Origin of the sequence: Gilliamella sp. W8136 (genome assembly GCF_016101285.1) — a bacterium.
Lineage (GTDB): Bacteria > Pseudomonadota > Gammaproteobacteria > Enterobacterales > Orbaceae > Gilliamella > Gilliamella apicola_N.
The window spans coordinates 1-57,671 of record NZ_JACFQU010000011.1 but is presented as its reverse complement, the minus strand read 5'-3'; the positions used below and the strand labels follow the sequence as shown (position 1 = coordinate 57,671).

Annotated in this window: 58 protein-coding genes, 1 pseudogene and 1 riboswitch (1 of these 60 running past the window's edge); of the genes and pseudogenes, 41 read left to right on the top strand and 18 right to left on the bottom strand. The window is 34.5% G+C overall.

Features of this window, described 5'->3' with window-relative positions; translation table 11 throughout:
- From H3T96_RS08765 to H3T96_RS08730, 8 genes are all read right to left on the bottom strand, one after another.
- Positions 1 to 66, bottom strand: partial view of a transglycosylase SLT domain-containing protein gene (locus tag H3T96_RS08765; RefSeq protein WP_144092231.1) — the beginning only. 558 nt of this gene lie to the left of the window's left edge; only the first 66 of its 624 coding nucleotides appear in the window; the start codon lies at positions 64 to 66; its stop codon lies beyond the left edge, outside the window.
- Between the two features lie 2 nt (positions 67 to 68).
- On the bottom strand, positions 69 to 485 hold the full coding sequence (locus H3T96_RS08760) for a putative holin (RefSeq protein WP_144092229.1): 417 nt from the start codon (positions 483 to 485) through the stop codon (positions 69 to 71).
- A 78-nt stretch (positions 486 to 563) separates the two neighbouring features.
- Complete coding sequence (locus tag H3T96_RS08755; RefSeq protein ID WP_144092227.1) at positions 564 to 959, bottom strand: hypothetical protein; 396 nt, start codon at positions 957 to 959, stop codon at positions 564 to 566.
- The gene (locus tag H3T96_RS08750; RefSeq protein ID WP_144092225.1) at positions 946 to 1,191 is read right to left on the bottom strand and encodes a hypothetical protein; all 246 of its coding nucleotides are present in this window, start codon (positions 1,189 to 1,191) and stop codon (positions 946 to 948) included. Before H3T96_RS08750 ends, H3T96_RS08755 begins: the two co-directional genes overlap by 14 nt.
- An 8-nt stretch (positions 1,192 to 1,199) precedes the next feature.
- A complete protein-coding gene (locus H3T96_RS08745; RefSeq protein ID WP_144092223.1) occupies positions 1,200 to 2,066 on the bottom strand; it encodes a hypothetical protein in 867 nt (288 codons plus the stop codon).
- Positions 2,067 to 2,206: 140 nt separating this feature from the next.
- Positions 2,207 to 2,605: a hypothetical protein gene (locus tag H3T96_RS08740; protein WP_144092221.1), complete on the bottom strand. Its 399-nt coding sequence runs from the start codon at positions 2,603 to 2,605 to the stop codon at positions 2,207 to 2,209.
- On the bottom strand, positions 2,589 to 3,056 hold the full coding sequence (locus tag H3T96_RS08735; RefSeq protein ID WP_144092219.1) for a hypothetical protein: 468 nt from the start codon (positions 3,054 to 3,056) through the stop codon (positions 2,589 to 2,591). Before H3T96_RS08735 ends, H3T96_RS08740 begins: the two co-directional genes overlap by 17 nt.
- A gap of 1 nt (position 3,057) precedes the next feature.
- Positions 3,058 to 3,474, bottom strand: a complete 417-nt coding sequence (locus H3T96_RS08730) for a helix-turn-helix domain-containing protein (RefSeq protein WP_144092217.1) — start codon at positions 3,472 to 3,474, stop codon at positions 3,058 to 3,060.
- Positions 3,475 to 3,567: 93 nt separating this feature from the next.
- On the opposite strand from H3T96_RS08730, the gene H3T96_RS08725 reads away from it, so the two are divergent.
- The 26 genes from H3T96_RS08725 (at position 3,568) to pmrB (ending at position 27,982) form a co-directional block, all read left to right on the top strand.
- Positions 3,568 to 3,759 (top strand): DNA-binding protein, encoded by a 192-nt coding sequence (locus H3T96_RS08725; RefSeq protein ID WP_025315766.1) that lies wholly within the window; start codon positions 3,568 to 3,570, stop codon positions 3,757 to 3,759.
- Positions 3,760 to 3,804: 45 nt separating this feature from the next.
- A complete protein-coding gene (locus tag H3T96_RS08720; RefSeq protein ID WP_144092215.1) occupies positions 3,805 to 4,110 on the top strand; it encodes an IclR family transcriptional regulator in 306 nt (101 codons plus the stop codon).
- 10 nt (positions 4,111 to 4,120) lie between these two features.
- Complete coding sequence (locus H3T96_RS08715; protein WP_144092213.1) at positions 4,121 to 5,122, top strand: hypothetical protein; 1,002 nt, start codon at positions 4,121 to 4,123, stop codon at positions 5,120 to 5,122.
- Between the two features lie 24 nt (positions 5,123 to 5,146).
- A complete protein-coding gene (locus tag H3T96_RS08710; protein ID WP_144092211.1) occupies positions 5,147 to 6,928 on the top strand; it encodes a DDE-type integrase/transposase/recombinase in 1,782 nt (593 codons plus the stop codon).
- Positions 6,928 to 8,157, top strand: a complete 1,230-nt coding sequence (locus tag H3T96_RS08705) for an ExeA family protein (protein ID WP_198248633.1) — start codon at positions 6,928 to 6,930, stop codon at positions 8,155 to 8,157. The genes H3T96_RS08710 and H3T96_RS08705 overlap by 1 nt, the downstream gene beginning before the upstream one ends.
- Positions 8,157 to 8,435, top strand: a complete 279-nt coding sequence (locus H3T96_RS08700; protein WP_144092207.1) for a hypothetical protein — start codon at positions 8,157 to 8,159, stop codon at positions 8,433 to 8,435. Before H3T96_RS08705 ends, H3T96_RS08700 begins: the two co-directional genes overlap by 1 nt.
- 15 nt (positions 8,436 to 8,450) lie before the next feature.
- Complete coding sequence (locus H3T96_RS08695) at positions 8,451 to 9,056, top strand: DUF3164 family protein (protein ID WP_144092205.1); 606 nt, start codon at positions 8,451 to 8,453, stop codon at positions 9,054 to 9,056.
- Between the two features lie 2 nt (positions 9,057 to 9,058).
- Positions 9,059 to 9,340, top strand: a complete 282-nt coding sequence (locus H3T96_RS08690; RefSeq protein WP_144092203.1) for a hypothetical protein — start codon at positions 9,059 to 9,061, stop codon at positions 9,338 to 9,340.
- A 14-nt stretch (positions 9,341 to 9,354) separates the two neighbouring features.
- Complete coding sequence (locus H3T96_RS08685; RefSeq protein ID WP_186279255.1) at positions 9,355 to 9,498, top strand: hypothetical protein; 144 nt, start codon at positions 9,355 to 9,357, stop codon at positions 9,496 to 9,498.
- A complete protein-coding gene (locus H3T96_RS08680; RefSeq protein WP_144092201.1) occupies positions 9,491 to 9,829 on the top strand; it encodes a DUF5406 family protein in 339 nt (112 codons plus the stop codon). The genes H3T96_RS08685 and H3T96_RS08680 overlap by 8 nt, the downstream gene beginning before the upstream one ends.
- 179 nt (positions 9,830 to 10,008) lie before the next feature.
- Positions 10,009 to 10,410 carry a gp16 family protein gene (locus H3T96_RS08675; protein WP_144092199.1) on the top strand — a complete coding sequence of 134 codons (402 nt, stop codon included), beginning with the start codon at positions 10,009 to 10,011 and terminating at the stop codon, positions 10,408 to 10,410.
- A gap of 10 nt (positions 10,411 to 10,420) precedes the next feature.
- Positions 10,421 to 10,927: a hypothetical protein gene (locus tag H3T96_RS08670; RefSeq protein WP_144092197.1), complete on the top strand. Its 507-nt coding sequence runs from the start codon at positions 10,421 to 10,423 to the stop codon at positions 10,925 to 10,927.
- Positions 10,928 to 10,930: 3 nt separating this feature from the next.
- A complete protein-coding gene (locus H3T96_RS08665) occupies positions 10,931 to 11,293 on the top strand; it encodes a Mor transcription activator family protein (protein ID WP_198248632.1) in 363 nt (120 codons plus the stop codon).
- Between the two features lie 218 nt (positions 11,294 to 11,511).
- Positions 11,512 to 11,556, top strand: a riboswitch (PreQ1 riboswitch).
- Between the two features lie 2 nt (positions 11,557 to 11,558).
- The gene (gene queF, locus H3T96_RS08660; RefSeq protein ID WP_039126153.1) at positions 11,559 to 12,032 is read left to right on the top strand and encodes a preQ(1) synthase; all 474 of its coding nucleotides are present in this window, start codon (positions 11,559 to 11,561) and stop codon (positions 12,030 to 12,032) included.
- A gap of 27 nt (positions 12,033 to 12,059) precedes the next feature.
- Positions 12,060 to 12,713, top strand: a complete 654-nt coding sequence (gene queC / locus H3T96_RS08655) for a 7-cyano-7-deazaguanine synthase QueC (protein ID WP_144092195.1) — start codon at positions 12,060 to 12,062, stop codon at positions 12,711 to 12,713.
- 47 nt (positions 12,714 to 12,760) lie between these two features.
- Positions 12,761 to 13,435 carry a 7-cyano-7-deazaguanine/7-aminomethyl-7-deazaguanine transporter gene (locus H3T96_RS08650; RefSeq protein WP_086308603.1) on the top strand — a complete coding sequence of 225 codons (675 nt, stop codon included), beginning with the start codon at positions 12,761 to 12,763 and terminating at the stop codon, positions 13,433 to 13,435.
- A 251-nt stretch (positions 13,436 to 13,686) separates the two neighbouring features.
- Positions 13,687 to 18,738 (top strand): alpha-2-macroglobulin, encoded by a 5,052-nt coding sequence (locus H3T96_RS08645; protein WP_144092193.1) that lies wholly within the window; start codon positions 13,687 to 13,689, stop codon positions 18,736 to 18,738.
- Between the two features lie 119 nt (positions 18,739 to 18,857).
- On the top strand, positions 18,858 to 21,155 hold the full coding sequence (pbpC, locus tag H3T96_RS08640; protein ID WP_144092191.1) for a penicillin-binding protein 1C: 2,298 nt from the start codon (positions 18,858 to 18,860) through the stop codon (positions 21,153 to 21,155).
- Positions 21,156 to 21,170: 15 nt separating this feature from the next.
- The gene (gene ndk / locus H3T96_RS08635; RefSeq protein ID WP_144092190.1) at positions 21,171 to 21,593 is read left to right on the top strand and encodes a nucleoside-diphosphate kinase; all 423 of its coding nucleotides are present in this window, start codon (positions 21,171 to 21,173) and stop codon (positions 21,591 to 21,593) included.
- Positions 21,594 to 21,626: 33 nt separating this feature from the next.
- Complete coding sequence (locus H3T96_RS08630) at positions 21,627 to 22,691, top strand: DUF2157 domain-containing protein (protein ID WP_144092188.1); 1,065 nt, start codon at positions 21,627 to 21,629, stop codon at positions 22,689 to 22,691.
- Positions 22,692 to 23,173: 482 nt separating this feature from the next.
- Positions 23,174 to 24,001 (top strand): ABC transporter substrate-binding protein, encoded by an 828-nt coding sequence (locus tag H3T96_RS08625; RefSeq protein WP_144092186.1) that lies wholly within the window; start codon positions 23,174 to 23,176, stop codon positions 23,999 to 24,001.
- A gap of 3 nt (positions 24,002 to 24,004) precedes the next feature.
- A complete protein-coding gene (locus H3T96_RS08620) occupies positions 24,005 to 24,730 on the top strand; it encodes an amino acid ABC transporter permease (RefSeq protein WP_144092184.1) in 726 nt (241 codons plus the stop codon).
- 9 nt (positions 24,731 to 24,739) lie between these two features.
- Complete coding sequence (locus H3T96_RS08615; protein ID WP_144092182.1) at positions 24,740 to 25,414, top strand: amino acid ABC transporter permease; 675 nt, start codon at positions 24,740 to 24,742, stop codon at positions 25,412 to 25,414.
- A gap of 129 nt (positions 25,415 to 25,543) precedes the next feature.
- Positions 25,544 to 26,083, top strand: a complete 540-nt coding sequence (locus H3T96_RS08610; RefSeq protein WP_144092180.1) for a phosphatase PAP2 family protein — start codon at positions 25,544 to 25,546, stop codon at positions 26,081 to 26,083.
- A 104-nt stretch (positions 26,084 to 26,187) separates the two neighbouring features.
- The gene (pmrA, locus tag H3T96_RS08605) at positions 26,188 to 26,850 is read left to right on the top strand and encodes a two-component system response regulator PmrA (protein WP_144092178.1); all 663 of its coding nucleotides are present in this window, start codon (positions 26,188 to 26,190) and stop codon (positions 26,848 to 26,850) included.
- 28 nt (positions 26,851 to 26,878) lie between these two features.
- Entirely contained in the window at positions 26,879 to 27,982 is a 1,104-nt protein-coding gene (gene pmrB / locus H3T96_RS08600; protein WP_144092176.1) for a two-component system sensor histidine kinase PmrB, read from the top strand.
- Here pmrB and H3T96_RS08595 read toward each other — a convergent pair.
- Positions 27,951 to 28,571, bottom strand: a complete 621-nt coding sequence (locus tag H3T96_RS08595) for a YrbL family protein (protein ID WP_144092174.1) — start codon at positions 28,569 to 28,571, stop codon at positions 27,951 to 27,953. The genes pmrB and H3T96_RS08595 overlap by 32 nt on opposite strands.
- Positions 28,572 to 28,845: 274 nt before the next feature.
- Here H3T96_RS08595 and rplM point away from each other — a divergent pair, with 274 nt between their 5' ends.
- From rplM to glnE, 8 genes are all read left to right on the top strand, one after another.
- A complete protein-coding gene (rplM, locus tag H3T96_RS08590) occupies positions 28,846 to 29,274 on the top strand; it encodes a 50S ribosomal protein L13 (protein WP_034901369.1) in 429 nt (142 codons plus the stop codon).
- 11 nt (positions 29,275 to 29,285) lie between these two features.
- On the top strand, positions 29,286 to 29,678 hold the full coding sequence (gene rpsI / locus H3T96_RS08585; RefSeq protein WP_034915459.1) for a 30S ribosomal protein S9: 393 nt from the start codon (positions 29,286 to 29,288) through the stop codon (positions 29,676 to 29,678).
- Between the two features lie 332 nt (positions 29,679 to 30,010).
- Positions 30,011 to 30,643, top strand: a complete 633-nt coding sequence (locus H3T96_RS08580) for a glutathione S-transferase N-terminal domain-containing protein (protein ID WP_039126128.1) — start codon at positions 30,011 to 30,013, stop codon at positions 30,641 to 30,643.
- A 47-nt stretch (positions 30,644 to 30,690) separates the two neighbouring features.
- The gene (locus H3T96_RS08575) at positions 30,691 to 31,101 is read left to right on the top strand and encodes a ClpXP protease specificity-enhancing factor (RefSeq protein WP_065737400.1); all 411 of its coding nucleotides are present in this window, start codon (positions 30,691 to 30,693) and stop codon (positions 31,099 to 31,101) included.
- Between the two features lie 212 nt (positions 31,102 to 31,313).
- Positions 31,314 to 33,182, top strand: a complete 1,869-nt coding sequence (locus H3T96_RS08570; RefSeq protein ID WP_144092172.1) for an ABC transporter ATP-binding protein — start codon at positions 31,314 to 31,316, stop codon at positions 33,180 to 33,182.
- Positions 33,175 to 34,908 carry an ABC transporter ATP-binding protein gene (locus tag H3T96_RS08565; RefSeq protein ID WP_039126124.1) on the top strand — a complete coding sequence of 578 codons (1,734 nt, stop codon included), beginning with the start codon at positions 33,175 to 33,177 and terminating at the stop codon, positions 34,906 to 34,908. Before H3T96_RS08570 ends, H3T96_RS08565 begins: the two co-directional genes overlap by 8 nt.
- Positions 34,909 to 34,972: 64 nt before the next feature.
- Positions 34,973 to 35,914, top strand: coding sequence for an inorganic triphosphatase (locus H3T96_RS08560; protein ID WP_144092170.1), 942 nt, complete (start codon positions 34,973 to 34,975; stop codon positions 35,912 to 35,914).
- A gap of 44 nt (positions 35,915 to 35,958) precedes the next feature.
- A complete protein-coding gene (gene glnE, locus H3T96_RS08555; protein ID WP_370545728.1) occupies positions 35,959 to 38,802 on the top strand; it encodes a bifunctional [glutamate--ammonia ligase]-adenylyl-L-tyrosine phosphorylase/[glutamate--ammonia-ligase] adenylyltransferase in 2,844 nt (947 codons plus the stop codon).
- Between the two features lie 73 nt (positions 38,803 to 38,875).
- On the opposite strand, the gene ttcA is transcribed toward glnE, so the two are convergent.
- Entirely contained in the window at positions 38,876 to 39,772 is an 897-nt protein-coding gene (ttcA, locus tag H3T96_RS08550) for a tRNA 2-thiocytidine(32) synthetase TtcA (RefSeq protein ID WP_144092166.1), read from the bottom strand.
- A gap of 14 nt (positions 39,773 to 39,786) precedes the next feature.
- Entirely contained in the window at positions 39,787 to 40,359 is a 573-nt protein-coding gene (gene yeiP / locus H3T96_RS08545; RefSeq protein WP_039126116.1) for an elongation factor P-like protein YeiP, read from the bottom strand.
- 128 nt (positions 40,360 to 40,487) lie between these two features.
- Between yeiP and H3T96_RS08540 the strand changes: the two genes are divergently transcribed.
- Positions 40,488 to 40,754, top strand: a complete 267-nt coding sequence (locus tag H3T96_RS08540; protein WP_086351428.1) for a YkgJ family cysteine cluster protein — start codon at positions 40,488 to 40,490, stop codon at positions 40,752 to 40,754.
- 186 nt (positions 40,755 to 40,940) lie between these two features.
- Entirely contained in the window at positions 40,941 to 42,407 is a 1,467-nt protein-coding gene (locus tag H3T96_RS08535; RefSeq protein WP_260846886.1) for an amino acid permease, read from the top strand.
- Between the two features lie 107 nt (positions 42,408 to 42,514).
- Here the strand turns inward: H3T96_RS08535 and infA are convergent, their stop codons facing one another.
- From infA to bamD, 6 genes and pseudogenes are all read right to left on the bottom strand, one after another.
- Positions 42,515 to 42,733, bottom strand: a complete 219-nt coding sequence (gene infA / locus H3T96_RS08530) for a translation initiation factor IF-1 (protein ID WP_025315083.1) — start codon at positions 42,731 to 42,733, stop codon at positions 42,515 to 42,517.
- Positions 42,734 to 42,958: 225 nt separating this feature from the next.
- Positions 42,959 to 43,615 (bottom strand): nicotinate-nucleotide adenylyltransferase, encoded by a 657-nt coding sequence (gene nadD / locus H3T96_RS08525; protein ID WP_144092162.1) that lies wholly within the window; start codon positions 43,613 to 43,615, stop codon positions 42,959 to 42,961.
- Positions 43,609 to 44,613: a DNA polymerase III subunit delta gene (gene holA / locus H3T96_RS08520; protein ID WP_144092160.1), complete on the bottom strand. Its 1,005-nt coding sequence runs from the start codon at positions 44,611 to 44,613 to the stop codon at positions 43,609 to 43,611. Before holA ends, nadD begins: the two co-directional genes overlap by 7 nt.
- 8 nt (positions 44,614 to 44,621) lie before the next feature.
- Positions 44,622 to 45,116 carry an LPS assembly lipoprotein LptE gene (gene lptE, locus H3T96_RS08515; RefSeq protein ID WP_144092158.1) on the bottom strand — a complete coding sequence of 165 codons (495 nt, stop codon included), beginning with the start codon at positions 45,114 to 45,116 and terminating at the stop codon, positions 44,622 to 44,624.
- Positions 45,117 to 45,150: 34 nt separating this feature from the next.
- The gene (leuS, locus tag H3T96_RS08510; protein ID WP_144092156.1) at positions 45,151 to 47,733 is read right to left on the bottom strand and encodes a leucine--tRNA ligase; all 2,583 of its coding nucleotides are present in this window, start codon (positions 47,731 to 47,733) and stop codon (positions 45,151 to 45,153) included.
- Positions 47,734 to 48,033: 300 nt separating this feature from the next.
- Positions 48,034 to 48,756, bottom strand: a pseudogene (gene bamD, locus H3T96_RS08505) (outer membrane protein assembly factor BamD); the annotation flags it as partial.
- A 92-nt stretch (positions 48,757 to 48,848) separates the two neighbouring features.
- Here bamD and rluD point away from each other — a divergent pair.
- Entirely contained in the window at positions 48,849 to 49,823 is a 975-nt protein-coding gene (gene rluD / locus H3T96_RS08500; RefSeq protein ID WP_039126098.1) for a 23S rRNA pseudouridine(1911/1915/1917) synthase RluD, read from the top strand.
- A gap of 8 nt (positions 49,824 to 49,831) precedes the next feature.
- On the top strand, positions 49,832 to 50,599 hold the full coding sequence (gene pgeF, locus H3T96_RS08495; RefSeq protein ID WP_144092330.1) for a peptidoglycan editing factor PgeF: 768 nt from the start codon (positions 49,832 to 49,834) through the stop codon (positions 50,597 to 50,599).
- Between the two features lie 433 nt (positions 50,600 to 51,032).
- Here pgeF and proP read toward each other — a convergent pair whose 3' ends face one another.
- Complete coding sequence (gene proP / locus H3T96_RS08490) at positions 51,033 to 52,538, bottom strand: glycine betaine/L-proline transporter ProP (protein ID WP_144092152.1); 1,506 nt, start codon at positions 52,536 to 52,538, stop codon at positions 51,033 to 51,035.
- 507 nt (positions 52,539 to 53,045) lie between these two features.
- Here proP and H3T96_RS08485 point away from each other — a divergent pair.
- The 3 genes from H3T96_RS08485 to H3T96_RS08475 all read left to right on the top strand — a co-directional run.
- Positions 53,046 to 55,871 carry a type VI secretion system Vgr family protein gene (locus tag H3T96_RS08485; RefSeq protein ID WP_186279254.1) on the top strand — a complete coding sequence of 942 codons (2,826 nt, stop codon included), beginning with the start codon at positions 53,046 to 53,048 and terminating at the stop codon, positions 55,869 to 55,871.
- Positions 55,872 to 55,886: 15 nt separating this feature from the next.
- Positions 55,887 to 56,861, top strand: coding sequence for a hypothetical protein (locus tag H3T96_RS08480; RefSeq protein WP_144092148.1), 975 nt, complete (start codon positions 55,887 to 55,889; stop codon positions 56,859 to 56,861).
- A gap of 143 nt (positions 56,862 to 57,004) precedes the next feature.
- Positions 57,005 to 57,671: hypothetical protein (locus H3T96_RS08475; RefSeq protein ID WP_198248630.1), on the top strand; the 667-nt coding region annotated here is incomplete at its 3' end.

Below are 57,671 nucleotides of genomic sequence, written 5' to 3'. Positions count from 1 at the left end.
TGCTATCGCAGGCGCTAAATGACAACTAAACAGCATAAATACAATAAGTAAGGTTAAGTAACGCATGGCTATAATCCAAGTGTTACACCAAAAATCACAGCGGAAACAATCAACGCCCGACGAATCAGAACAACCGCAAACAGGGTTCGATACTCATCAAGAACAGGGTATTCCGCACACATTTTTGAATCTATTGCCTCTGGTTGTTCATTTTTTTCTAAAGACTCAATATATTGCTTGGTATAAAAATCAGGACCAAACTCTTTCCAATCGTTATATAAATAACCTCCAGGAGATGCATAAGGAAAAAGCGCACGGTCTAGGTGGTAACCAATCACGGCAGAAAGCAAGACTAAAGCCAGTTTATAAGCAACAACAGGCAACTGTTGAGGTGAGAGCAACGTAATAATTGCAAATAAAGTAATGGCGACTAAATACCACTTAAGTAAACGAATTTGGGATAATTTTTTTATTGGATGTTTCATAAAAAAACCTCATAATTATTAAACATATGAGGTTATTATGATCTTACTTACTTGGAATGTAATTTGAACGGGGGCAGATTATTCCTTATTTTGATTTAAGGTTGACTCAAGATCTTTCATACTAGCGTTTACATTTATTCGGTATATATCTAACTCTTTATTATAAACATCATTTTTTAATTCAATTAATTCTTGTCGTTTTGCTTTTGTTAATGAAGGATTTTTTAACCTTTCATCTATTTTATTTATAAGTTTTTTTTGAGCACTTTCAGCAATAACTTGCTCTAAGCTCTTAAATGAAAAACGAGGTAAAAAAGTACAAATATAATATGAAATACCAAAAGCTATTCCCGGAATTGCCAAACTATATTCTTGTATCAAAGAATGCAATAAACATAGTTTATTCAAGAGAGGGGTTATTAGTGAAATTAAAATTGCTTGAATAGCAAGATAAGCATTTTTATTTAGCACCATTACTCTCCTGTGCTAACTTTTGGAGTCGCCTTATTTCTAATATATTATCAAGTAATTTTTCATCTTTGATATAAATTTTTTTGTTGTGTTTTACCCCATTTTCATCAGTTACAGTTAATTGAATATACTCTAAAGGTTTAAATTTAGCATATATTCTTACAATAACCCCTTTTACAAATAATAGGATTATAATAAAAAGAGTGGTATATATTATAATGTCAAGAACAGACATGATTTCACCTAAATTATTCTACGTTCTTTTGCAGCACGGTGCCGAATAACTTTATCAATAGAATAAGTTGTTTTTGTTATAGCATCTTCTTCTTTTACTGTTTCTATTCGTAATGATACAACAAATAAATCATCTTTGGAAAATCTCATTTGATTTGTGTTAACTCGTTCTAAAAAATTTTCGTCATTCATTGCAACTGTAATATGTTCTCCATCTGGTAAAATAATGCTCCATCCTCTTACTGAAGAAAAATTAACTTTCGCAAAATGTATATTCACTTCTCTTGTTTCTGTTTCTATATCTTTTTGGACAAGAACATTTTTTCTTTTAAAGCTTTTTGCTGAATCTTTTTCTACTTCTGTGAGTATTTCTTGATTATCTGATTTTAATTTAAATAAAGATGATTTTTCAGTTTGTAATGGTTTATAAACTAACTGGTCAATTTCTTTTCTTATAGCTTGGCTTGTTAGTAATTTTTTTACATCTTCTGTACATTCAAGTTCCTTATTACCAACTATTAATTTAGATATACCAGAGCTTTTATCTGTGTTAATTTCTGCTATCTTTTTACCTTTGATTATTTCAAGCGCAGCCCAAATAGAACCAATTGCAGTTGCTGCACCTGTTGTTAAACCTAAAGCTTCTAAGGTATTCATTGATATACCAATGGCTTCACAAATAACTTCAAAAGATCCTTCTTTGTGAGCCTTTACTGTAAGTTTAGGGGATACACCTTCACCATTTAATAATTTATCTGAATGCTCTATTAGTGTGGCTAATGAAGAAAGTGCATTACCTAATATTCTAGCGTCAATCTGATTATGAGAGTATGCATCACCACCGTATACAATTGAAAATTCTGTTTGGTTTGTCATTATTTAATTCCTTATGTAAAAATACTTCTTATCCGCTACAATTCTTTTTTTAACTTCATTTAATTGCTATAAACGCCATTTGCACTTTTAGCGTTTCTGCTAATTCCAAAATCAACTTAACTTTAAGGATATATTATAAATTAATCATTAATAATCTTCATTTTCTCAATAACCTCAAATCTATCAGTGTTTGTTAAATGGCTAACTTCCTCAACTCCACCTTGGGATAAATGTAATCCACTTATTTCAGATGGATTTTTGTAGATTGCAAATTCATATTCTTGATAACCAGTAAACGCACCATATCCATTTTTAGCATTAATAAATACAACATAAATAGTTACATCATGACCATCTATTTTTCCGCGCATATAGCCTTTAAATATATATTGCGCACTATCAGGATCTTTCAGTTTACCCATCATATAATTTTTTATTCTTTTCTCATATTCTGGGTGAGAATCACAGCCAACTAGCCAAAAAACACTAAATACAATTGAAATACAAAATAACCAGGATATTTTATTTATTATTTTCATTTTCGTTCCTCAATTTTCTTTTTTGAATTTCAAGTTCTAATTCGTAAATTACTGTATTGTTTTCAACCAAAATCGGATTTAAATATTTAGTTTGAGAATATAACAACATTGATAAAATTGAGAGCGAAATGATAGAAATGAAAACAATAACAAACAAGGTGTTGCTTGAAAAGAAAGAGTTTGATATACCGTTTGTTAGAATAGACTTTACATTTAATAGCGCAACCAAAAATAAAAACAAGGAAAGTAAAACAATAGAAACCGACGGAACATTCAAATATTTTCGTCTTATTATTATTCTATTTTCTGCCTTAAAACTCCATACCGCATCTAACAGTTCGTTAAATGATAATTGATTCACATCTAGCTGATTATTTTTCAGTTCTATACAGATATTATAAATATTATTAGCCACTTGGCCATCAAAAACATTATTAATACGCTGTTCCACATCATCCCCTTTTTCTTTTAAAACCAATATTATAGTTATTGATATTTTCCGCTGAAACCTGTCCTCCGCTAACGCTGCCAATAGTTTGTTTAGAATTTTGCTGCGCTGTGCCAGCTGTTAAAGCACCGAGAGCAGCAGCTTTAATTGTTATTGGAGCATTGCGATATAAATCTAATAATTCTTTTTCTTCTTTAGTTAGGATTAATCCTAATTGTTTTTCACCAGTTAAAATATATTGGATATCAGCACCAAGTTTCGAAAACGCAATCAAGACATCCATTCCGGGGCTAATTACTCCCGATTCATATCTACTCCATGTTTCACGCTGAATACCAAATAACTCAGCAATTACAGCCTGAGTTAATTTTAACCGCTTTCGCTCTTCTTTAATTCTATCTTTTGGTGATGTAATAGTCACAAAATACCTCTTGACTTTGTGATTTAAAAGTCACAAAATATATCATATAAATTATAAATTAGTTATTAATAACTTATATCAAAGGAGATAAAAATGCCAAACGTTCTCACTCCCGAACAAGTTAAACAACAATTTCAACAAAGAGGTAAAACCATCAAATCTTGGGCGATTGAAAATGGTTACCACCCAGTTGTTGTTTATAACGTTCTAAATGGTTTAAGCCGCGCTCATCGTGGTAAAACACACGATATAGCAGTAAAACTCGGCTTAAAACAAGCCTGCTAACACTGATTGTAACAGTTTTTCATATACAGCAAAAGGCAGAAAAACATGCATAAATCACAAATTTCTACTTCTGGTACACGAATCTTAAAAGTGCTAAAAGCATTGAAAGGCTATACTTTGACTGGCGTATCAAATGGTGATATTGCAAAAATGATAAATGAATCACCAGTAAATGTTACACGGTCGTTACAAACACTAATCGAAGAAGGGTTAGTTATTAAGCTTGATAACGGACTGTTTGCTCATAGTGTACAAATGTTACAGATTGCTCAAGCTCATGCAGTTCACATTTCTAAAATGCAAGATCAAATAAATGAAATAAACCAACGTATTACAGCTGGTGCAAGATAAGGATACCAAAATGGCAAGAATAGCAAATCCAACTAAAGAAGCAATAGAACTACCAGCAATTGATGAGCAAAGGATTAATGATGCAATGAACAACTTTACTTCTATTCAAAGTGAATATAATGAAGAACGTGACTTAGTTAATCAATTGTTAGGCCAATCCCAGATGGCTGATGCGTTTGCTAAATTTTCGAATACCGTCTTCATTTCTAAATTATCTTATGTAAAAGAAAATAAGCTATATCAGTATATTACAAATAATAAAAGTGAAGATTCGTCTTCAAAAAATACATGGGAAGGTTTTTGCAAGTTGCTAGGTTGGACTCCACAACATGCAAATGAAGCGATAGCAAATTTACATTCACTTGGAGAAGAAGCTCTAGAATCCATGTCTCGCATGGGTATCGGTTATCGTGAATTACGCCAATATCGTAAATTACCGGAAGACCAAAAAACGGCACTGATTGAAGTAGCGAAAGCTGGTGATAAAGAATCGTTAGTTGAACTAGCAGAAGAATTTATTTCCAAAAACAATAAAGAAAAAGATTTGCTCAAAAAAGAAAACAGCAATTTACAAGCTGACTACAAGGCGCTTAGCAAACGTAATGCTGATGTTGCTAAAGAAAAAGAAGAGCTAGCGATAAAATTAGCTCAATTTGAAATGAAAACCGTGCCACTTGATGAGCGTTTAGAGCCGTTTAAAAAACAAATAGCAGAAACCCAATCACGCATAGATAAGCTATTTGAAGAACAAAGGCAGTATGTAGACATAATGTATAAATTAATGCTCGATATAATGGAAAATGACCCTGATTACGATCCTGAAAAACCATATTCATTACCCGAATCAATGCAAATAGCATTATTAACGTTAAATGGTTCGGCCGTATTAACTTTAGATCAAGCTCGTTATGTGCATCGTGAACTTTGGAACAAATTTGACAGCGATATTATGGAAGCCCAACAACGACAAGAATCTTTAGTAAATGAGAATGTCCAAGATTTATATAAATGATATTTCATATCAAAGGAATTAAAAATGGTATCACCTAATATTCGCAACTATTTAAATGAATTAGCAATTAAGCTAGATAAGACAGAGTTTGGTTCAAGAAGCACTATTATGAATGAAGCTAAAGAATTTTTAGGTGTTTCTAAGCAAACCATTTATCGACAATTAAAAGAATTTTGTGGTTGGTCAAGTGATCGAAAATGTAGATCTGATAAAGGTGATACAAGTGTTTCTGATGTTTCTTTAAATGTTGTCGGGGCAATATGTAAAGAATCAGTGCGTGATAATGGTAAACAAACTATGTTTACTACCACCGCAACAAGTATCGCAAAACAAAATGGTTATGAAATTAGTGTAAGTACTAATCATTTTGCAAGATTATTACGCGTTCGCAAAATGAATGTAAAAGCACAACAAGTGGCAAATCCCGTCCAGTCATTACGAGCATTACATCCCAATCATGTACACGAAGTAGATCCATCTCTATGCCTAATTTATTACATGAAAGATAAACAGCATATTATGCGTGATCGTGATTTTTATAAAAACAAGTTAGAAAACTACGCAAAAGTTAAATATAAAGTCTGGCGCTATACGCTGTATGATCGAGCATCAGGTGTCATTATTCCGTGGTATGTCGAAGCTGCAGGCGAAAATCAGCATTCATTATTCCAGTTTTTAATGTTCGCCTGGGGTAAGCAAGATGGACGTTTATTTCATGGTGTGCCACAGCTGCTTTACTGGGATAAAGGTTCGGCTAATACATCATCAGCAATTAAGAATTTGCTAGACCATTTAGAAGTTAAGTATCTAGAACACGAAGCCGGTAATGCAAGAGCTAAAGGTGGTGTTGAAAATGCCAATAATATCATCGAAACACAATTTGAAAGCCGTTTAAAGTTTCAACCTGTCAGTAGTATTGAAGAGTTAAATCATGCAGCAATGAACTGGGCGGAAGCATATAACGCCAATCGTTTACCGGGGCAAGATACCCGATTACGTCGCATTGGACTTGTTGAACCCGTGTCACGTCAATCACTTTGGCAACATATTACGGCAGAACAATTACGCACATTACCATCAATAGAAGTTTGTCAGGCATTAATGGCAAGTCGCGAGCAAGAGCGACAAGTTAAAGCTGATTTAACCATTAGTTTTAAACATCCACAAGCTGATAGTTCGTTGATTTATAGTTTAAAAGGTTTAGATGGTATCGCTGTGAAAGATAAAGTCAGTGTGCGTTCATTGGTATACGGTGATTGTGCTATTCAAATTGAGGTGCCACGCTATGATGGCGAAGCACTGATTTATCGGGTTGAGCCAGACCGCAATTTTGATAAATTTGGACAACGTTTAGATGCTCCAGTCATTGGCGAGGAATATAAATCTAAAGGTAACACCGAAATTGAACAAGCAGCGAAAGCAATGGATCAAGTTGCATACCCTGACATGACCGAAGATGAAATCAAAAAGGCAAAACAAAAACAAGTTGCACCGTTCGGTGGCAAACTCAATACACTCAGTTATCTAGAAGATATTAATCATCCAGCTTATTTCGAACAAAAAGGAAGTGAAATTGATACACCGGAACATTTAAAGCCAGCTACCACAACATTAACGCTAACAGCAGCTTTAATGCGGATTACTTGTGAAATCGGTCGCAAATTAACAACTGATGAAAACAAATGGTTATCAGCACGTTACAAAGATGGTGTGCCAGAAGACTCATTGGATTCATTAATTCATACATTCAAAACACCTATTGCTGTAGGTGATGGTACAACAGGAATATTCAGGAGTGTTAAATAATGTTGAAATTAAAAAATGTAATGAAGAAATTCAATATCAAGCAAGCACAGTTAGCTAAGTGCATTGAATACAGGGGTAATTGCATAAGTCAGGCCGTTATTAATTTAATTGTGAATCGCAACATCTGGCCACGCTCTATTGAACGTGCAGAGCTAGAGCAGAAAATTGAAAGAGCATTAATAAAATTAGGTTTAAGCAATGATTATTTGCTAAATATTTTTGAAGAAGAAACTGACACAGCCGAAATCTTGGCGGACGACGCTGTGTCAGTTGACTCAAATGAGAAATTAACAAAGGAGTCAGCATATATGTTACTACGAAAACAAACAATAAATCGAGATGCACGTGCTCATTTTCGCATTCCTAGAGATCCATTTACGGATGAAATGACCGAAGATGCCGACGTTTATCTATCCGATGATATTCGTTATGTTCGTGCCGCAATGCGTCAAACCGCTCAGCACGGCGGTATGTTAGCTGTTATTGGTGAAAGTGGTAGTGGTAAATCAACATTGCGTCACGATCTGATTGATTTCATCAATATCAATCATGAACCCATAACGGTTATTGAACCATACGTACTAGGTTTAGAGGACAATGAAGTTAAAGGTAAGTCGCTCAAAAGTATGGATATTAGTAGTGCGATTATTAGCTCTATTAACCCGCAAGCAAAACCACGTCGAAGTGCTGAGGCACGTGCTCGTCAAATGCATGAGTTACTCAAGAACAGCGCATTATCAGGTCGTAAACATCTGCTGATAATTGAAGAGGCGCACGGATTGCCAATTCCAACATTGAAACATCTAAAAAGATTTTATGAACTCCAAGAGGGTTTTAAAAAATTACTGTCAATTATCCTAATTGGACAAACAGAGTTGCAAACAAAATTATCAGAATATAACCCAGAAGTTCGTGAAGTTGTGCAACGTTGTGAAGTGGTAAATCTTAAACCGTTGGATTTCAAAGTCGAAGAGTATATCAAGCATAAATTTGCACGTGTTGATATGGACTATTCAGCATTATTTGACGCATCCGCATTTAATGAAATCATCAACCGATTACGTGTTGCAACAACACGTCGAGGTGAAAAGCAAGTGCGGTCATTATGTTACCCGCTAGCAGTAAATAACCTTGTTTCTAACGCACTAAATCTAGCTGCACGCATTGGTGCACCAAAAGTTACAGGTGAAATAATTATTGAGTGTATCAAAGATCGTGGAGATATGTAATGAAAAAGGTAAATAATCAAGTAATCAATAATGCTATAAATGCTGTCAATAAAGCAATCAACACATTAGCCAATGAAGAATTAACGGTTATTGGTTTTTATCATGATTCGCTATCAAAACCAACAATTGAAATCGAACACCATCCAAAATGCAATAAGTTTATAGCCACTGGTACAGCAATATATTACCGACATGAAGGCTATTACAGATTCGGGCAATTTGAACTAAACGGTTGCCGGATAGTATGGAAAGAGCGTGATATAAGCCGATTACATTAATTGAGGAGTGACATCATGTTAGAAGAAAATAAATATTTAAAAGATCGTAAGGGTCGTTTAGTTCCAATCAAACAAATTAATGAACATGATATTGAAATGGATGCGTTCGTACATAAGCAAGTAAGTAAAGCTAAAGAACTGCAAGCAGTGTTACGGCAATTTAAACAAAATGCATTTGATGATTGTTATGCATTTATGGGGTTATTAGCTGAAAAATACAATCGAAAAATTGGTGGGCAAAAAGGTAATGTCACATTTAGTACGTTTGATGGCTCTATGCAGATACGTATTGCAGTACAAGACACACTGACATTTGGTCCAGAATTACAAATTGCAAAACAAATTATTGATGAATGTCTCAATGATTGGGCTAAAGATGCCAATCAAAATTTAAAAACGTTAATTACAGATGCATTTGAAGTTGATAAAGAGGGTGAACTCAACACTGGGCGGATATTGTCATTAAGACGAATAAAAATCCAAGATAAACGCTGGGAACAAGCTATGGATGCAATATCAGAATCATTACGCATTGCTGTATCTAAAACATATATCAATTTTAAAGAAAAGGATCATTTAGGTAAATACAATAATATTTCACTAGATATTGCGGGAGTTTAATTATGACTGTTGAATTCAACCCGAAAAGCAAATCATGCTATTGCTTCAGCGTACCTAATGGCACTTGGTTTCATTTGTTAAAAACATCAATAATTAAAGAGTTTTTAAATAATCCACCGTTAACAAACGATCCAATCTATGCCACTAAAAAACAAGCTATTAAATGTGCTGAAGCTGTTAAAAATTGGCAACCAACTGAATTTTGGTTTGGCAGTGATCCCGAAAAAGGCAAACAAATATTTATTGAGTTCTTTGAAAGATGTAACGGTTTTGAAACCTATTAATAAAGGATGCAACAATGCAACAGCAAGATTTTTATATTTTACATCAGTTTATATTAAGCAACATTGCTAATTTTATAGCGATTTGCAAAGAACGCGGATTATCTGAATGCGAAGCTGACCGAATCATTGACGAGCTAAAGGAACTTGCAGATGACTAATTTAATTAACTTTGATCCAAATTATGTAGCAAATTTCAATAGAGCAAAACAAAAAATAAAATTGATTTTTGGCGTATGGAATTATAGAGCTGAATTTATAATTGACGTTGAAATAAATAGTTACGGAATGAACTCATTCAGATTCGCTATTAAAAAAGTTTACGATTCTATTTTTGATGAAAAAAAAGGATTCGCATTTTTAAATCTAACCAATACCGATGGAATTACATTACAAGATTGGGATGAAGAAAACAACGAAGAGGAATGGTTGGAATCAATTCTAATTAGTGCAGAAATCATTTCCTATCAAAAAGGTAAGTTATGGGAATAAATTATAGGTTTTCAAATCCCATTCGATATATACCTGACCATCATGTTTCGATAAGCCATGAACATTCGTTTATGCGCATAACTGACGGTCAGGGATATATTGACGGTAATTTATACGACGAGCTATACGCTGAATACATCAAGTTAAAATCAATAATTTATTGTTTAAGGATAAAATCTATGAAGCATAAATATATAAGATTAATTCACATTGCAAAGTCCCAGTTAAATATAGATGACGATACATATCGCCATCTATTACAAGCGCTAACCAAAAAAAGCAGCACTAAAATGATGACAATTCGGGAATTAGAAAAAGTACTAGATAATCTAAAATCAAAAGGTTTTAAAGTTAAACCACCAAAAAAAGCGGGAAAGATAACTGCTACAGAACCTGTTCACAAAAAAATACGCTCATTATGGCTAAAACTAGCTGAGGCAGGTAAAGTAAAAAACCGTTCTGAAAAAGCCATCAATTCATATGTAAAACGTATGACTGGTGTTGAAGTGATGGATTGGCTGACTGAAAAGCAAGCAATGGTTGTAATTGAAAGTCTAAAATGTTGGCAAGCACGTATATAAAGGAAGAGGCATGAAATTAACACGTTGCCCAATTTGTCATAACGAAATTAATTTAGAAGCATTGATGGAAGATGATTCTGGCAGGGAACTACTTATATTAGTAAGTAATTTAAACTATGGCTGTGCTAAACCGATGATTGCCTATATTGGTTTATTTCGTACTCAAAAATCAAATTTGAGTAATTCTAGAGCAGTAAACTTAATTAATGAAGTTCTAAAATTATATCAACCAAGCAGGCATCTAGCTCACGCACTACGAGAAACAGTTAATAATATTCACGCTAAGCGTTTAACTAGTGAGTATAAACCGTTTAAAAATCATAACTACTTAAAATCTGTTTATGAATCAACTAAGCATTTATTTGCATATGTTGAACATAAAGAAGAAGACAAACCAATTCGTAGTAGTAATGAAGAGTATTTTGAACAGATGTATAGAGCCGGTATCGATTTTAATAAATTAGAAAAAAATATACCTGGTGCACTAGATTGGTATAAGAAGAAAACAGGAGCGTAAATTATGACTAAGTCTGCAATGTCTATTAAACGTCATGAATTACTAACACATGTATCATTATCTGTAGCTAACGATGCGATGGATTACGGTTTACCTGAAGATATTGCAGCACAGTTAGGTGATAGCATTGCAAATACAATTTCAGAATTATTTGGTGGTCAAAATTTCACATTCCCACGCGATTACATTTTTAAATTAAATCAGCGAGACTTGCAGATTTATGATTCATTCAAGGGTAACAATTACGCAGAACTTAGTCAAAAGTATAATATGACAGAGCGAGGCATTCGCAAGGTAATCGATCGTGTTCACAAAAGAATGATAAAAGAAAAACAACCAACCTTATTTGATTTCAACGATGCCTAATCAATTTTTAGAGCAAAAATTTTTAGGCAATTTTTTATTTCATATTTTGTAACACTTTTTCAAAAAACAATTTCATTATTTCCCTGTTTATTTTGTTATATCCCATTTATCTCATCATTCTGTTATTATTTATCATGTTCTATTTCAATATGTTTAATCACAAGGGTTAAGAACGATATTCTAGACTTTTTTTGTAAAAAAGAGTAATGTGTGCGGTTTGTCTCGTGGTTCGTGAACCTCCCACGCTAAAAAACTAAGGAAAATTATGAGTAACGTTACATTATTAGGCGATCAGTCTGTTCGCTATCCAACAACCTATAGTCCAGAAATTCTGGAAACTTTTGATAATAAACATCCCGGTAATGATTATTTTGTTAAATTTAATTGTCCGGAATTTACCAGTCTTTGTCCTATTACTGGGCAACCTGATTTTGCCACAATTTATATTTCTTATGTGCCTAACATCAAAATGGTTGAAAGCAAATCTCTTAAGCTATACCTGTTTAGCTTTCGTAATCATGGTGATTACCATGAAGATTGCATCAATATCATTATGAAAGATCTGATCAAATTAATGGATCCTAAATACATTGAAGTGTGGGGTAAATTCACACCACGTGGAGGTATTTCAATTGATCCTTATGCCAATTATGGTAAAGCTGATACTCGGTGGGAGCAAATTGCGCTCAATCGTTTAGCGAATCATGATCTTTATCCTGAAAAAGTCGATAATCGCTAATTTGTTCAATCTGACAGGAATTTTTTAATGAAAAATCGTAAAGCACTCGTGATATTTTCTGGCGGGCAAGATTCGACTACGTGTTTATTACAAGCCATTGCCGATTATGGACGTGAAAATGTTGAAACTATCAGCTTTCAATATGGTCAACGTCATAGTATTGAATTAGATAAAGCTAAATGGATTGCTGAAGATTTAGGTGTCAAGCAAACCGTTATTGATACATCGGTTATTAAACAGACGACCAATAACGCTTTGATTGACGATTCACAAGAAATTAAAGCTGCACAAGATGGCGATTATCCAAATACGTTTGTCGATGGTCGTAATATGCTGTTTTTATTGTTAGCCGGTTGTTATGCCAAACAGCAAGATATTAAAGATATTATTATCGGCGTATGTGAAACCGATTTTAGTGGTTATCCAGATTGTCGTGATATTTTTATTAAATCCATGAATGTATCTATGAATTTAGCGATGGATTATGCGTTTAATATTAAAACCCCGTTGATGTATCTTACTAAAGCTCAAACATGGGAAATGGCTGATAAATTGGGTTATCTTGATTATGTTCGTCAAAATACTCATACCTGTTATTACGGTGTAGAAGGGGGATGCGGTAAATGTCCAAGTTGTATGCTGCGTGATAAAGGTCTACAAGAATATCTGGCCAAAACTTAAAAAATATTTATCTGGGTTCTCTCACCCCATTAAAAAAGGAAACAAATATGTATTTGAACGTTCATTCACAATTGATTGAAAAACAATTTACTCGACAGCAAAAGCATAAAGCACTAGGCTGGTTAGCTTTTTTTCATATTATTGTTATTGCTTCCAGTAACTATTTGGTGCAAATTCCATTTGATATTTTTGGATTTCATACTACTTGGGGAGCCTTTACATTTCCATTTATTTTTTTAACCACTGATTTAACTATCCGTATTTTTGGTGCCAGTTTGGCAAGAAAAATTATCTTTGTGGTTATGATTCCCGCTTTACTGTTTTCATATCTGATTTCGGTTCTATTTTTCGAAACCCATTGGGTAGGTTGGTCAGCATTGACCCAATTTAATAGCTTTGTTTTTCGCATAGCATTAGCCAGTTTTGCAGCTTATTTAGTTGGGCAATTAATGGATATTACTGTTTTTAACTATTTAAGAAAAAATCAATTTTGGTGGGTAGCACCTTCAGCTTCAGCAATCTTTGGTAATGGTATAGATACTATTGTCTTTTTTGCTATTGCCTTTTACAAAAGTAGTGATGAATTTATGGCTAATCATTGGGGTGAAATTTCGTTAATGGATTATAGTTTTAAAATCTTAATTTGTGGTTTATTCTTTTTACCATTATATGGAATTATTTTGAATTTTATCTTAAAAAAATTAACTGCAAAAAAGCAATAAATCGACCAGTTTTTGCTTAATAATTCTGAAATTGTCAACATTTAGAACTTATTGATAACGCAATAAGTTCTAAATGTGAGTAATACTACTTTCCAATAATCACAGATCAACGATTCTTTCAAAAATTTAGTTGTTTACCTAAAAATTCAATTTATCTGTAAAGATATTTTGCTAAATGTTTGGTGACAGTGCATAATATCGGCAAAAAATAGTCACAACATTTAGTGAAATAAAAGGAATTGGGTGGAATCATGAGATTAATAAAACTCTTAGCTATGTTGGGTTTGTTTTTAACACTATGTGCACAAGCAAAAAACAACGAGCTAACGACAAATATAACCGCTAATCAAAAAAATAGCACAACTCAAAACTCGAGTGTTAATTCGCAATTGCATAATGTATTTAATCCAACACCAGAATTAATCGAAAAATATAAAGATAAAAAATTTGAAATTCTTGATTGTTCGGAGATGATTATTGATGGATCAAGTACTTTAGTCGTGACTTTTTCTGTTCCACTTCTTCCTAAATTAAATTTTTCAAATTTACTGAAATTAGTTGACAAGGAAACAGGTGTTGTCGATGGTGACTGGGAGTTGTCTGATAATGGTTTGGAATTAAGACATCGTTATCTTGCACCAAATCGTAAATTAGATTTAACCATTGATAAAATGTTAACGGCGATTAATAACAAGAGTTTACAATCAGTTTATGAAAAAGAATTAACCACTCGGGATCGTCAGCCATTAGTAAATTTTGCAAGTACTGGATTATTATTACCGAGTAAGTCCATGAGTGGATTACCTGTGACGACATTGAACGTTAATAAGGTCGACATAAACTTTTTTAAAATTAAGCCAGAAAAACTAAGTGATTTCTTTGATAAATTTGGCTTTATTAATATGCTATATGCTTGGCGCTCTGAAGAACTCAATAGTTATGCTGATTTAGTTTACTCGTCACGTTTTGATCTCAATCCTAAACCTAATGCCCAAGAAACTGTTTTAGTCAATCTTTCTAAAATTAGTGAACTTAAACAAGAAGGTGTTTATGTTGCGGTGATGAATGAAGCTGGAACTTACAATGAATCAAATCCAGCAACCCTATTTTCAATAAGTAATATTGGTGTTTCAGTTCATAACTACAAAAACCGTAGATTTTCGGTTATGGCTCATGGTTTAGATGATGGTAAACCTCTTGCAAATATCGAAATATCTTGTCGTTATGTAACAATAAAAGACGACGATTGTAGTGTTTCGGAAAAAACAGATAAAGATGGTTATGCTGAATTTTCTATGAATACCCATGATGACAATTGGATATTGCTTGCCAATGATGGAAAACAAACTTCATTTATATATGTCGATCGCAATGCCCTTAATTTGACTGAATTCGATTTATCCGGTACACCTTATTCTCATGCACAATTATTTGTTTTTGGTCCACGAGATCTTTATCGTCCAGATGAAACCGTCTATTTTAATGCATTATTGCGTGATGCGGATGGACAACCATTGCCTGATCAACCAATTATTGCCGATGCGATTTCAACTGATGGGCGTGTAGTTAAAAATTTTCAATTAAAAAGCAGTGCTAATACCAATGGTTTATATCAGGCAAATTTTGTCATTCCATCTGATGCGGCAACAGGTAAATGGTCAATTCGTTTTAATTTAGGAGATGATATATATCGTTATTGGTATTTCAACGTGGAAGAATTTTTGCCAGAACGTATGGCGATGGAAATAACCAGTTCGTCAGACGGTCCAATATTAAACGATGAAGATGTTAACTTTGATATCAAAGGTTGGTATTTGTATGGTGCACCAGCATCAGATAATCGCCTAAACGCAAATGTTTATTTAAAGAAAGTTGACTCCATTGCCGGATTAGCCGATTTCAAAATTGGTTCAGTGACAGATGGTAGTCTTTATAGTGAACTTGGTTCTTTTGAAGAAACATTAAATAACGATGGCTTAACCCAGCTTCATATTAAAAGGAGTAATTGGGCAAATTTACATTCTCCAGTGAAAGTAGTTTTACAAGCGAGTTTACTCGATTCAGGAGGTAGGCCGGTTACACGTTATGCAACTCAAACCATTTGGCCTGCTAATCAATTACCAGCTATCCGAGCATTGATTGGCGATTCACCTTATTATGATTGGAATACTGATAATTATTATGATCGTCCTACCGTTGATATAGGGACTAATGCGGAATTTGAAATTGCTTATGTTGATCTAGACGGTAACAAACTGGCCACAAACTCCTTAAAAACAAGATTGATTCGTGAACGTCGTGAATATTATTGGACTTGGTCAAGTGAAGATGGCTGGCAACTTAATCATAATTCCAGTGAGATTGTTATTTCGGAAGATCAGCTATCAATTGAAAAGGATAGTACGACGAAAATAAGCTATTTAACCAGTGATTATGGATCTTATCGTGTTGAAGTGATCGATGAAGCGTCTAAAGTAGTGACAAGCTTTCGCTTTTGGTCAGGTTATGATTGGGAGGATAATACACGTGGTACGAAATCAGTACGTCCCGATCAAGTTAAGTTAAGTATTGATAAACCATTTTATAATGTCGGTGATGTGGCTAAAGTCAACGTTCAAGCCCCAGTTGCAGGCTCTGGTTATATCTCTCTTGAAACGAATGATGGTATCATTTGGAAAAAAGCAATTACTGTTGGCGAAAAAGGTTTAGATGTCGATATACCAATTAAAGATTGGGGAAGACATGATATTTATATTAATGCCATGATAATCCGTCCATCAACTAATGCGGCCGTACAAACAGTAAAACGAGCAATTGGTTTACTTTATTTACCTACTGATACAACAAATCGCCATTTAAATATTTCAATAAATGCACCAAAACAAGTGAAACCAGAAAGTACTGTGCCAATTAAAATCAAAATGGATGAAAAATTTATCCAAAAAGATAAAAAAGTCACAGTGTTAGTTTCAGCTGTTGATTCTGGTGTATTAAATATTACTGATTATATTACGCCAGATCCTTATGCTGGATTTTTAGGGCGTAAACGTTATGATGTCGATATTTTTGATGTTTATGGTAAGTTAATTGAGGCTTCAGGGCGTAATGTTAACATGAGTTTTGGTGGTGATGCGATGGGCGCTGGCGGAAAAAAACCGTCTAATGAAGTTCTTATTGTTGCTCAACAATTGAAAACCATTCAGTTAAATGACCAAGGTGAGGGTGTTATTGATTTACCATTACCTAATTTTAATGGTGAATTGCGCATCATGGCGCAAGCATGGGATGACAATCGTTTTGGTAAAGCAGAAAAAACGATGAAAGTTGCCGCTCCTGTTATTGCCGAATTAACAACTCCGCGCTTTTTATCTGGGGGAGATCAAGCAGTATTAGCATTAGATCTTCATAATTTGACTGATACGACTCAAAATATGCAAGTTGAAGTATCAACGACGGGGTTAATTCATCAAAATGATGTAAAATCTATCCCTGTCAGACTTGATAGCAAACAAAAAAATATTATTCAAATTCCTGTTGTCGCAGATTATGGTTATGGTAAAGGTACTGTAAATATAAATGTGAAAGGGATTGTTATTGATGATAATTCAGATTTTGATATTCATCGTTCATGGGCTATCGGCGTAAGACCAGCCTATGCTGCAACTACAAGATATTTTGAAGTAGTGTTAGATGAAAAGAAAAGTTGGAAATTACCTGACGAAGCGTTAATGGGACTGATTGAAAATACCATTGAAGGGCAATTGGTTATCTCTAATCAACCACCACTGAATATCGCTCAATATATTAAAAGTTTATTTGCCTATCCTTATGGCTGTTTAGAACAGACAACCAGTGGCTTATTCCCATCTTTGTATGCTAACAGTGAACAGCTTGCACAGTTAGGTATTAAAACGGATTCTGATGATAAGCGCCGAGAAAAAATTCAAAAAGGCATTTCACGAATTTTATCAATGCAACGTAGTAATGGTAGTTTTGGTTTATGGAGTAATCATAGCGAAGAAGAACATTGGCTTACTGTTTATGCTACTGACTTTTTATTGCAAGCTAAAGAGCGAGGTTATCAGGTGAATGATAAAGCTCTTGATGCAGCAATGTCGCGTCTTGGTCAATATATTTATGATACTTCTGCATTTAATAATCTTTATTATGGGGATGAAAATGCACTTGAGTTTGAAAAACTCTCTATTAAAGCTTATGCGTTGATGATACTGTCTAAACAAAATAAGATTACCTCAGCGATGCGTAATGAGATTAATTATTTATCAGATAAGATCAGCAAAGATAAATCATTTATCTATAGTCCGTTACCTTTGGCTCAATTAGCCGTAAGCGCTAAGTTAAATGGTTTGACATCTGTTTATGATAAATTATTACCATTAATCTTCACTACTCCGTATAACTACAGTACATGGCGGGGTAATTATGGTACTGAGATTCGTGATCAAGCATTAATTTTATCGTTATTGATAGAAAACGACATGGACACAAAAAATCAAGCCAATTATTTAGTTAATTTATCAGAATTATTAAAAAATAAACGTTATTACTCAACTCAGGAGTTAAATTCATTATTTATTGCTGGTTGGTCATTAGAGCAACATAAAAAAGATGATAAATTTAAACTGGCAATAAATGATAGTATTGTTGATGTTAATTCAGTCTATTCTCATTCCTATAATTATGAAGTTTTAAGTCAAGGGTTATCTATCAATAATTCAGAACATGATAGACCACTTTATGCTAAATTTTCGCTTTCTGGGTATGGAAAAACGCCACCGGCACCAACATCGAAAGATGGTTTCTTCAATATTACTCGAACCTATTACGATCTACATGGCAATGAAATAAATCCATCCCAATTAGAAGTGGGTTCCATGATGGTTGTGATTTTAGATGTAACATCAAAAGAACCTGTTCATGATGCATTGATTGTTGATTACTTACCAGCTGGGTTAGAACTTGAAAATCAAAATCTTTCAAATAGTAGCGTGAATTTATCATCAATTCCTGGTGTATCTGATTTATTGAAAGATGATGATGTAAGTCAACTTAAATATCAGGAATTTAGAGATGATAGATATGTTGCTGCTGTTAATATCCAAAATTATAAGGAACGCCAAAAATATCATAAACGTGTTGCTTATTTAGTTAGAGCGGTAACAACAGGTAATTACATGATTCCTTATCCTTATGTTGAATCTATGTACCGTCCTGAACGTTTTGCAATCGGACAATCACCAGATTTGATGACGATATCTGTTCCTAATAAAGAAAGTAATTAATCAAGGGATAGTAAAAATTCCAATACTATCGCTAAGATTAACTTCATTGACTATTCCGCCAATAGCGTTGGCGGAATTTTTATTTTTTTAAAATTGTGTTGGATAATTGAATATCAATAATGAAAAAGTTCTTTTATAAATCATTTCTTTTTTTATTATTATTATCAGTTTTATTGGTCGGCAGTTTTTTTGTCTTGGATTATTTTTTTCCATTATCTATTTCGCAAAATAAAACAACACAAACCGTTGTTGCTCAAGATGAAACACCTTTATGGCGATTTGCTGATGAAAAGGGTATTTGGCGTTATTCGGTAAGCCTTGATGAAGTTCCTGATTATTATCTTGATGTGTTATTAAATTATGAGGATCGTTATTTTTATAATCATATTGGTATTAATCCGATGTCGTTATTTCGTGCTGCTTGGCAAAACATATCCAATAATAAAATTATTTCAGGCGGTAGCACCATTTCAATGCAGGTGGCTAGGTTACTCTCTCCCCATGATCGAACAATTATCGGTAAATTAAAACAAATCTTTCGGACTTTTCAACTTGAACTACATTATAGTAAAGAAGAGATTTTAACTTTATATATTAATCATGCGCCTTACGGAGGCACAATTGAGGGTATCGGAGCCGCTAGCTGGTCTTATTTTGGTAAACAACCTAAAGCATTAACTCGAAGTGAAGCAGTATTATTGGCGGTATTGCCTCAAGCACCGAGTCGATTAAGACCCGATCGATTTCCTGAAAGAGCTAAGCAAGCTCGTGACAAAGTATTAGATAGACTTGCTCAATATGATGTTTGGCCAAAAGAGTTGATTGAACAAGTTCGACGTGATGAAGTTTGGGTTTATCCACGAAAAGCACCACAGTTAGCACCATTATTGGCTTATCGTTTAAAACAGCAATATCCTAATGATAATATTATTCATTCCACTATTGATGTTTCTATTCAATATATTTTAGAAGATCTTGCTATTAATCGAAAAAAACAGCTCCCGCCTAAAACATCATTGGCAATTTTAGTGGTAGATCATGACGATATGACGGTTAAAGGATATGTTGGTTCTGCTGACTTTAATGATAAAGAGCGTTTTGGTCAAGTCGATATGATTAGAGCGTTACGCTCTCCTGGTTCTACACTCAAACCTTTCATTTATGCCTTTGCTATTGATGAAGGTATGATTCATTCTGAATCGTTACTACAAGATATTCCGCGTATTACTACCGATTATCGACCAACTAATTTTGATGAGGGTTTTCATGGGCCTGTTAGTGCTTCTGATGCATTGAGTAAATCATTAAATTTACCGGCAGTTCAATTAATTGAGTTATATGGTCCAAAAAGGTTCGCAGGAAAACTCGCGGGTATTGGTTTACCTTTATCCTCTATCGCAAATGATCCGAATATTTCCTATATATTAGGTGGTGCTTCACTTAGAATGGATAACCTTGTTAGTGCATACAGTGCATTTGCAAAGCACGGGGATGTGAGCCCCTTGCGATATACTCAATCTGATCCTTTAATTAATAAACCCTTTATCTCTGATGGTAGTGCATGGATAACACGGCAAATGTTAATTAATAGCAATTTATTAGCATATAAAACAGGAACCAGTTATGGTTATCGCGATGCTTGGGCCGTTGGTATAAATCCTCGATATTTAATAGGCATTTGGGTAGGACGCCCTGATGGTACGCCTGTTGTTGGGCAGTATGGTTCAATGTCTGCAACTCCAATTTTACAACAAGTAAATTCGATTTTGTTAAATAGAGAAAATCGTTTAAATCATCCTCTCCTTACTTATGAGAAACCTGAATCAGTCTCAAGCGCCCAAATTTGTTGGCCATCAGGGCAGCCACTTCCTGAATCTGATCCTAATTGTCATCGTCAAAAAACAGCATGGGTATTAAATAATATGTTGCCACCAACATTAAGCACCTATAGTGAATTAAAAAACAATATTTATCGTTCAGGTTGGATAAATATTTGGGTAAATGATCGCGGTGAGCGTGTAGCCGCTGATTGTATAGGAGCACAAAAAAAACAGATAGCTTTATGGCCAATTTCATTAGAAAATTGGTTGTTAACTAAAGAAAGACGACAATCTTTACTGCCCCCAATTGATAAAAAATGTCCTGTAATGGGTAAAGATATTTTTGCCTCACTTAATATTGTTGGTTTACGGGATAAACAACTCGTTAGAGCATTACCAGGCAATAATCAAGTCACGATTGATTTAATTCCTGAAGGTGGATTTGGTGAAAAATGGTGGTTTTTAGATGGTACTTTAGTGGCTAATTCAAAGGATAATGAAAAAGTCGCTTTAACTGTGACTAAAAATGGAAAACATCGTTTACTGGTATTAGATGAAAGTGGACAAATTGTCCGAATAAATTTTATGTCAGATTAATAAAGGTACATTAACATGGCGATTGAACAAACTCTCAGCATTATTAAACCTGATGCGGTAAAAAAACAGATTATTGGCGAAATTCAAACAAGAATTCACCAAGCTAAACTCGATATTATTGCTATGAAAATGGTGAGGTTAACAAAAGAACAAGCTGAAGGTTTTTATGCTGAGCATAAAGACAAGCCCTTTTTTGCTAATTTGGTAAAATTTATGATGTCTGGACCAATTGTTGTTCAAGTTTTACAAGGTGAAAATGCCATTGAACGCTACCGACAACTTATAGGACCTACAGATCTATCTAAAGCCGCTGCTGGGACTTTAAGAGCCGATTTTGCGAACAGTATGAGAGAAAACGCCGTACATGGTTCCGACTCTTTAGCATCAGCAGAACGCGAAATTGCTTATTTTTTTGTTGATAGTGAGATATTTCGTTAGGTGATTATTATTTAACAAAGAGTTATAAAACTTATGAAAATTACCTATAAACAATTAACGAGTGCAGTGGAACAAAAATTATTGACTCATCAGCAGGCAGAACAATTATGGCTGTTTTTCCAAGAACAGAATAAACATCTACCTAGCTTTCAATTTACGCATATATTGTATTATCTAGGAGGTTTGATTGCGATAGGTGCGATGTCACTATTTATGACTTTAGGTTGGGAGCATTTAGGCGGTATTGGTTTATTGTGTATTAGTGCGATTTATGCCATCACTGCACTTTGCACTGCACAATTTTTATTGAAACGTTATCATCTGATCATTCCAGCGAATATATTAATAACGTTAGTGATTGTATTAACGCCTTTAGGGGTTTATGGACTTGAAAATGCTATAGGCGTTTGGGATAACCATTATGATTACAGAGATTATCATCGATATATTGACTTTCGGTGGTTATTTATGGAGTTAGCGACCGTATTGGTTGCTGTTTGTCTAATTCTTCGATATCGATCTTCTTTTTTATTTATGCCACTAGCATTTACACTCTGGTATATGAGTATGGATCTTACACCTTATTTAGTTCATTTATTGGGTTATGCAAAAAACGATATTAATTATTCGGATTATTTCAATATGCGTCAACAAGTATCGCTATGGTTTGGATTATTGGTTGTTGTGGTGGCCTTTCTTATTGATATAAAGAATAAAAGTGATAAAGATTTGTCATTTTGGCTCTATTTATTTGGTGTTCTCACTTTTTGGGGCGCATTAAGTTCAATGGAATCAGACAGTGAGTTAAATAAATTTTTCTATTTCTGTATTAATTTACTCATGATACTAATAGGGGTAATAATCGTTAGAAGAGTTTTTGTTATTTTTGGCGGTTTAGGAATAACGGGATATTTAAGTTATCTGTCATATGACGTGTTTGAAGACAGTCTACTGTTTCCTTTAGCCTTAACAATAATAGGTTTATCTATTATCGTGGCAGGTATTTTTTGGCAACGTCACGAAAAAGCAATAAACATTTATTTATTGCAATCTGTGCCACCAGGATTAAGAAAATATCTTGAATTTAAACATCATTAATGTGTTTGTTCACTGAGCCTAACTCGCTATATTAATCCACATTTTAAACTATATTATGGATACACGATTATGGATACACGGTTAGTGTGAAATAATATAGTATATTCATCCGTAAAATCTTCTCTTTCATCCCGTACAATCATATCAATTTGAATCTCAATCTTTAACCATATTCCAGCAATATTATTGAAATGGGTGGGGATTTACTCTTACCAATACATCTATTGATATTTAACAATATGTTTTTTTAATCGTTAATTTTTTAAAGACCAGATTTTTTTAATGCAAGGTCTGATTATTATTATTTTTAATGTGTTACTAAAAAGAGTGTATTCTCTAGACTCTAACAATCTTATAAAGCAAGTTCAATTCTCTTAATATAACTTTTAGTTATAACCATGTGATGATTTGTTATTTATTTATTTCATTTTTTTGTTGATAGACTTTAGCGGTACCTAATATAACTTTTAATGAGGTTTTGAATGAAATTTTTTACTAAATCGCTAATAACGATTGCTTTTCTCGGCACATTATTAAGCTCCAATTCTGCTTTTGCTGATCGTTTAGATGATATCGAAAAGCGGGGCGAAATTAAAATAGCTGTATTTGATAGCAACCCGCCTTTTGGTTTCATTGACGAAACAACCAATAAAATTGTAGGTCTTGATGTAGATTATGCCAATGCAATTGCCAAAGAATTAAATGTAAAAGTTGCATTAGTACCAACTAATCCAGCGAATCGTATTCCATTATTAACCTCAAAAAAAGCGGATTTAATTGTGGCAAACTTTACGGTTACCGATGAACGAGCAAAAACAGTCGATTTCAGTTTGCCGTATTTTGCTACCGGTCAAAAATTTATTGCTAAAAAGGGCGTACTTAAAACAGCCGATGATCTAAAAAATTTGCGGATCGGCGCTGATAAAGGCACCGTGATGGAAATTACTCTTCGTGAAAAGTATCCAACTGCAAAAGTGATCGCTTATGATGATACACCATTTGCGTTTGCTGCATTACGTAATGGTGTGGTGCAAGCGATTACTCAAGATGATGCTAAATTAATTGGCTTACTCGCCAATGTACCGGAAGAACAGCGTGAAAACTTCGAAATTTCACCCTTTAGTATCACACAAGAATATCAAGCGGTTGGTATCCCTAAAGGAGAAACACGCTTAATAGACAAAGTGAATCAAATATTATTAAAACTCGAAACCAATGGTGAAGCATTAACGATTTATAATCATTGGTTCGGTCCTAACACTAAATCTGCAATGCCCCGCGGTGTTTTTAAAATAGGATCGGCTCAATAAATTATGTTAGAGCAATTACTTGAAGCTCGCTATTTATGGTGGTTATGGGATGGTTTTTTAGTAACCTTAGCTATCTCACTACTTACTATCATTTTTTCGACGATTTTAGGTTTTTTGTTGGTTATTGCTCAGCAAAGTGGAATCAAATTGATTAAAGGTATGGTGGTAGGTTATAACGCAATTTTTCGTTATTCTCCATTATTGCCACAACTGTTTTTTTGGTATTTTGGTATTGGTAACTTGTTGCCCACCGAATTTAAAATATGGTTGTTTGACGAGCCACAAATTCAATTATGGTTTTTTACCCTGAAAATGCCATCATTCGAATTTATTATTGGTTTTATTGGCCTGACTTGTTATTCCAGTGCTTTTATTGCCGAAGAATTTAGAGCAGGGATTGCTGGTGTGAGTGTAGGGCAACAACAAGCATCACTGGCATTAGGATTAACTTGGTGGCAAAGTATGCGTTTTATTATTTTACCTCAGAGCTTTTGTATCGCCTTTACGCCTCTTATTGGTCAATATATGAACATTGTTAAAAATTCATCGTTAACGATGGCCATAGGTGTGTTAGAGCTATCTTATGTTTCAAGGCAAGTTGAAACCGAATCATTAAAAACTTTTCAAGATTTTGCTGTTGCAACGTTTTTATATATTTTGGCTATTGTAATTATTGGCACGTTAGGCAATATTTATCAAACCAAACGATTCCCTACGGGTAGGATGTAATTACTTATTATGGAATTTAAAGGTCTAGAAGTTATCTATAATAACTTAAGTTATATGATGTGGGGTAACTTTCCGGGTGGGATATTTTTAACATTATTAATGAGTTTAGCCGCAATTGTATTTTCATCTTTTATGGGGATCTTAGCTGGCGTTGGCTTAACGGTTAGTAAAGGGCTTGTTCGTTCCTTATTTATTGGCATGCTGGGCTTTTTAAGAGCAATTCCAGTGATCATGCTCATATTTTGGGCTTACTTTTTATTGCCTGTGTTACTAAATGTAGACGTACCTGCAATTACAACGGTAGTTTTCGCATTATCTGTTATTGGTGCTGCTTATATTGGGCACTCAGTACATGCAGGGATGATTGCTTTATCGAAAGATCAATGGCAAGCTGCATTTTCACTAGGATTATCTAAAATTCAAGTCATTATCTACATTATTTTACCGCAAGCTCTAAAAATGATGATGCCATCTTTTGTTAATCAATGGGTATCGTTGATTAAAGATACCTCCTTAGCTTATGTTGTTGGTGTCGCTGAATTTACCTTTATTGCCACGCAAATTAATAATCGCAGTATGGTGTATCCAACTGAAATATTTTTATTTGTGATTGTTGTCTATTTTATCATTTGTTTATCTTTGGATATTGTTGTATCTTTTTTGGCAAAAAAGGTGTTTGTTTAGTACAAAATCATCGTTCATTTAACGATTTTGTTTGATAAATTTGTTTATTAATTGACTTATTATTATTAAGGTTCTTTTAAGGTTTAAGCGTTAAATTGTCATTAACTTAATTAATTTGGTAATTGTTTAATGTGGCATGATTTTAATACTCAACTTTTTCTATTAATCAATGCGTCGGGTCAAGCATCAAAATCATTTATTAGCTTCGCTATTTTTTGTGCAAAATATTTAGTCTATTTCCCTATTATTTATATGGGTATTTGTTGGTATATTTATCCTATTTATCGGCAACTCATGTTAAAAATGTTGATAAGTTTATGTTTGGCATTATTGATTACTTTTATTATTCGTCATCTATTTTATTCTCCACGACCATTTGCAGTAAATATTGGAACTAATTACCTTTTTCATGATAAAACAAGCTCCTTACCAAGCCAACATGCGGTATTTGTATGGACTCTATTTTTTACTGCTTTTTTCAACAAAACGCAACGAACTAAAACAATCTTATGTTTATTGGCGATAATTGCATTATTGGTCTGTTGGAGTCGTATCTATCTGGGAGTGCATTGGCCATTAGATATTTTGGTTGGATTTATTGTGAGCTTTATATCCACATTGATAATTAAAAAATATTGGATAAATGTAAGTAAATTGATTAATGGATAGTTATCTTATGGATTGTAATTAATTGCGCTGTATAGCAAAGATAAACATATAATAAGTCATCAACTATCGACTTTATTATAAAATACCAATTAGAGTAAATGATAATGAAAATACTTATTGTTGAAGATGATAGTTTACTACAAAAAGGTCTGTATGATGGTATTACCTCCAATGGTTATGTGTGTGAGCTAGCATCAACAGGTAAGCAGGCCGAACAGTATATCCAATTTGGGCAATTTAGTCTGATTATTCTTGATTTAGGTTTGCCTGATTGTGATGGCTTAGAATTACTGACACGCTGGCGAAAAAAGCAAATTGATGCACCTATTCTTATTCTTACTGCACGTGATACCGTTGAAGATAGAGTAGAGGGTTTAGATTTAGGTGCTGATGACTATTTAATAAAACCTTTTGCTTTAACAGAATTGTTAGCCAGAGTGCGGGCATTAATTCGTCGTAATCAAGGTACCGCTGATAATCTGATTAGTTATGGACCTATTACTATTGATATCAAACAGCAAAAAGTAACTGTCAATAATCAAGAAATAGTATTAACGCCAAAAGAGTTTATCGTTTTATCCCGATTGATGTTAAAAGCAGGTGAAAAAGTGCATCGTGATTTACTGCAAAACGATCTCTACGATTGGCAAAGTGATCCAAGCTCAAACGTCCTAGAAGTTTACATTCATGGATTACGCAATAAACTCGGAAAAAATTGTATTCGAACTGTTCGTGGCTATGGCTATCAACTTAACATTGATTGTTAATTAATACTACTAACTATATAAATTTATTATGATCGCAAAATCTTTTAGTGATATTCGTCACAGTATTCGTTGGAATCTTTTTTTTACTTTAGGCGCAATTATGCTCATTTGCCAAACTATTACCGTTTTTTGGTTATGGCATGAAAGTAAAGAACAAATTGATGTATTGGTTAATTTAACACTGAGTCAAAATAAAATTGATGAAGTGGTTGAGCATGAAGAACTTGAAGCTATTTTTGCACTGTTTTGTTCTGCTTTTACCATGATGCTGGTGACATTATTTTTAGCCTATAAAGCCATCAAATGGATTACTAAACCGCTAGAAATTTTGGAAAAAGATCTTAATCAACGTACTGAAGAGAATTTAAAACCTATTGCACCGATTAGTAATATGCGCGAAATTAAATCCATTACTTCAGTATTGAATAATCTGTTTATTCGTCTTAGTACAACTTTGGCACAAGAACGGCTTTTTACTGCCGATGTTGCGCATGAAATGCGAACGCCGCTTGCTGGTATACGTTTACATTTAGAATTATTAGAAACTAAAAACCATATTGATTGTACTGAATTAATTGACAGAATTGATCGTTTAGTTAATACGGTTGAGCAATTATTGATGTTAGCGCGTGCAAGCCAAAAATTTACAGTTGGGCAATATCAACAGATTAATTTTTATGATGATATTATGATCCCTTTATCTGATGAATTAACCGAATTAACTAAACAGAAATTTCAATCTATTGAATGGAATATACCTGATACAAAACTTTCGTTTAATGGTGATGTCACTTTAATAAGATTATTATTGCGTAATTTAGTCGAAAATAGTCATCGCTATAGCCCAAAACAGACCAAAATAGTAGTAAGTTGTTATAAGGATAAAAAAGATATCTTTATAAGTGTGGAGGATGAGGGGGCAGGCATTGACGAATCAAAAAGCGAAAAACTCACTCAAGCCTTTTTCCGGATGGATCGCAAACATGACGGCATTGGGCTTGGTTTAAGTATTGTTAATCGTATTGCAAAGTTACATCATGGTTTATTTATGTTAAAAAATCGATCTGGCGATGCGAAAGGTGCAATTGCACAATTGCAACTTACTGATTCAACACGTCAATTAAACGAGTAAGCAAAGGATTATGACTATTTTCTTTAACAATGGACTTTAAAAAGCGCTGCCAAGTTCGTTCAATTTTAGATTTTGCAAAACAAGGAATGTAATTCGCAATTGGAATAAAAGTTGAATTACCAATGTTGTCGATAATAACTAAACGACTGTTAGTATCGCTTAACTGTTGAAATAAGATATTTTTACTTTTGATAGTCATGGTAATGATGCGATCTTTTAATAATGCTGATTTTAACTCTTTGAGCCCCGTGACTAATTGATCAAAATATTTTTCGGTTAACGATTTATTAGCAAGGTATTTTTCCAGTGGAATTGCGGTTTCACCATTATAATCTCGAATCAGTTCAAAGATATGACCATTACCATAATTAGTTAAAACTGGTCCATAATATTTAGCTAATGCATCAAATGATACATTACGTTTAATAAGATGTTTATAATAGGCAATTTCGCGGTTGGTTTCTTCTTCTGCTCCCTCATTATAGTTGACTTTAATGCATTTATTGGCATCCTCTGGGTGATGATAACATTTGCGGTGTAATCCGCGACTTATATAATCTTTTTCGGAAAGTGTGATGGTAGTATTCATGATATAAATTTTCTATTATTTGGGCTTGACTTTAAGTGTAACAGCAAGACTTTATTATCGCCATGATTTTTTATTTTTAAACTAGCGCTTTTATATTATTTCTGTATAATATCGGCACCCACGTTACAACAACGTTTTTCCCAACGTTGTTTTCGGTTGTCAAAGTTAATGTAACAACTCGAAGGGGTTAGTTAGTTAATAGAAACAATCAAAAAGTGTAAATAAATCAAATGATTTATTAACGTGAGATTAATTAAATATTGGATAATTACGAATGAGTACTTTTTCAGCTAAACCAGAAACAGTTAAACGCGACTGGTATGTTGTTGATGCAGCAGGTAAAACGTTAGGTCGTTTAGCTACTGAAATCGCAAGCCGTTTGCGTGGTAAACACAAAGCAGAATACACACCACATGTTGATACAGGTGACTATATCATCGTTATCAATGCAGAAAAAGTTGCTGTAACAGGCAAAAAACGCACTGATAAGATTTATTATCGCCATACTGGCTACATCGGTGGACTTAAAGAAGCGACTTTTAAAGAAATGATTGAACGTCATCCTGAACAAGTCATCGAAATTGCTGTAAAAGGCATGTTACCGAAAGGTCCTCTTGGTCGTGCAATGTACCGTAAACTAAAAGTTTATGCTGGTAGTGAGCACAATCATGCGGCACAACAACCGCAAGTATTAGATATTTAAGGGGATAGAAGATGGCTGATAATCAATATTACGGCACAGGTCGCCGCAAAAGTTCTGCTGCTCGCGTGTTTATTAAACCAGGTAGTGGAAATATCGTTATTAATAAACGTTCATTAGAGCAATACTTTGGTCGTGATACTGCTCGTATGGTTGTTATGCAACCTTTAGAGTTAGTTGAAATGACTGACAAACTTGATCTATACATCACTGTTAAAGGTGGCGGTATTTCAGGTCAAGCTGGTGCAATTCGTCACGGTATTACTCGTGCATTAATGGAATATGACGAAACATTACGTTCTGCATTACGTCAAGCAGGCTTTGTTACTCGTGATGCTCGTCAAGTTGAACGTAAAAAAGTGGGTCTACGCAAAGCACGTCGTCGTCCACAATTCAGCAAACGTTAATTGCATACGTTACAAAATTGTTTTCAAAACCCAGCCAAAAGCTGGGTTTTTTTATGTCAAATTATTGTCTATCTAAAATAGTCATTGAGGTGATTGACTAAGTGTAATTTAGCCTTTTGTAATATAACATTCAGATTTTTAATTTAATTATTGCTACTCATAAAAACGATTATTTTTACTAAAACGTATAGCTAACCTTAAACTTCTTGTCAAAAAATTTTTCAATACAAGAAAGATAGTAATAAAATGCATTTTTTTAACAAATTTGTTATCCAATTTGTTAGAATAGTCACATAACTAACTTATTTTAACTTTGCTTATTGGGAGTGAACATGGTTGTTGCTGTTAATAAACGTTCTGTTATGACACTATTTTGTGATACAACAGATATTTACGGCCATCAGATTCGTTTTGTATTGGCAGAAAAAGGTGTGACTGCTGAAATCGAGTTTGTAACCGCAGATGATTTACCTCAAGAATTATTGGATCTTAATCCATACGCTACTATCCCAACTTTAATTGATCGCGATCTTACTTTATACGAGCCCCATATCGCATTAGAATATCTAGATGAACGATTCCCACATCCTCCTTTAATGCCTGTTTATCCTATTCTTCGAGCAAATGCTCGTTTAACGATGTATCGTATCAAAAAAGAGTGGTATGCCGCTTACGAAACAATTATTGCCGATCCTAATAGCAATGCAGCTAAAACAGCCCGAAAAAATTTATTGGATGATCTTGTTTCAATTTCAGTTATTTTTAAAGAAAAAGATTATTTTATGAGTGATGATTTCACTTTATGTGATTGTTATTTTGCTCCATTATTATGGCGTTTACCAATGCTTAATATTGAATTACCAAAAGTTGCTGAAAAAAATTATTTAAATTATATGGCACGCATTTTTGAACGTCCTGCTTTTATTCAGTCTCTTACTGACGATGAAAGAAAGATGAGAGCATAATAAATAATTTTATCTGATTTGCACTATTTTTTATACAAGGTATTTTTATGGAACTTGAGCAAATGACTCCACGTCGGCCTTATTTATTTAGGGCTTTTTATGATTGGATTCTGGATAATGATTTAACTCCCTATATTGTGGTGAATACTTCTGTCTATGGAGTATTGGTTCCACAAGAGTTTGTACAGAATAATCAGATAGTGCTAAATATTGCACCACAATCTGTAGGTCAATATGTATCAAATAATGAGCAAATTGAGTTTAATGCCCGTTTTTCTGGTGTGCCACAACATATTGTTGTTCCTATGGCTGCGGTTGAAGCTATCTATGCTCGTGAAAATGGAGTAGGGATGGGATTTGAGGATGAACCTCAATATCGAGCGTTACAAGAAAAACAAAATAATCAATCCGAAACACCTCCTGCAAAAAAGGCCAATCCATTTAGAGTGGTAAAATAATTTTTAATAATAAAATTATTTTCCAGATTTAAATCTCAATGTCTATTAACGCCCGCTTAACTAACGGGCAATAAGTAACATAATAAATCAATCGCAATTTAAAATATTAATAGTTATCACTTATCAAATGAAGAGATAAAACTTATTATCATTTTAATTTCTTATAATTGATAATGATTATTATTAACATCAAAATGCGTGCGTGTTATGTCATGAATTCAACTGATATCAATCCAAGTTCTCGCTTGTGGAAATTAGCATTTACTTATAAAACTTTAATGATTTTTTCCTGTTTATTCTCTATTTTTAGTGTCATCACTTCATTTGTACCATTCATTGCCATCTATTTCATTGTTTGTGAAATTATAGTGAGCATCAGTCATCAAACAGAATTAAATAGCGAATTAATTATTAGTTATGGCTGGCTGGCATTTATGGCTGCTGCATTAGCGATTGTTTTTAATTTCCTAGCGTTATGCTTATCACATATTGTTGCATTTAAAACACTTTATAATCTTAAATACAACTTTATTCGTTATTTATCCTGTTTACCTTTAGGCTTTCATACAAACCATTCTAGTGGCGAGCTTAGAAAAATCGTGGATGACGATATCGAAAAAATTGAACAATTTATTGCTCATCAATTGCCCGATATGATTGGATCCTTTGCTTCTCCTGTAGTTATTTTGGTGATTCTAGCCGTTTTCGATTGGCGATTAGGTTTAGCAACGTTAGTACCTATTATCCTTGCCTATATCGTATTAATTAGTGGCTATCGACGTAAGGATATCAAAACCAATCAACAAGAGTTGCAAAAAAAATTGATTGAAATGAGTCATGCTTCAGTTGAATATATAAGAGGTATTACCGTTATAAAGGCTTTCAATCAGACATTTTTTTCATTTAAACGATTTAATGACGCGATTAAAGCTTATCAATTTTATTGTTTAAAATTTATATATTGTTTTAAATACCACATGGCATTTTTTATATTGTTATTAAATAGTATTTATCTCTTTATTGTTCCAGTTGTTATCTTTTTGATCAGTGATACGGATAATTACGCTAATTTCATTTTGTCAGCCATTTTTTATTTGATTTTTTCTTTAGGATTACCTGCACCATTTTTCAAATTGATATATGTAACTCAAGGATTTCAAAAAACAGTTAAAAGCGTCCAAAATATGGATGAGGTATTAAATGTTCCTCCTCTTAGCGAACCCAAAGAGGGGCTGAAAGTTGCAAGCTACGATATTCAATTTAATAATGTGTGTTTTTCTTATCATGATGAACAGGTATCAAATCCAACCGAAAGTAATAACGCGCTTAACCATATTTCATTTACTGCTAAACAAGGTGAAATAACGGCTTTAGTCGGTTTATCAGGCAGTGGCAAAAGTACCATATCCTTACTCATTCCACGATTTTATGACCCAGATGAGGGCCTTATTACAATTGGTCATGTTGATTTAAAACAGATGAATAGTGATTATTTATTATCTTTAGTAAGTTTTGTTTTTCAAGATGTGTTTTTATTCAAGCAAAGTGTAATAAACAACATTCGGATCGGTAAACCTGACGCAACAATTAATGAAGTTATTGCGGTTGCTAAATCTGCTCAATGCCATGAATTCATTGAAAAATTACCAAATGGTTATGATTCAATTATTGGATCAGATGGTATACATCTTTCTGGGGGTGAAATGCAACGACTGGCTATCGCTCGAGCACTATTAAAAAATTCTCCAATTTTAATCCTTGATGAAGCCACTTCATTTGCCGATCCTGAAAATGAGAGCAAAATTCAATTAGCAATGAAAGCATTAATGAAAAATAAAACGGTCATTATGATAGCTCACCGTCTATCAACAATACGAGATGCTAATAAGATCATCGTATTAGACAAAGGAAATATTGCTGAGTCAGGAACACATGAACAACTATTTTCAAATAAGGGAACCTACTACAAGATGTGGCAATATTATCAGCAAACATTAGATTGGCAAATGCATCATTCTGATATGAATAAGTCAAATAATGATGAGCAAATAAGTTATCAGCAGGGGTCAGAAAATGTTTAAGCGATTATTGATGTTATCCGATACAGGAAGTGAAAATTTAAGACAAGCTATCATTGCATGTACGATCTCAAATCTTACATTGATGTTACCGTTTATTATTCTATTGCAAGTCATTGTCTCGTTAATTACCCCGTTAACAAGTCATTTAGCAGTAAATAAGAGTTATTTATGGTTAATGATAGGGTTAGGCATATTATCTAGTTTACTTTTTTTATTTTGTTATCAAAGAGAATATAAAAAAACTTATGCAAATGCGTTTGGACAGGCAGCAAATACTCGCATTGAAGTGGCAGAGAAAATTAGAAAACTTCCACTTAGTTTTTTTAATCGTAAAGATTTATCTGAACTAACAACTAATATTATGGGTGATTGTGCAACAATTGAGAACATGTTGAGTCATGTCATTCCCCAATTAATTGGTTATTCATGCAGTAGTGTTATTACTTGTGCTTTATTAGCTTTTTACGATTGGAGAATGGCAAGTGCTATCTTTTGTACTTTACCTATTGCATTTTTAATTATGCTTGTCGGCAAAGGTTTTGAAAAAAAATTAGGCGAAAAACAAGTACAAAGTAAATTAGCTGTCTCAAATGAGGTTCAAGAATATCTTGATGGAATTAAAATCATCAAAGGCTTTGGTATTAGTGGTGAAAAATTTAAAACACTGGATAGAGCACTTAAAAATATGATGTGGGCATCGATCAAATTTGAAGGTGTAAGTGGAATTTTTGTCGCGTTATCTACTTTGATTTTGCAGGTAGGTTTGGGCATAGTTGTTTTAGTCGGTGTGAAGTTGATCGTTATTGGTAGTTTAGATCCGATAACATTTTTAGCCTTTATCGTTATTGGTTCACGCATATACAGCCCTTTAATTTCTGTATTAACGCTATTACCTGAGCTTTTTTATATGCTGACATCTATTGAACGGATGAAAAGTTTACAAACAGAACCAATAATGGAAGGTCGAGATGATGTTTTGTTGAAAAATTTTAGTGTTACCATAGATCACATTAATTTTTCATATAAGCAAAAAACTGTTATTAATGATCTGAGTTGTGTTATTCCGTCAAACAAAATGACTGCGTTAGTAGGGCCTTCAGGAAGCGGTAAAAGCACGTTATTACAATTAATTGCTCGTTTTTGGGATGTCAATAAAGGCGTAATTAGTATTGACGGTAATGATATTAAAACCATCGATCCGGAGACGTTGATGCGCAGTGTGTCGTTTGTATTTCAAAATGTTATTTTATTCGATGATACCATTTTAAATAATATTCGTATCGGTCGACATGATGCGAGCGATGAAGAGGTTAAACTTGCAGCCAAAAAAGCTCGATGTGATGAGTTGATTGCTCGTTTACCTCATGGCTGGGATACTTTAGTTGGTGAAAATGGCAGTAAGCTATCGGGTGGCGAAAGACAGCGAATATCAATAGCAAGAGCATTATTAAAGAATGCTCCGATTGTACTGCTGGATGAAGCAACTGCATCGCTTGATCCTGAAAATGAAGTTTATATACAACAAGCCATTTCAGAATTAGTTAAAGATCGAACTGTGATTGTAATTGCCCATCGTTTAAAAACAATTATCACGGCCGATCAAATTATTGTATTAGATAAAGGCCGTATTGTTGAACAGGGTAGCTACCAACAATTAATCGATAACAATGGTTTATTTGCCAGACTTTATTCTCTGCAAAAACAAGAGTTTTCTGTCAGTAATTGATTAAGTGTATTTCTTAGGTAAATCGGTATATGATATAAAAAATTAACTGATTTACCTGAACATAATGAAAGAAATCGAATTAAAATTTGAAATTGCAACTAAAGATATTCATGATTTAAAAAATTTTTTAAATCAATGGGTAAGTTGTGATCAAGCTGAATTTGAATCCTCTTCAAAAATTCAAAACAATATTCACGAACTTAAACTTTTTAATACCTATTATGATACTCAAGATTACTATTTACGTTCTAATGGATGTGGTTTACGGATTAGGGGAACACAAGACAAGCTCAGTAAACAATTTGAGATTACCGTAAAGCATGGTAACAAAGCCGTTGCAGGTTTACATGAACGATCTGAATATAATGCTAGCTTACCAGACAACTATCTTGATTTAACTTTGCTCCCAAGCGATGCTTTTCCTAAAGATTGTAATGTCGAAAATTTACAAAAAATGCTGCGTCCATTATTTTCAACACATTTTGATCGGCAAACATGGTTAATTTCATTTGCTAATAGCGAAATAGAAGTCGCCTTAGATCAAGGTGAAATCATTTCTAATGAAAAATCAAAATCGATACAAGAAGTTGAATTAGAAATAAAACAAGGTAATAAACATGATTTAATCAATTTTGCTATTGAATTGAGCAGATTTAACCTACATCTCTTTTCTCAAAGTAAGGCCTCTCGCGGTTATCGATTATTAAAAAACGCGCCTGTTAATCGCGCTCCTTTTAGCCTGCAAATTAAACATGATTTATCAAGCTTATTAAATTTTTGGCAACAAAACGAAGAGTATGCACTCGAAAATAATGATCTAGCGTTTTATCAACAACTCTTAATTCAAATAAACGAAATACTAGCTAATCACGATATTGCACACGAATCTGAATTTAAACAGTGGCAACAAGCAATGACCAATATTCACTCCGTTTATGATTTTGCTTATAGCCCAATAAATACAGTATTAAAACTACTGCTAGTTGCACGGTTAAATAAAGAGTAATGTTATGATTTTATGATAAATAGGACGAGTCGATAACATCATCAATGCGAGAGAAGTATATGTCACAATCTGAAATTTTGAATCAACAAAAACAGAAAATAACATCACAGCTATCACAATGTAATTCCGTTTTCGTACAGGATAATCTTAATATTTTGGTACAAAGTGATTTTATAGTAGATGCTTTTTATCGATATCCACAGTGGCTTACAAATATTATTAATCATCCGCCACAAGCTGATGAAAGACGTTATTATCAACAATGGCTTAATGAACACTTAACATCGGTATTGGATGAAACGGCATTAATGAAAGCATTGAGATTATTTAGGCGTTATATCTTAGTCAGGCTTGAATGGTCACAATTAACTTATACTAGTAGCGATGAACAAATATTAAGTCAATTAAGTGAACTTGCTGAAGTCATTATTGTAACGGCACGTGATTGGTTGTATGAATTAAGTTGTAAAGAGTGGGGGACACCGTGTAGTCATCAAGGTGAACCTCAACCTTTGCTCGTATTGGGTATGGGAAAACTAGGGGGAGGAGAACTGAATTTTTCCTCTGACATTGATTTAATTTTTACTTATCCTGAACATGGGCAAACGCAAGGTGGCAGGCGAGAACTGGATAATGCTGTATTTTTTACCCGTTTAGGACAACGTTTAATAAAAGCGCTTGATAGTATTACCGAAGACGGTTTTGTCTATCGTGTTGATATGCGATTACGTCCACTTGGTGAGGGTGGGCCATTAGTCTTAAGTTTTTCATCTATGGAAGATTATTATCAAGAACAAGGGCGAGATTGGGAACGTTATGCTATGGTAAAAGCCAAAGTGTTAGGCGATCAGCAAAACTCTTTCACCAAAGAACTTTACCAAATGCTTAAGCCTTTTGTCTATCGTCGTTACATTGATTTTAGTGTTTTACAATCTTTACGTAATATGAAAAGCATGATTGAACGTGAAGTACGCCGACGTGGTTTAAAAAATAATATTAAATTAGGTGCTGGAGGCATTCGTGAAATCGAGTTCATTGTACAGGTTTTTCAACTGATTCGCGGTGGCCGTGTCATTGGGCTACAGACACGTTCTCTGCTTACCGCCTTACAAGTAATTGAACAAGAATCATTGCTTGATACTAATGAAGTGGCTCAATTGCGTAATAACTACTTATTTTTACGTCGCTGCGAAAATTTACTGCAAGCCATTAATGATGAACAAACCCAAACATTACCAGAAGAAGAGCTCGATCAAATTCGTTTAGCTACCAATATGGGATTTACCAATTGGTCTGAGTTTATTGAACAATTAACTGTGCGTATGCAACAAAATCGCTTGATATTCAATGCTCTTATTGGTAATGATGATTCAGAGTCTGTTCCAAACACAAAACAATACAATGATCTGTTTGATGACTTATGGGTTCCTGATTTGCAATTAAGCGATATAAAAACTGTATTGCCAAACTATTCTGATAGTGATGCAGAGCAACTTTATCAGATGCTCATCCAATTTCGTAATGATATTGGCAAACGGACAATAGGTGTGCGTGGGCGTGAAATACTCGATCAACTCATGCCTCGTTTATTAGATGCTATTTGTAATGGACAACAGGCAATTATGGTATTTTCACGCATATTGCCTTTGTTGGTTAATATTGTTAGTCGTACGACCTATTTAGAGCTATTGCTTGAATATCCGAGTGCATTAAAGCAGTTGATCCGTCTATGTAGTGCCTCTCCTATGATTAGTGATCAACTGGCTCACTATCCGATTTTATTAGATGAATTAATTGATATTAATTCACTTTATCAAACGATTGAACCTAATGAGTATAAAAGTCAACTTTATCAATACTTATTACGTATTCACGTTGACGATGAAGAACAGCAATTAGAAGCCTTACGCCAATTTAAGCAGATGCAATTACTGCACATTGCTGCGGCAGATGTGGAACATATATTAACCACTATGAAAGTAAGTGATCACCTTACTTATGTGGCGGAAGCATTACTTGATTTTGTTGTACAAATGGCTTGGAGTCAGATGGTCGAACGTTATGGTAAACCCGCTCACTTAGCTGATAATCATAAAGGATTAGTCGTGGTCGCTTATGGTAAATTGGGGGGCTGGGAGCTGGGTTACGGTTCGGATCTGGATTTAGTTTTTTTGCATGATTGCCCTGCAAATAGTGTTACCAATGGTGACAAACAGATTGATAGTCGTCAATTTTATTTACGCTTGGTGCAACGTATTATTCATTTATTTAATGTGCGTACTAGCTTTGGTATTCTTTATGAAGTGGATGTCAGATTACGTCCACAAGGTGATGCAGGCTTACTTGCGTGTAGTTTAGATTCCTTTGCGGATTATCAAATGAATGAAGCATGGACATGGGAACACCAAGCGCTGGTAAGAGCTCGAGCGGTATATGGTGAAAATGATCTTATAAAACGTTTTAACCAAATCCGTCAGGATGTGCTTTGCAAACCACGAGATGAAAATCAATTAAAAACCGAAGTTAGGCAAATGCGAGAAAAAATGCGAAATCACTTAGGCACGACGCAAGCTGAACTATTTAACCTGAAAATTGATGAGGGAGGCATTGGTGACATCGAATTTTTATCACAATATTTGGTGCTCAATTATGCTCATTCACACCCTAAAATGACAACTTGGAGTGACAATGTACGAATTTTAGAGCTAGCTACTCATTACCAAATTATGGACAGTGATGAAGCAGAACAATTGACTCAAGCTTATATTGATATGCGTAATCAAATTCATCAACTTGCATTACAACTATTACCTAGTATGGTCAACAGTTCACAATTTTATCGAGAAAAACAGATAGTTAAACAAAGTTGGCAAAAGTGGTTGATGTAATTGTTTAGGTGAACCATTATCGGTTAATAGTGTTTATTTAGCCGATAATGGATATCAAAAGTTCACTAACAACTTATTTTGCTTCTTTCCACAAAATCATATCTTGCTCTTCAAGTTCTGATGCATCAAAACCCATTGCAGGAGCAATGTCTTCTCGATCAAATGCGATATCGCCACCATTAACGGCATCATCCCCTTTTTTGATTCCTTTAAAATCAAAAAGGTTTGTGTCACACAGGTGAGAGAGAGTGATATTTTGGGTAGCACGGAACATGGTTTCAATGCGCCCTGGGAATTTTTTATCCCACTCATTAAGCATCTCTTTAATGACTTGACGTTGTAAATTAGGCTGTGAACCACAAAGATTACAAGGAATAATTGGAAATTGCTTAATTTCAGCATATTTGGCAATATCCTTTTCTTTGCAATAAGCAAGTGGACGGATGATAATATGTTCACCAGAATCATTCATCAATTTGGGTGGCATGGCTTTAAGCTTGCCACCATAGAACATATTTAAAAACAGCGTTTCTAAAATATCATCTCGATGATGCCCTAATGCTATTTTGGTCGCACCCAGTTCGGTTGCTGTACGGTATAAAATTCCACGTCGTAAGCGTGAACAAAGCGAACAAGTAGTTTTACCTTCAGGGATCTTTTCTTTCACAATGCCATAAGTATTCTCCTGTACAATCTTATACTCGATACCTAATGATTCTAAATATTGAGGTAGGATATGTTCAGGAAATCCTGGTTGCTTTTGATCTAAATTTACCGCCACTAATTCAAAATTGACTGGTGCGCTTATTTTCAAATTAATAAGGATATCAAGCAAGGTATAGCTATCTTTACCACCTGATAAACAAACCATAATACGATCGCCATCTTCGATCATATTAAAATCGGCAATTGCCTCGCCGGTTAGGCGACGCAATCGTTTATGTAGTTTATTTTGATTATATGTATTCATCACAATTTTATAGATTATTCAGCACGGCTCATGTAACGACGTTCAGCGATATGAATTTTAATTTTTTCATTGTTATCAATATATTCAGGCACTTGAATAACAAGACCCGTTGATAATGTTGCGGGTTTAGTGCGAGCACTTGCTGAAGCACCTTTAATACTTGGTGAAGTTTCGATAATTTCTAAATCTACCGTTTGCGGTAATTCTAAGGCAATCACGTCACCATCAGCCATCAATACCTGAATGCCACTCATACCGCCTTCTGGAATGAACAGTAACTCTTCTTCAATTTGTTCTTTTTTGAAGATAAATGGTGTGTAGTCTTCATTGTCCATAAACACATATTCATCACCATCGATATAAGAAAAACTAACTGGACGACGAGAAAGCTCAATGGTTTCGATAATATCGTCACCTTTGAAGCGTTCTTCCACTTTACCACCATTTTTTACATCGGTAAAACGCATTTTATACAGTGTACTGGCACCACGAGCACTCGGGCTTTGAACATCGATATCTTTTACAAGAAGAAGTTTTCCATTGTACGTGACCGCATCGCCACGTTTTATTTCATTTGCTTTAGCCATAATATTTATTCTTCACAATTAATGATAATAAAGGTTAGATAAGGTAAAAATTAGCTCGCTATTTTACCGCTAACTTGCTATTGTCACCATCAAAATTTATCGCAGAACTTTAAAATAAAGGAAATACTATGGCAGATTCATATGAATGTCGAAAAAATTGTGGCGCTTGCTGCATTGCTCCCTCAATTTCATCTGCAATTCCCGGTATGCCTAATGGCAAACCTGCGGGCATTGCATGCATTCATTTGGATAATAATTATCAGTGTGGTCTTTTTCAAAAATCATCAAGACCGATAGTTTGTGGTCGATTAAAACCCTGTTTTGAAATGTGTGGCAATAATCGAGAACAAGCTATACATTATTTAACTCAATTAGAACAGTTGACTAGCAATTGAGTATTGCATAAATTTAATAAACCAGATCGATTATTAGAATTATTTATCTCGCAAAGTTGTTTTTTTGATAAACTTCACCGCACTTCAATATCTAGTAATAAATATCAGTAATTATAGAATTAATTTTCGCTATCTTCAGATTAGGAAATATCTTAATTGATAGCTGTTTTTTCTATTAAATTTAATATCAATAAACAGAAGAACATTGTTATGAAAAATAAATTAAAACGAGATTTAAAAGCTCGTCATTTAACGATGATTGCTATCGGCGGTTCAATCGGAACAGGGCTATTTGTTGCATCGGGTGCAACCGTTGCCCAAGCAGGTCCAGGTGGTGCGCTACTGTCATATGCCATTATTGGGGTGATGGTATACTTTTTAATGACCAGTCTTGGCGAACTTGCCGCCTATTTACCTGTTTCAGGAACATTCGCAACTTATGGTGCACGTTATGTTGATGAAGCTTTTGGTTTCGCAATCGGTTGGAACTACTGGTATAACTGGGCCATTACCGTTGCGGTTGATTTAGTTGCCGCACAGCTCGTTATCTCATATTGGATTGATGCAGGGGCTTACAGTTGGTTATGGAGCTTACTATTTTTAAGCATTATATTTTGTTTAAATTATATTTCTGTTAAAGGTTTTGGTGAAGCTGAGTTTTGGTTTTCATTGATTAAAGTTGTCACTGTTATTGTCTTTATCGTAGTTGGTTTGTTGATGATAATTGGCATTTTACGAGGTGCAGAAAGTGCAGGTTGGCAAAACTGGCAAGTAGGTGATGCACCTTTTGTTGGTGGATTTTCTTCAATGATTGGTGTCGCAATGGTGGTTGGGTTTTCATTCCAAGGTACCGAATTAATCGGTATTGCTGCGGGTGAATCAAAGGATCCTGAAAAAAATATACCAAGAGCTATGCGACAAGTATTTTGGCGTATATTACTATTTTATATCTTTGCGATTTTAGTTATTAGTTTAATTATTCCTTATACCGATCCTAATTTGCTACGCAATGATGAAACGGATATAAGTGTTAGTCCGTTTACGTTAGTATTTCAACATGCAGGACTACTGTCTGCGGCAGCACTAATGAATGCCGTTATTTTAACTTCGGTTTTATCAGCTGGTAACTCGGGTCTTTATGCATCAACACGTATGCTTTATGCACTTGCTCGAGAAGGCAAAGCGCCGAAAATCTTTGCTAAATTATCCTCATCAGGTGTACCTCGAGCAGCATTGTTAGCAACAACATTTGTCGCGATGCTCTGTTTTTTAACTTCAATGTATAAAGATCAGGCCGTTTATTTGTGGTTACTTAATATGTCAGGTATGACAGGATTTATTGCTTGGCTTGGCATTGCAATTAGCCATTATCGCTTTAGAAAGGGTTACACCATTCAAGGTAACGATGTCAGTAAATTACCTTATCGTTCAAGTTGTTTCCCATTTGGTCCTATTTTTGCATTTGTATTATGCTTAATTATTACGTTAGGACAAAATTATGAAGCGTTTTTACAAGATACTATAGATTGGAATGGTGTGATTGCAACTTACATTGGTATCCCATTATTCTTTGCAATTTATTTTACCTACAAAATAGTTAAAAAGACTAAATGGGTAAAATACGATGAGATGGATTTTTCTAAAGCTGATTAACATCCCAGATTTTTCAAAACTTCCTAATTTCCGTCGACATTTGTCGACGGCCTTTTTATTAAGAAAGAGATAAATAATCTGTTGTGTTATTTATTTTGATAACGATATTAGCGACTACGGAATATGATACGTGCTTTGGATAGATCGTAAGGCGTCATTTCAACAGTCACTTTATCACCTGTTAAAATACGAATATAATTTTTTCGCATCTTACCAGAAATATGTGCAGTAACAACATGACCATTTTCAAGTTCAACACGAAACATCGTGTTTGGGAGTGTATCAAGTATTGTACCTTGCATTTCAATGTTATCTTCTTTTGCCATTGGGGCCTCTTAAATAATAAATACAAATTAAATATACTTAAAGTGCTAGTCTTATTTCACACTGTTAACGTGTGCATGAAAAAGCTCTAAACTTTTTCGTAACCATATAGGTTGTTTATAATAGGATTTAGCAAATTAACGTATAAACATAAAAAAACTGAATTTAGAATATATAAACTTAGCGGCAAAATAATGCCGAAAAAACTGTCAGATGTAAAGTCCTTTCTACTTTTTCTTTGCGTTATAAAGTGCATTTTGATGAATATAATGCCAAACTTTGGCTGGTAACAAATTTTCATAGTTTTGTTTATTGTTGATATTTTGTCTGATTTCTGTCGCCGAAATATTTTCAAGTGGCGTATGAGCAAAAAAAATGTATCCACATGGATTATCGTGTAAATCTTTAATATTTTTTGTTTGATGTGTGGTTATCCAATTTTGTAACTCGATATTATCGGTTTTTTCTGCATAACCAGGCCTACGACAGATTAACAAATGGCAGTAATCAAGCAGTGTTTGCCATTTATGCCAAGTAGGCAAGCTTAATAATGAATCTTGCCCCATAATAAAGGCTAGTCCTTTTTGATAACCATTTTCCTGACGCCACTTTTCCAACGTTTCGATTGTATAGGAAGGTCTCATCAATTTTTCAGATGATATTTCTCGAGTATCAATCGAAAATAGAGATAAATCTTCTACTGCCAAATTTAACATTGCCAAACGTTGTTCTGTTGTTGCTTCTGGCTGTGGTTTATGTGGAGGGATTTGGTTAGGCAACAAGCTGATTTGTGTTAAGCCAATTTCTTTGGCTAAGGCGATAGCAGGATGTATATGTCCATAATGTACGGGATCAAATGTACCGCCAAACAATGCTGTTAACATCTATTTAACCCCATAAATTGCATGGTCAAAGCAGATAAAGCATCCCAAATTTGTAATTGATTATCATGTTTAAAGCTTATTTCAATCTCGGTTAGTCGTTTAAGGGTATTAAATAGATCTTTAATATCAAAGCGATTCAAATAAGATGTATACATGGGTCTTTTATTTTGCCAAATTTTATATTCGTCAAAAATTTGTTTAAAAGATTTGTTTGATAATCCTTTTTTCAAATTGATGAGTAAGATAAGTTCTCGTTGTATAACACGCAATAGAATTAGTGGTTCAAACTCATTCATCTTTAGTTGTTGCATTATGTGTGTTGCGCGCTTAGTTTTGTGTGACACCATTGCATCAATCCAATGATAAGGCGTAAATATAGCTGAATCATTAATATTACTTTCGACTTGATCATATGTGATAGTCTGATTTGGAAAAAGTAATTTTAATTGTTCAACAATTTGGGTTAAAGCGAGTAAATTACCCTCATAGTAATAACAAAGCAATTCAATTGCCTGTGGTTCAATTTGCATCTGTTTTTGTTGCAAATGATTAGAAAGCCATTTAGGTAATTGCACTTCATCGGGGGTATTACAACTCACCACAACTAATTTATCAGATAATGTTTTATACCATTGTGCATTTTCATTCGTTTTAGTGATTTTATTTAAACTGATGATTAAGACAATCTCAGCCGTTAACATTTCACTTAACGTATTGAGTTTTATGGTTATATTGGCATTTATCAAGTTTTCACCAAAATCCAAAAAAATGAGTGTATTATCAGAGAATAAATTCATTTCTTGGCAACTATCGAAGATAGTTGACCAATCGGTTTGATTATCTATATTAAACGTGAGCTGCTCATTAAAACCTAACTGTTTAAATGAAGTTTTTAATTGAGTTTGCGCATAATGTTGTAAATAAGGATCATTCCCTATTATCAAGTAATAAGGTGATCCTAATTTAGTGGTGATTTGATCGGCACTGATTTTAATCATATCAATTTTTAATTTACGGCATCAACAGATTTTAATTTCCGAATAATTTGTTTTGCTGCTTCCATATACATTTCATTTTCAATTAAATCTTGTTCAGTCGTTTTGGCAAGCGCAGCGGATGGATTATCGAAAAATGTCCGGAAAACACGGACATTAATAGGATAGATTTTTTCATTTTCGATAATGATTTGTGTCTCAACAGTTAAAACTAATTGATACTCAGCTGCTTTACCATCTTTATAAATTGATATTGTGCTACGATCTATTGAATCTCTCACAACCTTTAATACAGGATGATTTTGTGAAACTTCATTATTGGTTAACGTAACATGATTGTCGCGTAATAATTCTTTAATATCTCGTGAAAGCTGTCCATAAGGATCATGACTCATATAAGACATCGTTTTAAAACGCGTAGGCACTTCTGTTTCATGTTGTAAATGAAATCCACATCCAGTTAAAGATATTGTCAATAACATGAGAGAAGCTAAATATTTTTTCATATCTACTACCGCCTATATTTAGTTATAAACAATATTAACCAACAACAAGATTTAATAATTTACCGGGTATATAAATCACTTTGCGAATTGCAACATCGACTAAATATTTTTGAATATTTGGTTCTTGTTTAGCTTGAGCTATGACCGATTCTTGATCAGCATTTGCTGGCACGGTAAATTTGCCACGTACTTTACCATTGATTTGTACCACAATAAGTTTTTCATCTTCAACCATTGCTGATTCATCAGCAACTGGCCATAGGCTATCATCAATCGATTCACTATGACCTAATGCTTGCCACATCACAAAACAAGCATGAGGCATCATAGGATAAAGTAAACGAACAATGGCATTTAATGCTTCGTCCATTAATGCTCGGTCTTGTTCAGATTCTTGCGGTGCTTTTTGTAAGCGATTCATTAATTCCATTACAGCCGCTATTGCTGTATTAAATGTTTGACGACGACCAATATCATCAGTTACTTTTGCAATCGTTTTATGTAATTCACGACGTAATGATTTTTGATCGTTGTCTAAAGCAGAAACATCAAGCTCCGCTGTTTGACCTTTTTGCGCATGCTCATACACTAAACGCCATACACGTTTAATAAAGCGATTGGCTCCTTCAACACCAGATTCTTGCCATTCCAGTGTCATATCCGCCGGGGAGGCAAACATCATAAATAAGCGAACTGTATCTGCACCGTATTTTTCGACCATCTCTTGTGGGTCAATGCCGTTATTTTTGGATTTTGACATCTTTGTCATACCAGCATGCACCAGTTCATTGCCTTTACTATCCACCGCTTTAGCAATGCGACCTTTTTCATCACGCTCAATGGTCACCTCTGTTGGTGAAACCCAAATACGTTCGTTAGTTGGGCTGGTGTAATAAAATGCATCAGCTAATACCATGCCTTGGCAAAGCAAGCGTTTGGCTGGTTCATCAGAGGTAACTAAACCAAAATCACGCATTAATTTATGGAAGAATCTGAAATAGAGAAGATGCATAATTGCATGCTCAATACCGCCCACATATTGGTCAACTGGCAACCAATAGTTAGCCGCATTTTCATCTAACATGCCTTTGTCATAATGAGGGCAAGTATAACGTGCGTAATACCAAGATGATTCCATAAACGTATCGAAAGTGTCGGTTTCGCGTAACGCAGGTTGGCCATTAACCGTAGTTTTAGCCCAGTTAGGATCTGCTTTGATTGGGCTTGTAATACCATTCATTTCGACATCTTCAGGTAAAATCACTGGTAATTGATCTTCCGGTGTTGGAATTGTGGTGCCATCTTCAAGCGTAACCATTGGAATTGGTGCACCCCAATAACGCTGGCGTGAAACGCCCCAATCACGTAAGCGATAATTGACTTTACGAGTACCAATACCAAGCGCAGTTAACTTATCAGCAATTGCATTGAATGCTTGTTCAAAATCAAGTCCATCGAATTCGCCCGAATTAAATAATTTGCCATGTTCAGTATAAGCTTGCTCGGAAAGATCAGGTTCATTGCCGTCTTGGTTTAAAATAACTGGTTTAATAGGTAAGTTATATTTAGAGGCAAATTCATAATCACGCTCATCGTGGCCTGGTACTGCCATAACGGCACCCGTACCATATTCAATTAGCACAAAATTAGCGATCCAAACAGGCACTTTATCACCAGTTAATGGATGAATGGCATAATAGCCTGTCGGCATGCCTTTCTTTTCCATCGTCGCCATATCGGCTTCAGCTGTTTTAGTGTTTTTGCATTCGGCAATAAATTCAGCAATTTTAGGATCGTTTTGTGCGGCTAATTGCGCAAGAGGGTGTTCGGCTGCAACCGATACAAAGCTTACACCCATTAAAGTGTCAGGACGAGTTGTGTAAACACGTAATTTATCAGCATAGTTTTCAACAGCAAAATCAAATTCAACCCCTTCTGAACGTCCAATCCAGTTACGTTGCATGGTTTTAACTTGTTCAGGCCAGCTTTCTAATGTATCTAAATCATTGAGTAACTCTTCTGCGTATGCCGTAATTTTAATAAACCATTGTGGGATCTCTTTACGTTCCACTGGGGTACTACAACGCCAGCAGCAACCTTCGACAACTTGTTCGTTAGCAAGTACGGTCTGATCATTTGGACACCAGTTAACGGCAGAAGTTTTTTTATAGACTAAACCTTTTTCATAAAGCTTAGTAAAAAACCATTGTTCCCATTTGTAATATTCAGGACGGCAAGTAGTCACTTCGCGATCCCAATCATAACCAAAACCTAACAATTGTAATTGCTTTTTCATATAAGCAATATTTTCATAGGTCCATTTTGCTGGAGCAGTATTGTTTTTAACCGCAGCACCTTCAGCCGGTAAACCAAATGCATCCCAGCCAATAGGTTGCAATACATTTTTGCCATTTAAACGTTGATAACGCGAAATGGTATCGCCGATTGTGTAGTTACGAACATGACCTAGATGTAAACGCCCAGAAGGGTAAGGTAGCATCGATAAACAGTAATATTTTTCTTTTGATGGATCTTCTGTGACGTGGAAAGTTTTATTTTCTAGCCAATGTTTTTGTACTGTGGCTTCAATTTCATCGGGGCGATATTGTTCTTGCATGACGAATTAATGTCCTATCTATTATTGCTAATAAAAATATTTTGCTAATTGTATTGGTTATTGTAATGTTTTACAAACGTTATATGCATGGTTAGCCTGAATTGTTAAGCAAAAAGAAAGGGAGGAGGTGATTAAACGTATTAACTTATCAAAATAAATAACCCAAACATAATCGTTTATTCAGGCTATGGTGAAAATAAAAGCGGAGTGAACTCCGCTCGTTAAATTTTAACCACCATTAAATATACTGGTAAATCGCGATAAGTATGATTTTTCTTCTTTTTTAGGTATATTTTCAAGGTTGGCTTGAATTAACTCATCAATTTTTTTTGTTTCGTTATCTAAACCTAATTCATTATAGGCATTACGCATCAACAAAAGTGCAGTTTTTGTTGAGTCTGTGTCAGGAAATAACGATATCATTCGGCTTACCCGATTAATTACTGCAACATAAGCTCCACGTTTGGTATAATATTCTGCAATTTTTAATTGGTATCGAGCTAATCTGTTTTTTAAATAGATCAAACGTTTCTGTGCATCAGCCGCATAAGGACTGTCTGGAAAGCTTGAAACCAGATAGGTAAAGTCTTTGAAAGCGGCGATAGCAAAATCGGGATCTCTATCGGAACGATCGACGTTAAACCAACCTTGGATAGTATTATCATCTTGTGCCATATTAGTAATACCACGCATATAGATAATCCAATCTATATTAGGATGCGTTGGATTCAATTTTAAAAAACGGTCGATTGATGCAATAGTCAATGGAAAATCGCCTGATTTGTAATAAGCGTAAATTAAATCAAGCTGTACTTGTTGTGAATAAGGACCAAATGGATAATTCTTATCGATTGTCTCTAATATGGTAATACTGGATTTTATGTTGCCACTTTCGAGTTCACTTCGAGCTTTGTTATGAAGATCTAATTCTGATACATTTTCAACATCTGGTTTGGAAGAAGTACAGCCAATTAGCATGCCAGCTAAAGTGATTGCTAATAAAGTGTGTAAACGTAGTTTCATTCGTTTTTCAGTCCAAATTTAATTAAACATTAAAGGCAATGATTGGTATATAATACTCTAAAACCTAACAGCTTAAAATAGATAAATTACACATGCACGAGTTAAAATTATCGACCGAAATTGAACAAACCCAGCTAGGAATGCGCTTAGATCAAGCATTATCAGAACTTTTCCCTGATTACTCAAGATCTAGAATTAAAGATTGGATCGTTAATAATAAAGTTACTGTTAACAATATTATTGTCAATAAACCGAAAGAACGTGTTCTTGGCGGTGAAAAAATAAGTATATGCGCTGAAATTGAGGAAGAAACTTATCATCAGCCAGAAGATATTAAACTTAATATAATTTATGAAGATGATGATATTTTAGTGATTAATAAACCGCGCGATTTAGTTGTACATCCGGGCGCGGGTAATCCTAATGGCACGGTATTAAATGCCTTATTGCACTATTATCCAGAAATATCGCGTGTACCACGTGCGGGTATTGTGCATCGATTAGACAAAGATACTACAGGTTTAATGGTTGTGGCTAAAACAATCGTCGCCCAAACCCATTTAGTTGAATCATTACAATTGCGTGAAATCACCCGTGAATACGAAGCTGTCGCAATGGGAATTATTACCGCGGGGGGCACTATTGATCAACCTATTACACGTCATCCGACTAAACGAACGCATATGGCGGTATTCCCGACAGGTAAACCTGCAGTTACCCATTATCGCGTAATGGAAAAATATCGGTTACATACTCGATTACGCTTACGTTTAGAAACAGGACGAACTCACCAAATCCGTGTGCATATGTCGCATATAGCGCATCCATTGGTTGGTGATCCATTATATGGAGGACGTCCAAGACCACCAAAAGGTGCCAGTGACTCATTTATTCAAACCTTACGAGATTTTGACAGGCAAGCACTGCATGCTACTATGTTACGTCTATTCCATCCTGTTACGGGCGAACAGATGGAGTGGCATGCGCCGATTCCTGATGATATGCAAAAATTAATTCAAGCATTACAGGAAGATACCGAACTTCATAAAGATGAACTGGATTGGTAACAAATATGATTAAATCGATTTACCCTTATTGGACTGCACCTAAAAATATTCATGCGTTTACTACCACCAGAACAGGAGGGGTTAGTTCAACGCCATTTGCCAGTTTAAATTTGGGTAATCGAACTGATGATAATTTAGATCATGTTGCCGAAAATCGTAAACGTATTATTAACGCACAGCAGATACCCAGTGAACCTTATTGGCTCAATCAAACGCATAGCACTATCGCGCTCGATATTTCACAAATTGCTTTACAAGCACCAACTGGAAAGATAAATACTCATCAATCATTTGAAGCCGATGCTTCTTATACTAATCAACCCAAGCAAGTTAGTGTTGTGCTAACAGCAGACTGTCTGCCTGTATTATTTTGTTCAATGAAAGGCGATGAAGTCGCGGCTGCCCATGCGGGTTGGCGAGGGTTATGTCATGGTATTTTAGAAGAAACAGTTAAAAAATTTGTCTGTCCAACCAGTGAAATCTTAGCTTGGATGGGACCCGCCATCAGTGCAAAAAAATTTGAGGTAGGTATTGAAGTTAAACATCAATTTGAAAAAGTCGATTCTAACGCTAAATTGGCTTTTACTTTAATTAATCCATCCGAGCAAAAATATCTGGCTGACTTGTATTTAATTGCCAAACAACGTTTGCAAGCTATGGGTGTTGTTCATGTGTTTGGTGGCGACTATTGTACTTATACCGAACAAGATAAATTCTTCTCATATCGTCGTGAAAATAAGACTGGTCGAATGGCATCAATGATTTGGTTTGATTAAACCGCAACGTATTAAGTTGGAATAAAAATAGCTGTATATTGTTTATTCTTCAACCATTTAATTTTGAATTAAATAAATAAAAATATTTACCTATTTAATACTGTGTATTCTATTTTTGTTAGGTCTTGAGTGTTTAATTATGTGAATTTTGATTTATTTTCGAGTATAGATAGTTTATCGAAGCTCCATAACGTTTATTCATCAAATTTAACACAATTGGAACGATTTGATTTATAAAGGCAAAGTTTATGTAATAACATAATTCTTGTCTCTAATATGAATTGTGGCTAAAAATAAAATGAAACGGTATAGACTCCTGAATATTTTTTACAGATTGTTTGTTTTAGCTTATTAAGGCTTTTGTAATAAAAGCCTTAATTATGAGAAATATCTATATAATAAAAAACGAATTAAAACAAAATTAAGCAAAAACTCAATCTAATTTCGGATGTTGATCAACTAAATCTTGACGTTGTTCTTGTAGATTTTCTATCTGTTCGTCGATATCTTCCACTTTTTGCTCGATGGAATCAAAGTGATCCGATAAGATCTCTTTTGCTTCTGAACGATCTGATGCAGCAGGTGTTGCACCTCTTAATGGTTGATTGGCGGTTTCTCTCATTTTTATACCGGTGAATAATCCTACTAATGCAACAATCATCAAGTAGTAAGCTGGCATGTATAAGTTATTAGTTTCCTCGACTAACCAAGCGGCAACGGTTGGTGTTGCACCAGCAATTAACACTGAAATATTAAACGAGATAGCCAATGCACTGTAACGGATGTGGGTTGGAAAAATAGCCGGTAATATTGATGCCATTACTCCTGTAAAACAGTTTAGCAAAACTGCTAATATCAATAATCCTAAAAAAATAAGACCAATAACATCACTATTAATCATTACAAAGGCAGGATAGGAAAGAATAAATAATCCTAAACTTCCTCCTATTATAAAGGGTCTACGTCCTATTTTATCACTAATCAACCCTATCATAGGTTGCACAAATAACATGCCAATCATGATAGCAATAATAATTAATACACCATGATCAGTATGATAATTTAAATTGTGTGATAAGTAACTCGGCATATAGGTCAGTAGCATGTAATAGGTAACATTAGTGACAATGACCAATCCAACACAAACAAATAAACTTTTCCAATACTTGGTTATGATTTCTTTGAAAGTCATTTTAGGTGGATTTGCGATATTGGCTTGTTCATTTTTATCCATTGAATCAGTATGTTGTACAAATGCAGGGGTCTCTTCTAATGCATGACGTAAATAAAGACCAACAAGTCCTAATGGTAAAGCAAATAAGAATGGAATTCGCCACCCCCACTGTTGGAATTTAGCATCACCAAGGATAGTTGATAATAGCACGACTAAGCCCGCACCCACTAGAAAACCCGCAATGGAGCCAAAGTCTAACCAACTTCCCATAAAACCACGTTTACGGTCTGGCGAGTATTCGGCCACAAAAATTGCTGCGCCGGAATATTCACCGCCAATTGAAAAGCCTTGCGCTAATTTAGCCAATAATAATAGTACTGGGGCAGTAATGCCAATTGATGCATAGGAAGGAATCAGACCAATACAAAATGTACTTAATGACATGATAATGATGGTGACAGAAAGTACTTTTTGGCGACCAAATTTATCGCCTAATATACCAAACACTAATCCACCTAATGGTCGAACTAAAAAAGGCACCGAGAAAGTTGCCAATGCAGCAACTACTTGTACATTGGGTGAAGCATTAGGGAAGAATACTTGCCCTAATACATAAGCTAAAAAGCCATATACGCCAAAATCAAACCATTCCATCGCGTTACCAAGTCCTGCTGCAATAATGGCTTTTTTTAATTTGCTATCATCAATAATTGTTATGTCATTTATATTTAATGGGTGATTTTTCGGTTTTATCGTTTTCTTCATAGAATACCGCCTGTTTTCATGTCATAAATGAAAAGAAATAATGCAACAAGGTAAATCGGTTGCTTAGTAATGCAAGATGAATACAATTCAAATGACACATTAACCATGTGTTATTCAGTTAATTTTTCCGATGAAAATTTAAGTAAAGATAAAAGAGGATAATAAAAAGCAAAAAATGATGTTTTGTTGATGCATTCTAATATAATTGAATATCGACAAAATCATTCTTTTCATGAAAATTAGGCATTAATTATATCAAAATATCTAATTATGTAAAATGAGGCAAATAAACAGTTTAGTTTTATCAAATAATCAGTCAGTGAGTCAGTCAGTATTATTCATAAGTATTATGATCATAATTTGTAACAGTTTGATTGATATCTGATCTAAAAGGAGGTATTTTATACACTTTTTATAATAATTATAATTTTTAGTTTATATTAATAATAAATAGTTAAATAAAGCACAGTAGTATTTGCTATATACATGAAATATATTGAGGATAACATGGATAAAGGATTAGCCAATTTGGTGAATCAATTGGGTAATGGTTTAAGTCGTGGTCTAAAGCAAGGTTTAGTTAATGGAGCAGGACATAATCGTTATACACTAAATATTGATGGTTTACCTGCTGAAGTTTCAGTTTTACAAGTTGAGGGTAATGAACAACTAAACCAGCCTTGGCACTATACGATTACTTTCACCAGCTCGGATAAACAACTATCTGTTGAGTCATTTCTTAACCAAAATGCCTGTTTGAGTTTTAATCCTGCTAATTCTAGCAGTTTAAGCGACTTTGCAACTCAAGGACTTAATGCACTTAATTCCTTAACTTCGGCTAATCCATTAGATGCATTAAAACAGTCTGAGCCATTAAAACAGTTAGATAAACTTAAACAATCTAATCCACTTAATTCTTTAACCCAATTTAATCCGCTTAATCCGTTAAATTCACTATTATCTCAGGGCGGGTCACGCACTCTTCATGGTGTGATAACCCAGTTCAGTCAATTATCAGTCAGTAATGATGAAGCCCGTTATCAAGTTGTCTTATCCTCGCAATTAGCCAAACTGGCATTAAGTCATAACTGTGCTATTTTTCAGAATCAAAGCGTTATCAGTGTGGTTGAAGAGGTCTTGCGTGGTCATGGTTATACAGGGATTGATTATCGTTTAGCACTTAAAGAGCAATATCCGGAGCGTGAATTTATCACCCAGTGGCAGGAGAGTGACCTTGAGTTTATTCAAAGACTGCTTGCTGATGTGGGGGTCTATTTCCGGTTTGAAACGCATGGTGAACATAATTGTGATGTGATGGTCATCAGTGATTATGAGCAAGGTTATCAGCAGGTGGCTGATATTGTGTACAAACAACCGAGCGGCACACTGGATAACGGCGTTGAAAGTGTCTGGGATATGACCTTACACAGTCAGATGGTGGAATCTTCGGTACAAGTACAAGATTATAACTATCGCGATGCGCAGGCGAATTTACTGGGCGAAGTTAACAGCCAACAGAAAGATAACACCACTTACGGTACTGATTACCGTTATGATGAGCACTATAAAGGGTTAAATAGCAATGGTGACAGCAATAATGGAATTGATAGTGACACCAACAATAATGATGATGAAAACAGTGGTGATATTGATACCGACGACAGTAACGGCAATAATAACGATAATAGCAGTGATATTAGCACTCATTCTGGTAATGCGAGTAATGGTGTTGAAAGTGGTGAATGGTATGCCCGCATTCGCCATGAACACGCCATCAGCCGTCAAATTGTTATCCGGGGTAAAAGCAATCAGGCTAATTTAGCCCCGGGCCAACATATCCGCATCAAAGGCAGTACGATTGCCGGAATAGATGAGGGGGTAATGATATTAACGGTGCAAGGACAGGGAAACCGCAGTGATGCTTATGAACTGAGTTTTACCGCGATACCTTACCAGCCATTAAAACCTTACCGCCCGGAGCCGATTCCTTTTCCGACTATTGACGGCACTTTACCGGCACGGGTGACCAGTCCGAATAATGACACCTATGGTTATATTGATACACAAGGGCGCTATCGGGTTAAATTTAACTTTGATTTAAAAGAGTGGCGAAACGGTGAAGAGAGCTTATGGTTAAGACTGGCTAAACCGTATGCGGGCAGTACCTATGGTTTTCACTTTCCACTGATTGATGGTACAGAAGTTGCGGTTGCCTTTACTAACGGTAATCCGGACCGACCTTATATCGCGCATGCGATGCATGACAGCCAACACCCTGACCATGTGACCGCCATAAACAAACACCGAAATGTAATTCGTACTCCTGCTAACAACAAACTGAGGATGGATGATAAGCGCGGACAAGAGCACATCAAGTTAGCGACCGAATATGGTAAAACCCAGCTTAACATCGGGCATTTAGTTGACCAAAACAAAGAGCAGCGAGGTGAGGGATTTGAACTGCGCACCGATGAGTGGGGAGCGATTGCTGCCAATAAAGGTTTATACCTGACCAGTCAGACCGAGCCTAAGGCACAGGGTAAACAACTTGATATGCAAGGTGCCATTACTCAGCTTGAAAATGCGTTATCAATTGCCAAAGCATTGCAAAATGCAGCAACTGCCTCTGAAGCCCATGGCGCGGACACCGACAGTCAGGAGCAACTTAAAGCGACATTAACCCAATTAGCCCAAAGTGGCATTATTGCTTATGCACAAGAGGGCATCGCTTTAACCAGTCCGGAAAACATCCAACTGTCAACATCGAATAGCGTTTCAATGACCAGTGAAAACCAAACTGACATTAATGCGTTAAAAAACATTACCGTCTCATCCGGTGAATCCATCGGTCTGTTTGCCCATAAATCAGGAATGAAAGTCTTTGCCAACCAAGGTGATGTTGAGGTGCAGGCACAAAATGCCAACCTGAATATGGCTGCCAAGCAAGATATTAAAATAGACAGTGTTGATGGAAAATTAACGGTTACCGCAAGTAAAGAACTGACGTTAATGTGTGGTGGTTCATACATCAAACTCAGTAGTGCTGGGATTGAACTGGGCACGGCGGATAATGTTTATATAAAAAGTAATGCATTACAGAAAATGGGACCGAAAACGATACGAGTCGATCCGTTAGCATTACCTTATCTCATAGGCAATTATGCAATTAAATTTATATGTAAAGATGAAACAGGAAAAATTCATGCTAATGAGCCTTATATTGCGACATTGCCAGATGGCAGAAAGGTGCAAGGTCGAACCGATAAAAATGGATATACAAAAGCATTTTATACACAAAATGAAAATGAAACAGTCACATTAGAGTTTATTTAAAGGTAAGATAAAATTATGCCGGATAAAACTAAAATAAGCACAACCACTTCAGCACAAACAACTGTAATTAAAAAAGGTGAGGTTGCCATTCAACAAGCCATAATAAAAATACCGCCCAAACCTTTATTTGTATTATTTGCATTTGGAGGCGGTGGGGCTCTCTCATTTAAATTAGCTGCTTATTATAAAAAAAGACGATTACAAAAAAAATATCCCAATGCTGAAATTCGAATTATAAGTGGGTTTAAATATCCCTCTGAGTTTAAAGCAGAATGGACTAAATTATATAATGAGTTAACCAATCCTGAAACGGCTAGTAAATATGCTTTATGGCAAATTCACTATTTTGGTCATGGGGGAAATAACTCGCTTTATCTAAAAAAACAAAATGATAATAGTGAAATTTTTTTTAATGATAAGGATAATATGGAGTGTTTACCTTGGCATCCGCATGAGGGTATTTTTGTTTTACACTCTTGTCGAGGTGGAGCATATGAAGATTCATTCAATAAAACGATGATTAAGGCAAAAATTTGTTTAGCAAATACAATCTCTGATAAACAAAAAACCCGTTGCTTAGGACAAACTATCTATGCTAATTTTGCTATTGATGTGATGAAAATTGATAATTATTCACCAGATGCAAATCTTTATTCTTTTGTATTTGAGCCAGAAACAACCGCAGAAGAAGATGCGGAAAGATTTAAATACCGACCCGATCGCTACATTAGTAGTTTTTATTCTAATACCCCAATAGATCGAGTTTTGTGGGGATATGCTTTATTGACTGGTCAAACAAAAACAAAAATGATGAAAAATAAAAAAAATTATGAAAAAGCTATTAAAGAACCTTATCCTATTTATGAAGAAATAAAAAAATTAAGTCCAAAAAATCAGATTCTTCCCTGTCGAGTATTCAATAGAGGTGTATTAGAAGAACGCATTGTAGAAGTTGACGTTTTTAATCAAAATGATTTGGAGTATATCTAATGAATAAGTCAACTAAAATAAAAAAGACAATACAAAAGAAATCAATAGCTTTTAGTATTTGTTTGATTATCTGCATTTTGATCTGTTATTTTTATAATTTAATAAATTCAGAGAATAATTCAATTCAACAGGACAATATAATTATGGACTATACTATTTATCCTTCAACCATTCCTGAAAACCAATTATTACGTATAGAAGAGGCTAAAGAGCTATATCGTCGAGCATTCGACGATCAAGTATTTTATGCTGTTGTAGATCCTGAACACTTAGTTAAATTTATTAAACATGCCTGGCAGTGGGATAAAAATGCAATGCCTTATTATTATGATCTTCTTAATTGGCAAGACTTATATGATGAAAATGAAAAGGAAGAAGGTATGATGTCATTTTCTAAGTTTATGAAAAAATATCGCGATCAGTTAGTTGATAGCACCGGCAAACCGTTAGTTGAACCGGTGGTATTTAAAAATCCGGATATGGATATTTATTTATGGGATAAATTTGCTGATTTAAAATACCCAAAATTTGCTTTCCAAAAGGGATGGGAATTTAGTCCTTGTGAATATGTTAATAATGAGGAATATCTTGCATGCTCTGATGAACAATTAGAAAAAAGTATTAAATATTTCAATTATGCTTTAGAAGGAGGTTATCACTGCTATGAGGATTTAACAGCACGAATGCTGTTTCAACAAGGCTATCATTATAAAGATAAAGAATTTAAAAAAATTAATAAATTAACCGAATACCGTAAATCATTAACACCAGAAGATTTAAAACTGGCAATTGATTATGCCGAAATAATGG

What these genes read in the sequence shown, in the direction of transcription:
- H3T96_RS08760 (WP_144092229.1), bottom strand. Translation starts at nt 485, where the DNA reads ATGAAACATCCAATAAAAAAATTATCCCAAATTCGTTTACTTAAGTGG.
- H3T96_RS08755 (WP_144092227.1), bottom strand. Translation starts at nt 959, where the DNA reads ATGGTGCTAAATAAAAATGCTTATCTTGCTATTCAAGCAATTTTAATT.
- H3T96_RS08750 (WP_144092225.1), bottom strand. Translation starts at nt 1,191, where the DNA reads ATGTCTGTTCTTGACATTATAATATATACCACTCTTTTTATTATAATC.
- H3T96_RS08745 (WP_144092223.1), bottom strand. Translation starts at nt 2,066, where the DNA reads ATGACAAACCAAACAGAATTTTCAATTGTATACGGTGGTGATGCATAC.
- H3T96_RS08740 (WP_144092221.1), bottom strand. Translation starts at nt 2,605, where the DNA reads ATGAAAATAATAAATAAAATATCCTGGTTATTTTGTATTTCAATTGTA.
- H3T96_RS08725 (WP_025315766.1), top strand. Translation starts at nt 3,568, where the DNA reads ATGCCAAACGTTCTCACTCCCGAACAAGTTAAACAACAATTTCAACAA.
- H3T96_RS08720 (WP_144092215.1), top strand. Translation starts at nt 3,805, where the DNA reads ATGCATAAATCACAAATTTCTACTTCTGGTACACGAATCTTAAAAGTG.
- H3T96_RS08715 (WP_144092213.1), top strand. Translation starts at nt 4,121, where the DNA reads ATGGCAAGAATAGCAAATCCAACTAAAGAAGCAATAGAACTACCAGCA.
- H3T96_RS08710 (WP_144092211.1), top strand. Translation starts at nt 5,147, where the DNA reads ATGGTATCACCTAATATTCGCAACTATTTAAATGAATTAGCAATTAAG.
- H3T96_RS08705 (WP_198248633.1), top strand. Translation starts at nt 6,928, where the DNA reads ATGTTGAAATTAAAAAATGTAATGAAGAAATTCAATATCAAGCAAGCA.
- H3T96_RS08700 (WP_144092207.1), top strand. Translation starts at nt 8,157, where the DNA reads ATGAAAAAGGTAAATAATCAAGTAATCAATAATGCTATAAATGCTGTC.
- H3T96_RS08695 (WP_144092205.1), top strand. Translation starts at nt 8,451, where the DNA reads ATGTTAGAAGAAAATAAATATTTAAAAGATCGTAAGGGTCGTTTAGTT.
- H3T96_RS08690 (WP_144092203.1), top strand. Translation starts at nt 9,059, where the DNA reads ATGACTGTTGAATTCAACCCGAAAAGCAAATCATGCTATTGCTTCAGC.
- H3T96_RS08685 (WP_186279255.1), top strand. Translation starts at nt 9,355, where the DNA reads ATGCAACAGCAAGATTTTTATATTTTACATCAGTTTATATTAAGCAAC.
- H3T96_RS08680 (WP_144092201.1), top strand. Translation starts at nt 9,491, where the DNA reads ATGACTAATTTAATTAACTTTGATCCAAATTATGTAGCAAATTTCAAT.
- H3T96_RS08675 (WP_144092199.1), top strand. Translation starts at nt 10,009, where the DNA reads ATGAAGCATAAATATATAAGATTAATTCACATTGCAAAGTCCCAGTTA.
- H3T96_RS08670 (WP_144092197.1), top strand. Translation starts at nt 10,421, where the DNA reads ATGAAATTAACACGTTGCCCAATTTGTCATAACGAAATTAATTTAGAA.
- H3T96_RS08665 (WP_198248632.1), top strand. Translation starts at nt 10,931, where the DNA reads ATGACTAAGTCTGCAATGTCTATTAAACGTCATGAATTACTAACACAT.
- queF (WP_039126153.1), top strand. Translation starts at nt 11,559, where the DNA reads ATGAGTAACGTTACATTATTAGGCGATCAGTCTGTTCGCTATCCAACA.
- queC (WP_144092195.1), top strand. Translation starts at nt 12,060, where the DNA reads ATGAAAAATCGTAAAGCACTCGTGATATTTTCTGGCGGGCAAGATTCG.
- H3T96_RS08650 (WP_086308603.1), top strand. Translation starts at nt 12,761, where the DNA reads ATGTATTTGAACGTTCATTCACAATTGATTGAAAAACAATTTACTCGA.
- H3T96_RS08645 (WP_144092193.1), top strand. Translation starts at nt 13,687, where the DNA reads ATGAGATTAATAAAACTCTTAGCTATGTTGGGTTTGTTTTTAACACTA.
- pbpC (WP_144092191.1), top strand. Translation starts at nt 18,858, where the DNA reads ATGAAAAAGTTCTTTTATAAATCATTTCTTTTTTTATTATTATTATCA.
- ndk (WP_144092190.1), top strand. Translation starts at nt 21,171, where the DNA reads ATGGCGATTGAACAAACTCTCAGCATTATTAAACCTGATGCGGTAAAA.
- H3T96_RS08630 (WP_144092188.1), top strand. Translation starts at nt 21,627, where the DNA reads ATGAAAATTACCTATAAACAATTAACGAGTGCAGTGGAACAAAAATTA.
- H3T96_RS08625 (WP_144092186.1), top strand. Translation starts at nt 23,174, where the DNA reads ATGAAATTTTTTACTAAATCGCTAATAACGATTGCTTTTCTCGGCACA.
- H3T96_RS08620 (WP_144092184.1), top strand. Translation starts at nt 24,005, where the DNA reads ATGTTAGAGCAATTACTTGAAGCTCGCTATTTATGGTGGTTATGGGAT.
- H3T96_RS08615 (WP_144092182.1), top strand. Translation starts at nt 24,740, where the DNA reads ATGGAATTTAAAGGTCTAGAAGTTATCTATAATAACTTAAGTTATATG.
- H3T96_RS08610 (WP_144092180.1), top strand. Translation starts at nt 25,544, where the DNA reads ATGTGGCATGATTTTAATACTCAACTTTTTCTATTAATCAATGCGTCG.
- pmrA (WP_144092178.1), top strand. Translation starts at nt 26,188, where the DNA reads ATGAAAATACTTATTGTTGAAGATGATAGTTTACTACAAAAAGGTCTG.
- pmrB (WP_144092176.1), top strand. Translation starts at nt 26,879, where the DNA reads ATGATCGCAAAATCTTTTAGTGATATTCGTCACAGTATTCGTTGGAAT.
- H3T96_RS08595 (WP_144092174.1), bottom strand. Translation starts at nt 28,571, where the DNA reads ATGAATACTACCATCACACTTTCCGAAAAAGATTATATAAGTCGCGGA.
- rplM (WP_034901369.1), top strand. Translation starts at nt 28,846, where the DNA reads ATGAGTACTTTTTCAGCTAAACCAGAAACAGTTAAACGCGACTGGTAT.
- rpsI (WP_034915459.1), top strand. Translation starts at nt 29,286, where the DNA reads ATGGCTGATAATCAATATTACGGCACAGGTCGCCGCAAAAGTTCTGCT.
- H3T96_RS08580 (WP_039126128.1), top strand. Translation starts at nt 30,011, where the DNA reads ATGGTTGTTGCTGTTAATAAACGTTCTGTTATGACACTATTTTGTGAT.
- H3T96_RS08575 (WP_065737400.1), top strand. Translation starts at nt 30,691, where the DNA reads ATGGAACTTGAGCAAATGACTCCACGTCGGCCTTATTTATTTAGGGCT.
- H3T96_RS08570 (WP_144092172.1), top strand. Translation starts at nt 31,314, where the DNA reads ATGAATTCAACTGATATCAATCCAAGTTCTCGCTTGTGGAAATTAGCA.
- H3T96_RS08565 (WP_039126124.1), top strand. Translation starts at nt 33,175, where the DNA reads ATGTTTAAGCGATTATTGATGTTATCCGATACAGGAAGTGAAAATTTA.
- H3T96_RS08560 (WP_144092170.1), top strand. Translation starts at nt 34,973, where the DNA reads ATGAAAGAAATCGAATTAAAATTTGAAATTGCAACTAAAGATATTCAT.
- glnE (WP_370545728.1), top strand. Translation starts at nt 35,959, where the DNA reads ATGCGAGAGAAGTATATGTCACAATCTGAAATTTTGAATCAACAAAAA.
- ttcA (WP_144092166.1), bottom strand. Translation starts at nt 39,772, where the DNA reads ATGAATACATATAATCAAAATAAACTACATAAACGATTGCGTCGCCTA.
- yeiP (WP_039126116.1), bottom strand. Translation starts at nt 40,359, where the DNA reads ATGGCTAAAGCAAATGAAATAAAACGTGGCGATGCGGTCACGTACAAT.
- H3T96_RS08540 (WP_086351428.1), top strand. Translation starts at nt 40,488, where the DNA reads ATGGCAGATTCATATGAATGTCGAAAAAATTGTGGCGCTTGCTGCATT.
- infA (WP_025315083.1), bottom strand. Translation starts at nt 42,733, where the DNA reads ATGGCAAAAGAAGATAACATTGAAATGCAAGGTACAATACTTGATACA.
- nadD (WP_144092162.1), bottom strand. Translation starts at nt 43,615, where the DNA reads ATGTTAACAGCATTGTTTGGCGGTACATTTGATCCCGTACATTATGGA.
- holA (WP_144092160.1), bottom strand. Translation starts at nt 44,613, where the DNA reads ATGATTAAAATCAGTGCCGATCAAATCACCACTAAATTAGGATCACCT.
- lptE (WP_144092158.1), bottom strand. Translation starts at nt 45,116, where the DNA reads ATGAAAAAATATTTAGCTTCTCTCATGTTATTGACAATATCTTTAACT.
- leuS (WP_144092156.1), bottom strand. Translation starts at nt 47,733, where the DNA reads ATGCAAGAACAATATCGCCCCGATGAAATTGAAGCCACAGTACAAAAA.
- rluD (WP_039126098.1), top strand. Translation starts at nt 48,849, where the DNA reads ATGCACGAGTTAAAATTATCGACCGAAATTGAACAAACCCAGCTAGGA.
- proP (WP_144092152.1), bottom strand. Translation starts at nt 52,538, where the DNA reads ATGAAGAAAACGATAAAACCGAAAAATCACCCATTAAATATAAATGAC.
- H3T96_RS08485 (WP_186279254.1), top strand. Translation starts at nt 53,046, where the DNA reads ATGGATAAAGGATTAGCCAATTTGGTGAATCAATTGGGTAATGGTTTA.
- H3T96_RS08480 (WP_144092148.1), top strand. Translation starts at nt 55,887, where the DNA reads ATGCCGGATAAAACTAAAATAAGCACAACCACTTCAGCACAAACAACT.